At 50.8% G+C, this 57,671-nt stretch carries 46 protein-coding genes and 1 riboswitch (1 of these 47 running past the window's edge); of the genes, 11 read left to right on the top strand and 35 right to left on the bottom strand.

The features are described 5' to 3' along the window. The 5 genes from ptsG to HPT30_RS25430 form a co-directional block, all read right to left on the bottom strand. A protein-coding gene (gene ptsG / locus HPT30_RS25450) for a glucose-specific PTS transporter subunit IIBC (protein WP_175374103.1) crosses the window boundary here: on the bottom strand, positions 1-1,888 show its 5' portion. It extends 167 nt beyond the left edge of the window; 1,888 of the gene's 2,055 nt are visible here — the first part of the coding sequence; it begins with the start codon at positions 1,886-1,888; its stop codon lies off the left edge, out of view. 257 nt (positions 1,889-2,145) lie between these two features. Then, positions 2,146-3,024, bottom strand: a complete 879-nt coding sequence (gene glcT / locus HPT30_RS25445; protein WP_175374102.1) for a glucose PTS transporter transcription antiterminator GlcT — start codon at positions 3,022-3,024, stop codon at positions 2,146-2,148. Between the two features lie 119 nt (positions 3,025-3,143). Then, positions 3,144-3,797: a Yip1 family protein gene (locus tag HPT30_RS25440; RefSeq protein ID WP_175374101.1), complete on the bottom strand. Its 654-nt coding sequence runs from the start codon at positions 3,795-3,797 to the stop codon at positions 3,144-3,146. Between the two features lie 137 nt (positions 3,798-3,934). Continuing rightward, complete coding sequence (gene floT / locus HPT30_RS25435) at positions 3,935-5,509, bottom strand: flotillin lipid rafts scaffold protein FloT (protein ID WP_175374100.1); 1,575 nt, start codon at positions 5,507-5,509, stop codon at positions 3,935-3,937. Next, positions 5,509-6,045 (bottom strand): NfeD family membrane protein, encoded by a 537-nt coding sequence (locus tag HPT30_RS25430; RefSeq protein ID WP_175374099.1) that lies wholly within the window; start codon positions 6,043-6,045, stop codon positions 5,509-5,511. The genes floT and HPT30_RS25430 overlap by 1 nt, the downstream gene beginning before the upstream one ends. 228 nt (positions 6,046-6,273) lie before the next feature. On the opposite strand from HPT30_RS25430, the gene HPT30_RS25425 reads away from it, so the two are divergent. Beyond that, positions 6,274-6,879 (top strand): DJ-1/PfpI family protein, encoded by a 606-nt coding sequence (locus HPT30_RS25425; RefSeq protein ID WP_175374098.1) that lies wholly within the window; start codon positions 6,274-6,276, stop codon positions 6,877-6,879. 96 nt (positions 6,880-6,975) lie between these two features. Here the strand turns inward: HPT30_RS25425 and HPT30_RS25420 are convergent, their stop codons facing one another. From HPT30_RS25420 to HPT30_RS25405, 4 genes are all read right to left on the bottom strand, one after another. Continuing rightward, the gene (locus HPT30_RS25420) at positions 6,976-8,139 is read right to left on the bottom strand and encodes an iron-containing alcohol dehydrogenase (RefSeq protein WP_175374097.1); all 1,164 of its coding nucleotides are present in this window, start codon (positions 8,137-8,139) and stop codon (positions 6,976-6,978) included. Between the two features lie 234 nt (positions 8,140-8,373). Beyond that, positions 8,374-9,954 carry a UDP-glucose--hexose-1-phosphate uridylyltransferase gene (locus tag HPT30_RS25415; RefSeq protein WP_175374096.1) on the bottom strand — a complete coding sequence of 527 codons (1,581 nt, stop codon included), beginning with the start codon at positions 9,952-9,954 and terminating at the stop codon, positions 8,374-8,376. 77 nt (positions 9,955-10,031) lie between these two features. Next, positions 10,032-11,018, bottom strand: a complete 987-nt coding sequence (gene galE / locus HPT30_RS25410) for a UDP-glucose 4-epimerase GalE (protein WP_175374095.1) — start codon at positions 11,016-11,018, stop codon at positions 10,032-10,034. 2 nt (positions 11,019-11,020) lie between these two features. Then, positions 11,021-12,199: a galactokinase gene (locus tag HPT30_RS25405; RefSeq protein WP_175374094.1), complete on the bottom strand. Its 1,179-nt coding sequence runs from the start codon at positions 12,197-12,199 to the stop codon at positions 11,021-11,023. A gap of 214 nt (positions 12,200-12,413) precedes the next feature. Between HPT30_RS25405 and HPT30_RS25400 the strand changes: the two genes are divergently transcribed. After that, positions 12,414-13,298 carry an AraC family transcriptional regulator gene (locus HPT30_RS25400; protein ID WP_175374093.1) on the top strand — a complete coding sequence of 295 codons (885 nt, stop codon included), beginning with the start codon at positions 12,414-12,416 and terminating at the stop codon, positions 13,296-13,298. Positions 13,299-13,960: 662 nt separating this feature from the next. Here HPT30_RS25400 and HPT30_RS25395 read toward each other — a convergent pair. From HPT30_RS25395 to HPT30_RS25385, 3 genes are read right to left on the bottom strand one after another with little or no spacing between them, the layout of a single operon-like run. Continuing rightward, positions 13,961-14,707: an NAD-dependent protein deacylase gene (locus HPT30_RS25395; protein WP_175374092.1), complete on the bottom strand. Its 747-nt coding sequence runs from the start codon at positions 14,705-14,707 to the stop codon at positions 13,961-13,963. 31 nt (positions 14,708-14,738) lie between these two features. After that, positions 14,739-15,506 (bottom strand): HAD family hydrolase, encoded by a 768-nt coding sequence (locus tag HPT30_RS25390; protein ID WP_175374091.1) that lies wholly within the window; start codon positions 15,504-15,506, stop codon positions 14,739-14,741. A 26-nt stretch (positions 15,507-15,532) separates the two neighbouring features. Beyond that, positions 15,533-16,273, bottom strand: a complete 741-nt coding sequence (locus HPT30_RS25385; protein WP_175374090.1) for an alpha/beta hydrolase — start codon at positions 16,271-16,273, stop codon at positions 15,533-15,535. 207 nt (positions 16,274-16,480) lie between these two features. Between HPT30_RS25385 and HPT30_RS25380 the strand changes: the two genes are divergently transcribed. Both HPT30_RS25380 and ilvD read left to right on the top strand, forming a co-directional pair. Beyond that, on the top strand, positions 16,481-17,518 hold the full coding sequence (locus HPT30_RS25380; RefSeq protein ID WP_175374089.1) for an acyltransferase family protein: 1,038 nt from the start codon (positions 16,481-16,483) through the stop codon (positions 17,516-17,518). A 386-nt stretch (positions 17,519-17,904) separates the two neighbouring features. Continuing rightward, the gene (ilvD, locus tag HPT30_RS25375) at positions 17,905-19,590 is read left to right on the top strand and encodes a dihydroxy-acid dehydratase (RefSeq protein WP_175374088.1); all 1,686 of its coding nucleotides are present in this window, start codon (positions 17,905-17,907) and stop codon (positions 19,588-19,590) included. Positions 19,591-19,768: 178 nt separating this feature from the next. Here ilvD and HPT30_RS25370 read toward each other — a convergent pair whose 3' ends face one another. Continuing rightward, the gene (locus HPT30_RS25370) at positions 19,769-21,163 is read right to left on the bottom strand and encodes a polysaccharide deacetylase family protein (RefSeq protein WP_175374087.1); all 1,395 of its coding nucleotides are present in this window, start codon (positions 21,161-21,163) and stop codon (positions 19,769-19,771) included. A gap of 248 nt (positions 21,164-21,411) precedes the next feature. Between HPT30_RS25370 and HPT30_RS25365 the strand changes: the two genes are divergently transcribed. Beyond that, positions 21,412-22,620 (top strand): AI-2E family transporter, encoded by a 1,209-nt coding sequence (locus HPT30_RS25365; protein ID WP_175374086.1) that lies wholly within the window; start codon positions 21,412-21,414, stop codon positions 22,618-22,620. Here the strand turns inward: HPT30_RS25365 and HPT30_RS25360 are convergent. From HPT30_RS25360 to alaS, 11 genes are all read right to left on the bottom strand, one after another. After that, positions 22,581-24,395, bottom strand: coding sequence for a peptidoglycan D,D-transpeptidase FtsI family protein (locus tag HPT30_RS25360; protein WP_246317445.1), 1,815 nt, complete (start codon positions 24,393-24,395; stop codon positions 22,581-22,583). The genes HPT30_RS25365 and HPT30_RS25360 overlap by 40 nt on opposite strands. Positions 24,396-24,546: 151 nt before the next feature. Beyond that, positions 24,547-26,601, bottom strand: a complete 2,055-nt coding sequence (locus HPT30_RS25355; protein ID WP_175374085.1) for a methyl-accepting chemotaxis protein — start codon at positions 26,599-26,601, stop codon at positions 24,547-24,549. Positions 26,602-26,841: 240 nt separating this feature from the next. After that, the gene (locus tag HPT30_RS25350) at positions 26,842-29,103 is read right to left on the bottom strand and encodes a methyl-accepting chemotaxis protein (protein ID WP_175374084.1); all 2,262 of its coding nucleotides are present in this window, start codon (positions 29,101-29,103) and stop codon (positions 26,842-26,844) included. A gap of 192 nt (positions 29,104-29,295) precedes the next feature. Then, positions 29,296-30,627, bottom strand: coding sequence for a peptidase U32 family protein (locus tag HPT30_RS25345; RefSeq protein WP_175374083.1), 1,332 nt, complete (start codon positions 30,625-30,627; stop codon positions 29,296-29,298). Between the two features lie 44 nt (positions 30,628-30,671). Beyond that, positions 30,672-31,604: a peptidase U32 family protein gene (locus HPT30_RS25340; RefSeq protein ID WP_175374082.1), complete on the bottom strand. Its 933-nt coding sequence runs from the start codon at positions 31,602-31,604 to the stop codon at positions 30,672-30,674. A gap of 98 nt (positions 31,605-31,702) precedes the next feature. Then, positions 31,703-32,752: an endolytic transglycosylase MltG gene (mltG, locus tag HPT30_RS25335; RefSeq protein ID WP_217622525.1), complete on the bottom strand. Its 1,050-nt coding sequence runs from the start codon at positions 32,750-32,752 to the stop codon at positions 31,703-31,705. A gap of 149 nt (positions 32,753-32,901) precedes the next feature. Continuing rightward, positions 32,902-33,210, bottom strand: a complete 309-nt coding sequence (locus tag HPT30_RS25330; protein ID WP_175374081.1) for a DUF1292 domain-containing protein — start codon at positions 33,208-33,210, stop codon at positions 32,902-32,904. Further along, positions 33,203-33,511, bottom strand: a complete 309-nt coding sequence (locus HPT30_RS25325; protein WP_066373645.1) for a DUF1292 domain-containing protein — start codon at positions 33,509-33,511, stop codon at positions 33,203-33,205. Before HPT30_RS25325 ends, HPT30_RS25330 begins: the two co-directional genes overlap by 8 nt. A gap of 11 nt (positions 33,512-33,522) precedes the next feature. Continuing rightward, complete coding sequence (gene ruvX / locus HPT30_RS25320) at positions 33,523-33,939, bottom strand: Holliday junction resolvase RuvX (RefSeq protein ID WP_066373641.1); 417 nt, start codon at positions 33,937-33,939, stop codon at positions 33,523-33,525. Continuing rightward, on the bottom strand, positions 33,936-34,211 hold the full coding sequence (locus HPT30_RS25315) for an IreB family regulatory phosphoprotein (protein WP_066373638.1): 276 nt from the start codon (positions 34,209-34,211) through the stop codon (positions 33,936-33,938). The genes ruvX and HPT30_RS25315 overlap by 4 nt, the downstream gene beginning before the upstream one ends. A gap of 320 nt (positions 34,212-34,531) precedes the next feature. Beyond that, on the bottom strand, positions 34,532-37,165 hold the full coding sequence (alaS, locus tag HPT30_RS25310) for an alanine--tRNA ligase (protein WP_175374080.1): 2,634 nt from the start codon (positions 37,163-37,165) through the stop codon (positions 34,532-34,534). Positions 37,166-37,740: 575 nt separating this feature from the next. Further along, positions 37,741-37,842, top strand: a riboswitch (TPP riboswitch). 129 nt (positions 37,843-37,971) lie between these two features. On the opposite strand from alaS, the gene HPT30_RS25305 reads away from it, so the two are divergent. Genes HPT30_RS25305 through thiH form a run of 5 tightly spaced genes read left to right on the top strand, consistent with a single transcriptional unit; the run spans position 37,972 to position 41,782 of the window. Next, the gene (locus HPT30_RS25305; RefSeq protein ID WP_175374079.1) at positions 37,972-38,616 is read left to right on the top strand and encodes a thiamine phosphate synthase; all 645 of its coding nucleotides are present in this window, start codon (positions 37,972-37,974) and stop codon (positions 38,614-38,616) included. 4 nt (positions 38,617-38,620) lie between these two features. Then, on the top strand, positions 38,621-38,824 hold the full coding sequence (gene thiS / locus HPT30_RS25300) for a sulfur carrier protein ThiS (protein ID WP_175374078.1): 204 nt from the start codon (positions 38,621-38,623) through the stop codon (positions 38,822-38,824). 4 nt (positions 38,825-38,828) lie between these two features. Continuing rightward, positions 38,829-39,863 carry a ThiF family adenylyltransferase gene (locus HPT30_RS25295; protein ID WP_175374077.1) on the top strand — a complete coding sequence of 345 codons (1,035 nt, stop codon included), beginning with the start codon at positions 38,829-38,831 and terminating at the stop codon, positions 39,861-39,863. A 33-nt stretch (positions 39,864-39,896) separates the two neighbouring features. Next, on the top strand, positions 39,897-40,667 hold the full coding sequence (locus HPT30_RS25290) for a thiazole synthase (protein ID WP_175374076.1): 771 nt from the start codon (positions 39,897-39,899) through the stop codon (positions 40,665-40,667). Between the two features lie 11 nt (positions 40,668-40,678). Beyond that, positions 40,679-41,782, top strand: coding sequence for a 2-iminoacetate synthase ThiH (thiH, locus tag HPT30_RS25285; RefSeq protein ID WP_175374075.1), 1,104 nt, complete (start codon positions 40,679-40,681; stop codon positions 41,780-41,782). A 13-nt stretch (positions 41,783-41,795) separates the two neighbouring features. On the opposite strand, the gene HPT30_RS25280 is transcribed toward thiH, so the two are convergent. The 5 genes from HPT30_RS25280 to HPT30_RS25260 form a co-directional block, all read right to left on the bottom strand. Next, entirely contained in the window at positions 41,796-42,476 is a 681-nt protein-coding gene (locus HPT30_RS25280; RefSeq protein WP_175374074.1) for a hypothetical protein, read from the bottom strand. Between the two features lie 61 nt (positions 42,477-42,537). Further along, positions 42,538-42,789, bottom strand: coding sequence for a DUF3977 family protein (locus tag HPT30_RS25275; RefSeq protein WP_175374297.1), 252 nt, complete (start codon positions 42,787-42,789; stop codon positions 42,538-42,540). A 128-nt stretch (positions 42,790-42,917) separates the two neighbouring features. Next, positions 42,918-43,505, bottom strand: a complete 588-nt coding sequence (locus HPT30_RS25270) for a YjgB family protein (protein ID WP_175374073.1) — start codon at positions 43,503-43,505, stop codon at positions 42,918-42,920. Between the two features lie 346 nt (positions 43,506-43,851). Then, the gene (locus tag HPT30_RS25265; protein WP_175374072.1) at positions 43,852-44,484 is read right to left on the bottom strand and encodes a LysE family translocator; all 633 of its coding nucleotides are present in this window, start codon (positions 44,482-44,484) and stop codon (positions 43,852-43,854) included. Positions 44,485-44,660: 176 nt separating this feature from the next. After that, positions 44,661-46,052, bottom strand: a complete 1,392-nt coding sequence (locus HPT30_RS25260; protein WP_175374296.1) for an MATE family efflux transporter — start codon at positions 46,050-46,052, stop codon at positions 44,661-44,663. Positions 46,053-46,297: 245 nt separating this feature from the next. Between HPT30_RS25260 and pdxR the strand changes: the two genes are divergently transcribed. Beyond that, a complete protein-coding gene (gene pdxR, locus HPT30_RS25255) occupies positions 46,298-47,734 on the top strand; it encodes a MocR-like pyridoxine biosynthesis transcription factor PdxR (RefSeq protein WP_175374071.1) in 1,437 nt (478 codons plus the stop codon). A gap of 43 nt (positions 47,735-47,777) precedes the next feature. Here the strand turns inward: pdxR and HPT30_RS25250 are convergent, their stop codons facing one another. The 6 genes from HPT30_RS25250 to HPT30_RS25225 all read right to left on the bottom strand — a co-directional run bounded on the left by HPT30_RS25250 (position 47,778) and on the right by HPT30_RS25225 (position 56,754). After that, on the bottom strand, positions 47,778-48,782 hold the full coding sequence (locus HPT30_RS25250; protein ID WP_175374070.1) for a FecCD family ABC transporter permease: 1,005 nt from the start codon (positions 48,780-48,782) through the stop codon (positions 47,778-47,780). Then, positions 48,782-49,804 carry a FecCD family ABC transporter permease gene (locus HPT30_RS25245; protein ID WP_175374069.1) on the bottom strand — a complete coding sequence of 341 codons (1,023 nt, stop codon included), beginning with the start codon at positions 49,802-49,804 and terminating at the stop codon, positions 48,782-48,784. Before HPT30_RS25245 ends, HPT30_RS25250 begins: the two co-directional genes overlap by 1 nt. A 13-nt stretch (positions 49,805-49,817) precedes the next feature. Continuing rightward, complete coding sequence (locus HPT30_RS25240; RefSeq protein WP_175374068.1) at positions 49,818-50,798, bottom strand: ABC transporter substrate-binding protein; 981 nt, start codon at positions 50,796-50,798, stop codon at positions 49,818-49,820. A 205-nt stretch (positions 50,799-51,003) separates the two neighbouring features. Then, positions 51,004-52,752: an extracellular solute-binding protein gene (locus tag HPT30_RS25235; protein ID WP_175374067.1), complete on the bottom strand. Its 1,749-nt coding sequence runs from the start codon at positions 52,750-52,752 to the stop codon at positions 51,004-51,006. Positions 52,753-52,779: 27 nt separating this feature from the next. After that, positions 52,780-55,140, bottom strand: coding sequence for a helix-turn-helix domain-containing protein (locus HPT30_RS25230; RefSeq protein ID WP_246317443.1), 2,361 nt, complete (start codon positions 55,138-55,140; stop codon positions 52,780-52,782). Between the two features lie 537 nt (positions 55,141-55,677). Then, entirely contained in the window at positions 55,678-56,754 is a 1,077-nt protein-coding gene (locus HPT30_RS25225; RefSeq protein WP_376767063.1) for a glycoside hydrolase family 88 protein, read from the bottom strand. Between the last annotated feature and the right edge of the window lie 917 nt (positions 56,755-57,671).

Genomic DNA, 57,671 nt, shown 5'->3' with positions numbered 1-57,671 from the left:
CTACAAGATCCCCTTCTTCTACAAGAATAGTGAACCCCTGCCCTTTTAGCTTAACGGTGTTCACACCGATATGAACAAGAACTTCTTTGCCCCCATCAGACATGATGCCGATGGCATGCTTGCTTGGGAATACGTTGAATACCTTGCCGTATACCGGTGAAGCGATTTTACCGTCATCCGATAGGAAGGCGAAGCCATCACCCGTCATTTTTTGCGAGAACACGGCATCTGGCACCTGCGTAATATCCAGCAGTTCTCCGTTTACTGGTGACACAATATCCTCAGGAATGATTGCATCGCCCTCTTCACCAGCTTGCTTCTCAAGCACTGGCTGCGGGTCAGCTGTGACCGGAGACGGCGTTCTGCCGCTAATGACATCCTGAATCTGTGACTTGATTGTATCGGAACGGGTGCCAAAAATCGCTTGCACGTTGTTACCGACCTCCAGCACACCAGAGGCGCCCAGCTTCTTCAGCCGATTCTTATCGACCCCGCCTTTATCCTTAACCTCGACCCGCAGGCGGGTGATGCAGGCATCCAGATGGGTAATGTTCTCTTTACCACCCAGGGCGGCCAAAATATTACGCGGCAGATCATCTCCGCTGGTTGACACGCTGGCCGTATTCACCTCGGTGTCTTCACTCTTGTCTTCACGACCCGGTGTCTTGAGGTTAAACTTGCGAATAACGAACCGGAATCCGAAGTAGTAAATCACCGCGAGAACAAGTCCTACCGGAATCACCAACCACCAGTGTGTACGGTTCGGGATAATCCCGAAGAGCACAAAGTCGATAAAACCGCCGGAGAACGTCATCCCAATCTTCACATTCAGAAGATGCATTGTCATAAAGGAGAGTCCTGCAAATACGGCGTGTACCGCAAACAATAGCGGAGCTACGAACAGGAATGAGAATTCCAGCGGCTCGGTAATCCCCGTCAGGAACGAGGTCAGCGCAGCGGAAATCATCAAGCTGCCGACAACTTTCTTGTTCTCCGGTCTTGCCTCATGGTAGATCGCCAGCGCCGCAGCGGGAAGTCCGAACATCATAAACGGATATTTACCTGTAGTAAACGTACCTGCTGTGAACGGCACACCATCGCGAAGCTGTTGCATGAAGATGCGCTGATCTCCGCGAATCAGGTCACCTGCCTTATCGACATAGCTGCCGAACTCATACCAGAACGGCGAATAGAAGATATGGTGCAAGCCGAACGGAATGAGCGAGCGCTCGATCAAACCGAAAATAAAGGCGGCAAGTGTCTTGTTTGTATCAATCATGCTCTGCGATACATAGTTCAAACCATGCTGGATCGGTGGCCATACCAACGTCAAGACAAGACCAAGGATCAATGACGTAACCGCAGTCATGATTGGAACGAATCGTTTACCTGCGAAGAATCCAAGGTAGGATGGCAGTTCGATTTTGAAAAACCTAGTGTACATTGAGGCCGCTAGTATCCCGACGAGAATACCGCCAAAGACCCCGGTCTGCAGTGTTGGAATCCCTAGCACATTAGCATAGGCAAAATTGCCCTGGCTGAGTACGTAATCATTAACGCCTACTACCGTACCCATCGTAATGTTCATTACGAGATAACCAATGATTGCAGCAAGCCCCGCCACACCTTCACCGCCAGCCAAACCTATGGCTACACCGACTGCGAATAGCAGCGACAGATTGTTAAAGACTACTTGCCCCGAGTTCATCAATACGTTAGCAATGGCTTGAACTACGCTATTCTCCAGCGCAGGCACGTATTGAAGAAAGTCAGGGTTCACCAGCATATTGCCGATCCCAAGAAGCAGGCCAGCCGCTGGCAAGATCGCCACTGGAAGCATCAGCGCTTTGCCGACTCTTTGCAGGACGCCAAATAGCTTTTTGAACATTGTGGTCACTTCCTTAGTTTCTTTATGTTCATTCAACAGAAGCCAACAAAGTCAAAAAAGGCATGAGCAATACAGCATACAGGTTGTAATCTAACTCTAAAGTTAGATTACCCCAACAGGGGATTAAACAACCAAAATACTGTAAATCACTCATGCCTGATCGTATCAGTTACACGTTGGATATTCTGTTTTGTTTCTTAACTGAAACCAGTTTAGCACCGTTTATTTGAACTTGCAAGTCACTTTTGCAAAAAAAGTCATTGGCCGTCAGTGCTCTGCCGCATATCTGCCTCATCTTCTTTTTTCTGCGCCAGACGCTGCAAATGTATCGTCAGGTAGCTAACCTCTGCGGGGTACACAGGGATGCGCATACGCTGCTCAATCACCTTGGTCAACTTCCAGGATAACGAATACATCTCAGGATACTCACGCTTCATAAGCCCATCTAGCGACGACGTCTCCAGCACCGCTTCTCCCCGGCGCAGTCTCTCCAGCACAAACCGCAGATGAGTTACCAGCCGGGAGTAATCCAGCGATTCGCGCGGAATATGGTACTCGAGAATGTTCTCCACCAGATTCACAAGGTCCCCGATGAGCTGGGAATGCTCCTTGACCTCCGAGATATGTCTGTTGCTGATCGCACTGACAATATGCAATGCAACGAAACCCACTTCATCTGCCGGAAGCGTAACGCCCATAGCCTCGTTAATCCGATCGACCGCGTATTCAGCCATGCTGTATTCCTCGGGATAAATCTCCTTGGTCTCATACAGAAACGGATTATGGATGGCAATGTCCTGTTCATGGCGACGTATGGCAAATGAGATATGGTCAGTAAGGGCAATATGAATATGCTCATTCAGCGGCTGACGGCTGCTATGCATGATATGAAGTACAATCTCCTGAACTACCTCAATCAGCCTCTCATCAACTTGGGGGACGAGCTGTTTATATTGTTCCTGCTCCTCACGGCTGCGGAGAATGAACATCTTCTCTACGGAGGACAGATTTATATGATCGCGTACTTTGCGGTTAAAGCCAATCCCCTTACCAATCACGACTACTTCGGCATATTGGGGATGCTCGGCAATGATAACATTGTTATTCAATACCTTGGCTACGGTGATACTGCTCAATAAAGACACCTCTTTTAGTTATGAATCCCCACTGCTGGAAGCAGCCATTTCGTTAAAGGGCACTAGTAGATTATACATGTGCAGCCAACCCCACAGCAAGGCTTAGGGAAAAGAAGGGCCTACTGAACCATTAGCATTACTAGGAAAAACAACACAAGCAGGATTAGGAAAGGCATTACACAAGTAAGCAATGCTTTCCAGGCAGAGAAGCGGTGTGCTTCTCCAATAGCCTTCATGGTGATTACCAAACCCCAGACTCCAAATACTAGCTCCAGGACTACGCAAGTAAAATAAACCACCAGTGCGGCTATGTTGCTCTCCAGTGTCGGCATCTCTGAGGTGAACATCTCTTTGCCAAGGAATAGCAACTCAGGAATCCACAGCAAGCCGAGCAGGACTGCCGGCATAAACAACCCTCGTGCCAGCGCCGTTTGCAGCTCTGCCCGGCTGCCTCTCCCTCCCAGCCAACCTCCAATTATTTTCAGCAGGAAGCTGCCTACATAAAGCGTAAACAGCCCGACGACGATGCCCACTGGGATGGACATCAGGAAGATCGTAGGCAGTGACATTTCGTCTCCGAAGTTCTTGGAAGATGCACGCCCCAGCGCACTTAGAAATCCTGCGGCCATAGACAGCCAGATCATATTCCGGCGCGGGTTCCCGGAATCCAGAAATCCCCGGATCGTCCGGCGCGGTGCAGTCCAGACGGCCAGCCATGGTGTCCGACTGGCTTTGGCTGGAGAGGTGTTATTAATATCAAGCTCAGTGTTCATTCAGTTAGCTCCTTTGGGTATCTTGTTATATTGCTACGTTGTTATGTATAGCAAACACGGGGATGATACCGTCTGAACAACAAAATATGTCCGGCAAATTGCCGGACATATTTCACTGCAACTATATTAGGTATTCTCTATTCCCCAGGTTTTTCCTCTACGGCTGCTTTGAAATTAGTGACAGGCGCTTGAACCGAAGCTACCGGAGCCACGGCAGACACAGGAGTAGATTGTGATTGGCCCACCGATGCCGGAGCAGCTTTACGAGTCAGTCCTTTGATCAGTTCTTCCACATCAATACCGGAGACGCTCTTCAGCATTTCAGGCGCAGTGGACATGAGCTGGGTCACATAATTGCTGACCCGGGCTGCGCCCTCGCCGTTGCCGGTATCGACCACTGTAAGCTTGTCGATAGATGCCAGCGGCTCGGCAATTTTGCCCGCCAGTTCCGGCAGCATCTTGACGATGATATCCAGCACGGCAGCTTCGCCGAACTTCTGGAACGCTTCCGCCAGCTTCTCCTTGGCTTCTGCTTCCGCCAGACCGCGCAGACGGATAACTTCGGACTCCGCCTTACCTTTGGCCAGCTCCGCATCCGCAATCGCTTGGCCCTCAAGCCGCTTCTGCTCCGAAGTCGCCTTCGCCTGCGTCTCGATGCTGTATTGCACCGCATCAGCCTCACGCATTCTTTTCGCCTTATCGGCTTCTGCCGCCTGCTCTACCGCGTAGCGATCTGCCTCGGCCTTCTTCTTCACTTCCGCATCGTACTGCTTCTCGCGAACCTGAATCTCTTTCTCTTGCAGGTCAATCTCCCGCATCTTACGAACGAGCTCAACCTTCATCTGTTCTTCTACCACAGTCTGCTTGGCGCGCGCCTCTTGAATATGGTACGCCTGGTCAGCTTCCGCCTTCGCCGTGTCCTGATCGCGTTTGAAGGCTGCCACCTTCAACTGGTTCTCCTTGGAAGCTTCAGCGATATTCGTATCACGCAGCAGTTCCGCCTTCTGCCCTTGTTCCTCGGCGTTGGCCTTCTGGATACGCGCATCCCGCACGGCTTCCGCTTCAGCAATCTCCGCGTCCCGCTTCACGGCAGCAATCCGCGGCTTCCCGAGTGCATCCAGATAACCGTGCTTGTCTCGAACGTCCTTAATAGTAAAGGAGACAATTTGCAGACCCATTTTCTTAAGATCCCGTGCCGCTACACCCTGTACCTCCTGTGCGAACCGGTCACGGTTACGATATACTTCTTCAACGGTCATGGTACCGAGTATGGCCCGCAGGTGACCTTCCAGCACTTCCTGAGCTTCGCTCTTCAGGGATTCAATCGGCTTACCCATGAACTGCTCTGCGGCAGTCGCTACGTCTTCAGTAGAACTTCCAACCTTGATGATCGCCACACCGTCGGCAATAACCGGCACACCTTGCTCTGTATACACTTCCGGTGTCGTTACATCCAGCTTATGAGACAGCAAGGACATGAATTCAGCCTTCTGAAAGATGGGAAGAATAAAGGCGCCGCCCCCGCGGACAATTTTGATTTTCCGGCCGGAGCCGTCATCGGAAATATGATTATTGCCAAGAAATGAACCCGTAACGATCATCGCTTCATCCGGTCCCACCGTTTTGTAACGAGCCCAGAACGCTATACCGAGCACCAGCAGAACACCAACAACGACAGCAGGAATTAATAAATAGTCAGGTATTTCAAACATTAAATATCCACTCCTCTTCTCTCTTCAAATTCTGACACCAGTGCTACACCATCGTTGACATCGATCACAACAACCTTGGTTCCGGCCAATAAGGGCCGATGGTCAAAGCTGGACGCCGTATGCAAACTGTTGCCAGCTCCGAATTTCACCATGATCTCTCCATAGCCCTCTGCCGGGATGGGAATCGTAATCTCCCCGATCATTCCAGGCAGGTCCTGCATAGAGAATCCATTTGAGGTCTGGCTCTTATCCATTGGTTTCACGAACCCCAGGAACAAGAGCACCCCCATGAATGCAGCAGTCAGCAGGGATAAAGCGACAATCGGCCCGTCATCAAGTGTGCTGTAGCGGGTTAGCAGAATACCAGCGCCGCCGAATACGGTCACTGCCCCTGCCAGGACGGTGGGATTAAGAAAATCAAAGGACACAATATCGAAAATTCCATCCAGTGCACTTCCGATCAGATCTCCCACCAACACGCTGACTATGGCAAAAATGACGCCTAGCGCCAAGCAGCCCAAATACAGCGTTTGCATAGTTTTCTCCTCCCGTCTTTGTTCCGGACTGTCATACTATATTAAACGTGAAAAGTTCGTCCTTGGTTTCACAAACTTTGGATTTTTTTCTAGGAATCCCTTTGAATACGCTTGTAATGCCGGTTCCACTTGCAAACATAACCCTTAAGAGCGATAGGCGCACAATTATTATTATATTACAATATGCTCAAACCTAATTTTAAAGTGGCAAAAATCCATGAAGAGGTGATGAACGTGAAAGTACGTACAGTAGGAATTTTCCTGTTTGATGATGTTGAGGTGCTTGATTTCGCCGGACCCTTCGAAGTGTTCGCCGTAACCGTTACCCAGCGTTCTACACCCGAAGCTTTCGCGCCCTTCTCTGTTACGACTGTCTCTGAGCAGGGGGGAATGGTCACTGCCCGTAATGGGTTAAAGGTCACCACCGATTACAGCTTTTCAAGCGCGCCCTCATACGACATTCTCGTCATTCCTGGAGGGATGGGTACTCGTAGGGAAGTGCATAACCCGAACGTGATTTCCTGGATACAGGAAAAGTTCCCGGAGGTAGAGCTCATGACTTCGGTCTGTACAGGGTCTTTCTTGTTAGCGGAAGCAGGCATTTTAGAGGACAAAGCCGCCACCACCCACTGGGCTAGCATCGAACGAATGAGAGAGACTTATCCATCTGTTAGGGTCGAAGAGAATACGAAGTTTGTGGACGCTGGAAAGATCGTCACTTCAGCAGGTATATCTGCTGGTATTCATATGGCCTTTCACGTCGTTCAGCGACTGCTGGGCACAGATGTGGCTCAAAACACCGCTAAACACATGGAGTACGATATTCAGTTCTAGTTTAATTTTTTGTTAAAATGAACGTCCCTGGCATAAAAAAACAGCCCAGACTCTTAACAAGCCCAGGCTGCTAATATTATATTATGACGCTTGTCGTTAAAGCGACATTGTATAAATCTCTACAACATCCTCACGGTTCAGCTTGCGGAAGTTGCCGAAAGGCCCAAAGCGCATCGCCTTGTCCGCCATCACGCCAATTTGGCTGTCGTCGATTTCGTAATCGGCCAATGTTTTCGGTGCCCCGATGGAATCCCAGAACCGGCGCAGCGCTTCAATGCCCTCAAGTCCAATCTCTTCGTCAGTCTTGCCTTCAGGGTTCACGCCAAAAGCATTAACCGCCAGCTTGCGGAAACGGGCCGGATTGCTGGACAAGTTATATTTCATCCATTGCGGGAACAAGATCGCTAGTCCGCCGCCGTGTGGAATGTCGTATACTGCGGAGACTGCATGCTCAATATTGTGTGTGGCCCAGTCGCCGGCAAATCCCATGCTAACCATTCCGTTCAGCGCCATAGTGCCACAGTAGAGGATGGTCTCACGAAGCTCATAGTTCTCAAGGTCTTCCACCAGCTTAGGTCCGGTTTCAATCACAGTACGGAGCAGACCCTCACAGAATCCATCCTGCGCGAGCGTGTTACCGTCTGTGTGGAAATAATGCTCCAATACGTGGGACATGATGTCTACCATGCCATAAACAGTCTGATCACGAGGCAGGGTAAAAGTATGCACGGGATCAAGAATGGAGAACGCCGGATAAGCATGAATGCTGCCCCAAGCCAATTTCTCTTGCGTAACTTCGTTCGTAATAACAGAACCACCGTTCATCTCCGAACCAGTGGCAGCGATTGTCAGAACCGTACCCAGCGGCAGAGCAGCTTGTGGTACCGCCTTGCGTTCCAAGAAGTCCCACATATCGCCGTCATACTTGGCACCCACTGCAACGGCCTTCGCACAGTCGATTACACTTCCCCCACCTACGGCCAGGATGAGATCAATGTTGTGTTGATGACAGAGCTCCACCCCTTTATGTACTGTGGAAAGACGAGGATTCGGCTCCACGCCGCTAAGTTCAGTAATCTGCACATCCAGTTCCTTGAGATGAGCAATAACTTTATCGTAAAGGCCGCTGCGCTTAATGCTGCCGCCTCCATACATCAACAGTACGTTCTTTCCGTACTTGGGAACTTCATTACGCAATGCTTCCAAGGTATCCCGGCCAAAGATCAGCTTCGTCGGGTTGTAGAATTCAAAATTCCGCATGTGTACAGGCCTCCGTAATTTCTTGAATTGGTAATGCACCCACTATTATAGACTTCTGTCTGTCTCCTTTCAAATCGGTGACGAAAAATAACCAGATATACAAACAGTAGCATCGTCTCTACAGTAGGAATTCCCCTTGTTGTGGGGAGATGATCCTTGTGAAATACATAAAAAACAGGGATGCTGAGGAGTTCACGACTCCAAGCATCCCTGCCTGCAAGATTGTAGAATAGATTACTGTGCTCCAAAGCTGCCGACAAACCGGCGGAAAGCCGCTTGCCCTTCCGGAGTGCGCTTGTAGACACCGGCATGCTCAAGAATCTGTGTGAATTTGATACCGACTTCGTTCTGTACCGTCTTCACAGCAGCTTCCCGTTCCAGGGAAGTGCCGAAACGTTCGGCCAGTTCCTCCACCCAGGCTGCATGCAGCGCCAGTGGATGATCAGCATTACCTTTTAACGCCTCACGAGAAGCCGTATCCCCGGCAAGAATGCCAGCGATAGCATCCAGCTCTTCCTTCAGGCGGCCAGGCAGAATCGCCAGACCCATGACTTCGATCAAGCCAATATTCTCTTTCTTGATATGGTGCATCTCCCGGTGCGGGTGGAAAATCCCCTCAGGATACTGCTCGCTGGTCCGGTTGTTGCGCAGCACCAGATCCATCTCGAAGCTTCCGTCTTCACCGCGACGCACAATCGGCGTGACCGTATTATGAGGCTGCTGCTCGCCATCCACTTCGCTGAAAGCGAAAACTTCGGCTTCAGGGTCACTGTAAGCTTTCCAAGCCTCATAGATGGCATTGCCGCATTCCAGCAGCACGGCCGGGTCCTGGCTGTTCATGCGCAGTACAGACATCGGCCACTTCACAATGCTGATGCTCACGCCCGGATAATCCGGATGGCTGAAGGTATCTTCCTTCGGTGCCTTCTGGATCGGGAACGTATGACGTCCGCCCTGGAAGTGGTCATGCGTCAGGATCGAACCGCCGACGATCGGCAGATCGGCATTGGAACCGATAAAGTAATGCGGGAAAGATTCCACGAAGCCAAGCAGGCGCTTCAGCGTATCCTTGGTCAATTTCATCGGCACATGGTCATGATGGAACACAATGCAGTGCTCATTGTAATAAACATAAGGAGAGTACTGGAACAACCATTTCTCCTTATTGAGTTCCAACGGAATAACGCGCAGATTCTGGCGTGGCGGGTGGTTGACCCGGCCGGCATAACCGACATTCTCACGGCAGAGCAGGCATTTCGGATAGACTGGCGGCGGAAGCAGCCGGGCCATCGCGATTTCCTTTGGACTCTTCTCAGGCTTGGAGAGGTTGATCGTCATCTCGATGTCCCCATAAGACGACTCCTGCAGCCAGTAGACGTTCTTGGAGATGCGGTCCATACGGATATAATTGGAATCAATGCTCAGCTTATAGAAACGATCCGTTGCAGCCTCAACGCCCTGTTCCTGTCTCAAACGATTGAACTCCTCGTTCACTTCCGAAGGACGGGCCATTAGCTGGCCCATAATCTTGGCATCCAACAGATCCCGGTAAGTATCGCTGTTCTCCGGGAACAGACCGATTTCGAAGCCGTAATCAATCAATTGGTCCAGAGGACCTTGCGGGCCTTCCAGCACCGCCTGATCCACTTCTCCGGCAAAGGGCTCAGTGAACCCAAACTGGTCCAGCAGCAGGTTGCGACTATAATCAATATCCGCAGGCTTGATGAGGTCTTGCCGCAGAGCAAACAGAACCAACTGCTCTATAGCATGCAGTGCCTCTTGCCCGGAAGCAGCCGTTATCTTCTCGTTGTCCATTTCAATTCTCCTTCATAAAGGGTGTGTGTGAACGCAGTCTTAAACAGGCTGCGGTTCATGGGAATGGGAGTCGTCCCTTATTCCCCGTACCCTTGCGGATTAGCCGAATGCCAGTTCCATGCGCTTTGGATGATGTTCTCCAGATCCGCATGCTGCGGATTCCAACCTAGTACAGAGCGAGCCTTCGCGGATGAAGCTACAAGTACAGCCGGATCGCCAGCACGGCGTTCCTGAATGACTACAGGAATTTCTAAGCCGGTCACTTTTTTAGCTGTTTCAATGACTTGCTTCACGGAGAAGCCCAGGCCGTTGCCAAGGTTGAATACGTTGCTGTCGTTTCCGCTGCGCAGATAACTCACTGCACGAACATGGGCGTCAGCCAGATCGCTGACATGAATGTAGTCGCGTACACAGGTCCCGTCTTCCGTCGGATAGTCGTCACCGAATACGGCAATGCTCTCACGCTGCTTCAACGCAGTTTGCAGTACCAGCGGAATCAGATGGCTCTCTGGACGGTGGTCTTCCCCGATCTTGCCGCTGGCATGTGCACCTGCGGCGTTGAAGTAACGCAAAGCCACATATTTGATGCCGAGCACTTTATCGAACCAGGACATCATGCGCTCCATGGTCAGCTTGGTCTCACCGTAGACATTCGCAGGCTCGGTGCGGTCAGTCTCTTCAATCGGCACCTTTTCCGGTTCGCCGTAGGTTGCGGCCGTGGAGGAAAAGACGATTTTGTCCACGCCTGCCTTCTGCATAGCTTCCAGCAGACATTGGGTGCCATAGACGTTGTTGTCATAATATTTAACCGGGTCCTTCATGCTTTCGCCCACCAGGGAACTGGCCGCAAAGTGAATGACCGCCTCAATGTTGTTCTCGGAGAACAGCTTGGCCAATAGTTCCTTGTCGCGCAGATCGCCTTCGTACAATTTTCCGCCCAGCAATGCCTCGCGATGTCCTGTCAGCAAATTGTCGATGACTACAACTTCTTCGCCGCGTTCCAGAAGCTCAGCTACTGTGTGGGAACCGATATATCCGGCTCCGCCCGTTACCAGAATCGCCATGTTTACTTCTCCCCCTTCAGTTCTTCTACGCCATTGCCGATGCCGCATACATAGAACTCGCCAGTCAGACCGGATCTTTCCTTGTAAGCCGCGCCTACTTCACTAATAAAGCGTTCCACATCATCTTCATGCACCAGGGATACCGTACAGCCACCAAAACCCGCACCCGTCATGCGCGCGCCAAGCGTACCTGGAATGCGCTGTGCTTCTTCCACCATGATATCCAGCTCCGTACAACTTACTTCGTACAGATCGCGAAGGGAAGCATGGGAATCATTCATGTACTGGCCGAACTGCTTCAGGTCGTTGTTCTTCAGCACTTCTACCGAATCAAGCACGCGCTGGTTCTCTTCCACCACATGGCGAGCGCGGCGTCTTACCGTCTCGTCAGCAATCTTGTCCTGGTGAGCCTCGAACTGCTCACGTGTGAGCTGGGCCAGATAGGACAGGGACGGAACTTCTTTTTGCAGAATGGACAGGGCTTCATCACATTGCTGACGACGCTCATTGTACTTGGAATCCACCAAGCCTCTGCGTTTATTCGTATTACCGATGATCAGTTTATAGGAACCGGTCACGAAAGGCACCAGGTTGTATTCAAGCGTATCGCACATGAGCAAAATGGCATGATCGCGCTTGCCGTTAGCAACGGCGAACTGGTCCATGATTCCGGAGTTCACGCCAACATATTGGTTCTCGGCACGCTGGGAGAGCAGGGCAATCTCAACAGTGTCGGTATCGCCGCCTTCAAGTGTCAGGAATGCATAGGCGGTTACTACTTCAAGCGATGCGGAAGAAGACAAGCCTGCTCCGTTCGGGATATCCCCATGGAACAGCAGGTCGTAGCCTTGCGTCAGCGGTTGGTTCTTCTTCTGCAATTCAACCATTACGCCGATCGGGTAATCCACCCACTCACCGGTCTTGGACTTGCCAATATCACTGAAATCTATAGATGCTTCGTAAGGGAAGTTAGTCGATGCAAAAGTGACCTTGCTGTCACTGCGCGGACGCACGATCAGCGTGGTACCGAATTCAAGTGCTGCCGGAAGCACATATCCACCGTTGTAATCCAGGTGCTCACCAATGAGGTTGACACGGCCCGGCGCGTAAAACACGCTTGCTTCCTTGCTGCTCTCCCCATATTTTTCGATAAACTTCTGGCTAAGTTGTTGTATGCTCATAAATGCCACTCCATCCTTTCACTATTTGCGATCGCGGGATTTGGTAATGCTTTCTTTCTGCTTATATTATAATAAAATCAGACTTGGTCTGATAATGCAATCATGTGTGTAATGTATGGATATATGTGACTTTTCCGGATATAATCAATACTAAAAACACAGCCTGCTGACCAACATTTTTCCGAGCAGCCGATAAAAGGGGTTGTCCTGCCTTATGGATTCATCCGGTTCCCATTCATATACCTATTCCGTTGGCTCTAATCCCGTCTCTTACGACAGCCAAACACTGCATGTACTGTTCGCTGGCGAGAGCCAGACACTGCCGCTGCATCAGGCCGGTCCCAAGATCTACGATTATTATCTGCTCCACTTCATTGAATCAGGGTCGGGCAGCTTTCATACGGAGCAACACAAGTACGAACTGGGCGAAGGAGACTGCTTCCTGATCCATCCTGCCCAGTTGGTTAGCTATATCTCCGATCCGAATCAGCCTTGGCGCTATCGCTGGGCAGCTTTTACCGGAGCGGAGGCCGACCGGCTGGTACAGCAGGCCGGGTTCAGTCCCGACACGCCAGTGCTGGCCGCTGCCGAGGGCAGGGTGATTCCCGATGCGCTAGCGGGGATGATGGGCGCCTTCAATGCTAACCGGGAGAGTGCGCATCTCACCTCACTAGGCTATTTGTATCTCATTATAGGAGAAGCAGCAGAGCGTTTATCCACTCACTCGCGTCTGCCCGGTACGGGCTCACAGGTGCAGCGGACCGTGAAGCAGATGATTCACTATATGTCCTCCCAGTATGCCCATCCTGTCTCTATTGAACAAATGTGCGACAGCCTGGGTTATAACCGGGCCTACCTGTCCCGGGTGTTCAAGCAGGAGACGGGCTTATCCCCGGTGACCTATCTGTTGAAACTGCGTATTGATAAATCCAGGCAGCTGCTGCGGGAACGCCCGGAGCTGTCTGTAGAACAAGTAGCGTCTTCGGTTGGCCTGACGGATGCGCTGTATTTCTCGCGCCAGTTCAAGCGCTTTTGCGGCCAGTCCCCGACGGCTTACCGCATCGCCACAGCGAGACGGGGAGACAATTCCTCACGCTAATCATTTTCACTGGAACCAAGCGCTCCTCCCAGCGTTAACATTAGGCATAATAACAGCCCGTTTCTGCACAAGGAAACGGGCTGTTTGAGCCTGCCATACGCCGCTTTGGTTATAACTCAGCTTGATCTTCAGTGCCACCTTTGGGAGGGTGTTGCGCACCCCCATACTCGCTCGGCGTAAAATCCGTATTCATTCGGGAGCAGAGAGCGACTTTCCTCAATTTATATAGATTGCATTGAACAACACACTATTATAGAGCACACCAAACAACATAGCATAACTGGAAAATGACTCCAACGTCTCAGTAACGGTCATCTCGTAGCTTACGAAGGTGACAAATGCGCCAAGAAGGTCAACTTCACTCGATAAGGGATGGAATAACGGGAATGGCTCCTGTTATTTTGAATCAATTATTTTCTTTTTTTAATATAACTGGAAAAAATCCCGTTAATCCTCTCACAACTACCCAATTTACGGAGAAAAGAGGTTTTTAACTGGAGAAATTCCTGTTATTCATCAATAAATACGGAAAAGGGAAGCATTAACGTTATTTTTTCCCGTTATTCAAGCCCCTCTTAATTTTCTAGCGTACTAAACTACTTACTGCCTTTTTGAACCTTAGAGAGCCCCTTGTACTCTTAAGCATTGTGAAAAAACAACAATCAAGACTCCCGCAGTAACTCCCCCACCTTGCCAAGCACCTGACCGATACGATCTGTAATGATAAGATTCGCACGGCGATCATATGGTGTAGGTTCTCCATTCAACAGTACTGTATGTCTTCCGCGAAAATAAGTAATCAGGCTAGCTGCCGGATGCACGGTCAACGAGGTGCCGCCGATCAGCAGCAAATCGGCCCCCCGGATGGCCTCCACACTCTCTGTAAGTACCGTATAGTCCAGTTCCTCTTCATAGAGCACCACATCCGGCCTAACAATGCCTCCGCAATCCGGGCAGCGGGGCACGATGTCTTTGCTCGCTACAATCTGCTCCAGCCCGTAATCACGGGCGCAATCCATGCAGTAGTTCCGGTGAATTGAACCGTGCAACTCCAGTACCCGGCGACTGCCCGCTTTCTGATGCAGACCGTCAATATTTTGCGTAATGACGGCTTTGAGCTTGCCTTGCTGCTCCAGCTCCGCCAGCAGAAGATGCGCCCCGTTCGGCTGAGCCTGCGGATGAATCATTTTACTGCGGTAGAAATCAAAAAAAATGTCCGGTGAGGACATGAAAAACGTACGGCTAAGCATCTCCTCAGGGGGATAAGGCGACTGATGCTCGGTCTGATACAAACCTGCCGCAGAACGAAAATCGGGAATTCCGCTTTCTGTGGAAGTACCCGCCCCGCCGAAGAAAACTATAGATTCACTATCTTTGATCCAGGAAGTCAAGGTTTGTAATTGATCCATGGGCATTCAGTCCATCCTTTCTTTACTATACTTAGGAAGAAATCGATAGTTCATGGAAGCCCGAAATCACGATATCGGCATCCAGCAGATGTGCGCTTCCGCCGTCTTGACCCGCAATACCGATGGCCAGCGACACACCTGCGCCTTTAGCGGTCTGCATATCCGCATTACTGTCCCCGATCATTACGGTCTCCCCGGGATTCAGGCCAAGCTCGATGCAAGCCTTCTCCGCCATTTCGGGGTCCGGTTTGCCGTTTACTACATGGTCTCTCGTCACTACTGTCTGAAAATAAGCTGCGATCCCAAGCCACTCCAGCTGCTCCGCCGTCGTCTTAGTTCCATCTGAAGTCACTACCCCCAGCTTCAGCGAGGCATCCGCACATTGCTTCAGGAAGGGCAGCAGCCCCTGTAGCGGATACGCCGCCTGTCTCTTGCGCAGCTCATTCATCGCGTCCTTGGCGATATGCTTCACCTTTGCTAAGGCTTCGTTCCACGAAAGGCCTGAGGCATACAGCTGCCACGCCAGCAGCCCCTCCGTTTCTCCCGCCGTTGCCATAGAGAACGGTCCGGAGGGGTCATAGCCAATTACCTTCCCGCTATCATCGTGGATGGTACCGAGCAGTCCAGATATTCCGCCTTCCAGTGTCCTGCCCCTAATTGCAAGCTGCGTTTCCATTCCGCGCAGAACCAGTTCCGCCCAAAGTCCCCATGTAGCCAGGATATCCAGCAATGTGCCGTCTTTATCAAAGAGAATGCCCTGGCAAGGAATAGTCGTATGATTCACATGTAATAAAGGCATGTTGTCATTGTCCCCCAGTCTATCGGTTAGCCCAGATTACTCAACCAGTCGAGCAGTGCGCGAACCGTGCGGCTCTGCTGCTCTTCCTCGGAGATTGTGGCTTCACCATCTCCCTTTTGCTTGCCATAGCTGCCAAACTGGGCATGATTACCGCCCTCCACAGAGTAATAAATGGTATTGTCCGGCAGGTAAGAGCGTCCTTTGCGGTAGCTGGTCCTATTGATTACCCCATCCTCCGTGCCCAGGATCGACAGAACCGACAGTGTAGTATCTTTCAGACTGCCTTTCTCATCAGGATAGGACGCCAGAAAGAACACACCTTTAAGTTGACCAGGATGTTCTGCAGCATAACGGGAAGCCATAACGCCTCCCAAAGAGTGACCGCCCAGTACAAAGGTAAGCTTGGGATGCACACGGATAATCTCTTCCGCCGCATCTCCCTTCGTCACCGCAAGATTAAATGGCATCTTGGCGATATACACGGGATGCCCGGCCATGGCGATGGCCTTCGCTAGCGGGGAGTAGGCTTCTGCTTCCACCAGCCCGCCAGGATATAGAATTACCCCTGCACCTGTGGCCAGACCCGGTTCAAAGGATATCCAGTTGTCGTTCTGCTCCACCGAAATGCCCCCGCCTGAGATGAGAGCCGTTTCAGCGCTCTGCTCAGGTGCGTAGGGCGTCAAGTACCTCCATAGAAGCAGCCCCGCAGCGACGAGAATGATCAATAGGATGACGAACACGCGGCGTTTCGTTATTTTACCCTTCACATATGTCCACTCCCGGCTGGTTCTGCATATACTGCTTCCTCTTAATATGAAAATTATAGTTGAATCGGTGCTTCCAAACAACCTTCAACACATCGCCACATTCACTTTGATGACAACGCTTACGCTAGTGATATTAATCACAAATCAAAGGAATGAAATACGGTATTTTAAAATTAAAGTAATGGAGATGCTTGGAGGGACAGCAAGATGGGAGACGACGCTCTGGAAGAACGCGGGGAGACCTTTTTTCTGAATCTGCGCTTTATGCTTATTGTCACTGTCTTCATCGGAAATGCCATTGAACCGCTGGTAGGCGGGGTGAGTGCGATGCATCAACTATATCTGTGGATTTTCAGTTTCCATATGCCGCTTTTCGTGCTTGTGACCGGATATTTTGCCAGAAAAAATCTATACGGGACTGCCGGACGCCGTCTGCTATTGCAAATCGGATTGCAGTACATTATTTTTCAAAGTCTATATTCACTGCTGGACACTACCTATTTCCATGTGAACGGTATTCAGCATTCCTTCTTCGCACCTTATTTGCTTCTATGGTTTCTTGCGAGTCACGCCTTCTGGCGCCTGCTGTTGATCGGAATGAGGGGATGGAAGCTCGGCGCTCAGTTCACTTTTGCTATTATCGCGGGTGTGCTCGTGGGGTACCTCCAGCTTGACGGTGTCTGGTTCAGCATTAGCCGCACCTTTGTATATCTGCCCTTTTTCGTGATCGGCTATCACTTCTCGTTCCCCGCCTTCCTTCGTCTGTATCACAAATGGGCCAAAACCTCAGCCTGCGTCTGCTCCATCCTGCTGCTGATCCTGCTCGGATTGTGGGGAAATATTCTTCCACATGGCTGGCTGTATGGATCAATGACCTACATGCAGCTTGGCCACCATGAGTGGTATGCCGGACTGTACCGTTTGGGGCTTTACGGATGGCAATTTGCAGCTTCCCTCGCCTTTCTCGGATGGGTCCCTTACCGAATGAGCCGTATGACTGACTGGGGACGCCGAACGCTATATGTCTTCTTGCTTCACGGATTGATTATCCGCCTGGCAACGACATCCGGTATATATAATGTAATCAGCGGTGCTACTGGAATTACAGTGCTGATTGGCACAGCTATATTACTAACTATTCTGCTAGCCCAGCCCGCAGTCAAACGCCTCCTGCACCCGCTAGTGGAGCCTTCCACTGCCTGGATGGTTGATCTGCAGCGCGCTGCCTTGCGGCGGTCGTTATAAAAACGCTCAGATAAGCTAAGCCCAATATCCAAAATAGAATATGTGATCGTTCCTTCTGTCGACAACGGTATTGGTGATTATCCATATCATTGGAAGGAGCGGTCTTTTTGTCTTGGAGAGCAGATATCCTTGATAGAAGATCGGTAGAAAAAACTACCCGTTTGTGATAGACTCACTATTAACAATGACATGTTCGGCTTCGGACAGCCGTCATTCACAGTCATCATTGGCTCATTGCAAGCAGTTATAGAAACGGCTTCCCCTCTTCTCTTTAAGAAGCTGGACCCCGTTAATTCTATAAACCGCATTTCCTTGCCTCTTATGAGTGCAATGCGTTAATGCGCCACTATATCAGATTTTGCAATTTACTAGGGGGGAAATTCATAATGGCAGTCAAGAAAAAGCGTTCAGACATGATCACCAAAGGTTTCGACCGTGCCCCGCACCGCAGTCTTCTGCGTGCAGCCGGCGTAAAGGAAGAAGATTTCGGCAAACCGTTTATCGCGGTCTGCAATTCCTATATTGATATTGTTCCGGGCCATGTACACTTGCAGGAATTCGGTAAAATCGTCAAAGAAGCTATCCGTGAAGCCGGCGGCGTACCGTTCGAGTTCAACACGATCGGTGTAGATGACGGGATTGCCATGGGGCATATCGGCATGCGTTACTCTCTGCCAAGCCGCGAGATCATCGCAGACTCCCTGGAGACTGTAGTATCTGCTCACTGGTTCGATGGTATGGTCTGCATCCCGAACTGTGACAAGATCACACCAGGAATGATGATGGGCGCCTTGCGTGTCAACATTCCAACGATCTTCGTCAGCGGCGGCCCAATGAAGGCCGGTGTGGACAGCAAAGGCAAGAAGCTCTCCCTTACTTCTGTATTCGAAGGCGTAGGCGCGCACCAAGTCGGCAAGATCAATGACGCTGAACTGCTTGAATTGGAACAATACGGCTGTCCTACATGCGGATCATGTTCCGGTATGTTCACCGCTAACTCGATGAACTGTCTGGCTGAAGCTATGGGTCTTGCCCTGCCAGGTAACGGTACAATTCTGGCTGTAGCTGAAGAACGCAAAGACTTTGTACGTAAATCGGCGAAACAGCTGATGGAACTGATCGAACTTGATCTGAAACCACGCGATATCGTAACTATCGAATCGCTCGATAACGCATTTGCACTGGATATGGCTATGGGCGGTTCCACTAACACTGTACTGCACACATTGGCCCTGGCTAAGGAAGCTGAAGTGGATTATCCGCTGGAGCGTATCAACGAAGTGGCTAACCGGGTTCCTTATCTGGCTAAGCTTGCTCCTGCCTCCGATATCTTCATCGAGGACGTAGACCGTGCGGGCGGCGTTAGCGCGGTGCTGAACGAATTGCTGAAGAAGCCAGGCGCATTGTACGGTGACTGCATCACCGTTACCGGCAAGACACTGGCCGAAAACGTAAGAGGACATGAGATTAAGGACACTTCCGTTATTCATACGCTTGATAATCCTTATTCGGAAGTTGGCGGCCTGGCTGTGCTGTACGGCAACCTTGCACCGGAAGGTTCCATTATCAAGGTTGGTGCGGTTGATGCTTCGGTAGGCGGCTACCATAAAGGTCCAGCAATCTGCTTCGATTCTCAGGAAACTGCGCTGGAAGGCATCGCGAACGGTAAGGTTAAGGAAGGCCACGTGGTGGTTATCCGTTATGAAGGTCCAAAAGGTGGTCCTGGTATGCCAGAAATGCTGGCACCTACCTCCCAAATCGTGGGTATGGGCCTCGGCGCTAAAGTCGGCCTGATCACAGACGGCCGTTTCTCCGGCGCATCCCGCGGAATCAGCATCGGGCACATTTCTCCAGAAGCAGCTGAAGGCGGACCGATTGCTTTCGTTGAAGACGGCGATATCATCGAGCTGGATCTGATCAATCGTAAGATTGAGCTGCTGGTGGACGAAGAAACCCTTGCGACACGCCGTGCAGGCTGGAAAGGCTTCGAACCGAAGGTGAAGACTGGTTATCTCGCCCGTTACTCCAAGTTGGTAACCAACGCTAGTAACGGCGGCGTATTAAAAATCTAATTACGTCCCTAGCCATACCAGAACGTAATTCTTATTGAAGCGGTCCCTCGCAGCAGTTATTCTGCTCTGAGGGACTTTTTTTGTGCAACTAAAGATAAAAAGGGAACACCTTCAGCCAACATACGCAGGCCTGTGAGGCATTCCCTTTTTCCATAATACTACCTATAATTCCTGTACATTAATGAACAACCGTTGCACCTGGCAGTTCCACTTCATCCACAGCATTGCTGCGGTTTCTCTCTTCTTCTATCTGCTCCCGTTTGCGGTTCGCGCTACGTGGCTGCATCTTCTGATCATGCCGTTTCAACAATTCAGACACCGGCATCAGGATTAGCTTTGGCACAAGCACCTCGGTACGCTCCTTCAGTCTTGCTCCACCAGCCGGATGGATCACACTTAACAACAGACTCAGGTAAAGCTTGCTGGAACGGGCGAACCAGCCGTTGGGCATATCCAGTACTGTGAAACCGAATTTCTCCGGTCCCCGATTGATCATGCTGACCCCGTACAATGCCTTAGCTTCCATAAGCGCCTCGTCATGGGCAATTTCCTCGGCGAGTACCGGCATATCCTTCTCCATCCGGCGAATCATGCGGATCGCAAGCTGGGCAGAGGAGCGGGAATGCATGCCAAGCTCGAACAGCTCCCGGTTATCAACATGTAGCTCAATTACCTTGTCACCTTTGCTTAACGTGGTTCCGTCCTCCATAGTGATCGGCTGCCCCTGATACTTGCGCAGACGATAATGCAGGAAAGGCTCGGCCGGTGAAAGAGTTCTTAATTTAAACAGGAATTGAAATAATTGCTCCCAGCCCAGCCATAGTCCCACAATCAGGCGTTTTCCGAAGGAAATTTGCTGAATGGACGATTTCTCAGCCGTCTTGATCATCTGGTCAATACGGATACTACACAGCCCGCGTCTTTGCGCTTCCTCCAAAGTTCTCTCCAGAGCAATCAGCATCAGTCCCGGAGCATCAGGATCGGCACCGAGTGTCGCACCGCTGTCATGCAGAAGCATCACTTCGCCGGGATTAAGGCGGGAGAGCATTTTCTCTGTGAGCTTCTCGGCCCCTTGCTTCTCACGCCAATCGCCGAACATCGCTGACCACAACACAATCTGCACACGGCGACGCTTCGAGAAATCGAACAAATTCACAATTCCCCAAGGCGGACGATAGTAAGTGCTGTGTTCACCGGTAATGCTGTAAATAATTTCGTCTGTGCGCTGGATCTGTTTACGTACCGTTGCCGGACGCATCAGCCAATTGGTCTTGTGCACATAGTTATGAATACCGATGAGATGGCCCTCCGCATGAATACTGCGGATCAGGTCAGGATAACGCTCCGCATGGGAGCCCACCACGAAAAAGGTAGCCTTAGCGTCATAACGCCTTAGAAGTTCAAGCACTTTCGGCGTAAAACGAGGGTCCGGACCGTCATCAAAGGTCAGCGCAAATTCATGGCTTCCGGTTCCTTTACGGAACACGCGGTAACCGAAAATACGGCTGATAATACCGGGTATAAAGGCATAAAAAGATGAGATGTAAAACAACCAGAGCAGCAAAGTCTGCATGTCTATTCCCCGCTTTTCCAGAGTTGACTTTGGCTCGCCTTAGGTCTGCAAGCAGATACAGCGATACGGCCAAGTGTGTATAGCTTTCACCGCCTTTTTGCGGATATCTATCATCGGCACAAAAAAACGTTACCCCCTATTTTAACACAGCTATCAAAGAAATAGACGCTTTTTAAGTAAAATCGTGTACAATGGACTCAAGTTGTAAAGACCTGACATTTCATCGGAAAAGGAGTCGTTCAAATCTTATGCTCCCCTTGTACAAAAAATATTGGCGCACCTTCTTTGACATTGGGTTAATTGTGCTTACGGTGTATCTGGTTATGTTTGCCTTCAGCAAGCTGTACCATTTGGCTGCCCCTGTGTTCCTGTCTTTCTTCGTATTTATCATTATTGAGCCACTGGCACGGTTTCTGAATCGCCGAGGTCTCGGCAAACCGTTCGCCTCAGCAATCTCGGTTCTGTTCTTCCTCGTTCTGCTGCTAGGAACGCTGTTCGGTGCTGGCCTGCTAATTACGACTCAGGCAATGCTTTTTCAGGACAACCTGCCAAGGTATACAAGTATTGTGCAAGAGCATTTCGTGGAGCTTACCGGCTATCTTCAGCATAAAGTCGACACGCTGCCGCCGGATCTGACCCATAAAATCAACGGGTATTTCAAGGATGCCACCGACATCCTCTCTTCATGGCTCGTTATCTTCTTTAAGTATATGATCGGACTACTGGGCTCGTTCTCTTCTTTTATGGGGAATTTCGGAATCGCCATTATTCTGGCCTTTTTCCTCAGCATGGAAATCAAGGACTGGAAGAAAATCGCCCATGAGAAGATGCCGAAAACCCTTAAGACAGCTTATGCTTTTCTGCAAGGAAATGTATTTAAGGCGATTGGCGCCTATGTCAAAGCCCAACTCATTCTCATTAGCATTACCTTCGTCATCGTTCTGGTGGGGTTGTTCATCCTAGGTACCGGCAATGAGCTGACGATGGCCTTAGTCTGTGCCGTGTTCGACGTTCTCCCGCTGCTCGGCGTATCGACCATCTTGATTCCATGGATCGTGTATCTCTTCATTATCGGGAACACCTCCATGGCGATCGGTCTGATTGTGCTTCTTGCTGTGGTGTTGATTCAACGTCAGATCATGGAACCGAAAATCACTGGTAACTCCATCGGTGTATCTTCCGCGTTCCTGATGCTCTCATTCGTTATCTTATCCATGTCAGCGTTTGGCGTAGCAGGTTTGATTCTGTCCCCAATACTGCTGATTCTGATCAAGGAATTGATCCAGCAGGGCTACCTTCAGCGTTGGATTTACCTGCCTCAGGAAGAGTTTATCGTCTCGCCGTTCGCGGCATCCGGGTCAGAAGCCGAGTCCTCCAAGACAGACCACAGCGATTCTGAAACAGAACGCCAGGCAGATCAAGCTCCTGAAGTTGATGAGAGCAAATCAAATACTTGACCGAACAACTTCGTAGCTGTATGGGCGCTGCCAGGAGCCACGTTCTGAACAGATACGGCTACGGCATATCGCGGCTGGTCTACAGGACCGTAGCCAATGAACCACTGATTATTGCGGGGAGCACCCTTGACCTGCGTCTGGGCCGTTCCTGATTTACCGGCCAGCGGCCAGTGGGCGGTCATCAGACTCCGTCCAGTGCCCTCGGTCACCACCTGTCTCATCCAAGACAGCAGCAGCCTGGTCGTGGATGCTGAGATTCTTCCGGTCCCGGACGGTGACAGATGTCCCGGCAAATCCTCCAGCTTCTGGCCATTCGCAAAAGTGACCTTCTGCAGGATGCGGGGAGCGGTGACCTCCCCGCCATGCAGCAGAGTCACTACCAGATTAGCGGCCTGAAGCGGGGTAACCTGCACATCGCGCTGCCCGATGGCAGCCTGCACTCTTGCGCCGCTATCATCAGGCACCAGGGACGTGAATATCGTCCCATGCTGCTCCCCCGCCAGCGGCCTCAGAAGTGGCAGTCCCAGCGTATTCTCGGACTGCCAGCCAATGTCCCTTCCCAGTCCCAGCGCCCACGCGGCGGACTGGATCTGCGCGCCGCTCAGACGTTCGGCGAGCGCGGCGAATACAGTATTGCAGGACACGGCGAACCCTTGCGCCAGCGTAAGGGGGCCGTGTCCTTTTCCTTTTAGGCAGGAAAATCCGTACTTCTCATATTGACCGGAGCAAGAGAAGAGTTCCTGAGGTGTTGTAACTCCGGCCTCCAGAGCGGCAGCGGCGGTGACAATCTTGAAGATGGAGCCGGGAACGGCAGCTTGCAGCGCCCGATTATTCCACTCTCCACCCTGAGGAGAAATATCCTGCGGGTTATATAAGGGCAGAGATACCATGGCTTCAATGTCCCCTGTCCGTGTGTCCAATACAACAATCGCGCCTTCCTTCATGCCACTCTGAATCGCCAGCTTCTCAATGTCATCCTGAAGTTTTTTGTCTATCGTTGTGTATAAAGATAACGGGTAGTACGGATTGCCCGGCGAACGGACTTTGAGCGGACTGCCCGGAAGACGGTTTCCCCTCGCATCCACCTGCACATACGCCTCAGTATGACCTACACCCCGGAGCAGCGGCTCCAGGGTCTTCTCCAGTCCATCCGTTCCGGTCCTTGGAATCCTGAGGCCTGAAGAGCTTGCCTGCTCGCCGCTCGCCTGCGGAACCGCTTCAGACAGATAGCCCAGCCACTGTTGGCCTGACAACTGACCGTCATACCTCCGTGCAAACGGCAGTACCATCACACCATCGATATCAAGCTCTTTCAATTCAGTGGCTTGGGCAGGGGACAGCGCCAGAGGTGCTTTTCCTTTAGGGGATGGCCATAGCAGAGGTTCCTTCAGGACTGCAACTCTGCTCAGCAGCTGCTGATAGCTGACTCCTAAAATGGCCGCCAGTCTGTGCATAGGGCCATCTTCACTTCGCTCCACCTGCGCCTTCACACTAGCCGCCAATTCTTCTTGCGGGAAAAGAGCGGCTGTCCAGATCGTTTCCCCGGCGAGAGGAATTCCGTGCCGGTCATAGAGACGTCCACGCCCACTGTCCAGCACTGTTTCACGCTCACTCTGGATTTCTGCCATCTTGGCCAAGGTATATGGGGTACCAGGAACAGGCCGATCCTTGATCACGAATTGCACCCAAGCCAACCGCAGGATCAATATTCCCATGGCAGCGGATAAGATCAACAGCGAGCTGAACAGACGACGATGGTGATTGTTGGTACGCAATGTTGCCTTCCCTCCTGACAGGATTCCTTATCCCTATTATGTCCCAGCTTTCGTCATTAGAATCTTTCCCATGGTGATAAACAAGCACAAGAGCACACCCCAACTTCTGGAGCCTGCTCTTGTGCAATTCACATTTTGGGTTAAACAGAAACTATACTCTGAACCTTGCTAGGCTGGTCTTTAATTTGGCGGAAGCCTTCTGCAAACTTGCGGAGAGCTCCACCAGATGGTCGCTGACACTCTGCTGCTCGCCACTGAGCGAAGCCACCTCTTCTGAGGCTGCTGACGATTCTTCAGCAACAATACTGACGCTATCCATCGTCACTGAAAGCACTCGCTGCGATTCCCCGAGCCCGTCAATCGAACCCGTAACTGCGTCCAGGAAGGTGATGAATTCATTCATCTGCCCTTGTACAGACACGAAGAGATCGCTGGTACTTTGTACCGAAGCGCTTTGCTCTCCGAACATTGGAGCCACCTCATCAAGTACCGTGACCGTTTCATTCATCTCAAGCATGATTCTGTCAGTGATTTCTCCCACCACTGCAATCGAGCTTCTCGATTGATCGGCAAGCTGACGAATTTCACTGGCTACGACCATGAACCCCTGGCCCGCATCACCAGCCCGTGCAGCTTCAATGCTGGCATTCAGGGATAAAATATTCGTCTGCTGCGCAATACGCTGCATGACATCCAGAACCTGAATCACGGACGAAGCCGTTGTCTGGAGGTTGTTCACTTTGTTCACCAGCGTCCGGGTTCTTTCCTCCGTAATCTGTGTCCGGCTCTTGAGTTCCTTCAGCATCGCAACACCTTCGGTGCTGAACTGTCCAACACTGTGTGCTCTGCCGTTCATCTCATGCGTAGCCGCTGTTACCTTGTTCATCTGCTCCGAAATCTGCCCGGACAAGGCATTGCCATTGTCCGCCTCCAGAGCCAGACTGCCCGCTCCCCCAGCAACCTCTTCCATAGCAGCAGCAATATCTTTAGCAGCAGATGCCGTCTTGCGGGAAGCATTGCTTAAGACATCCGACATCTCCAGCACCTCCTGAGCGGTCTCATTGGTGCGGTCGACGAGTTCCGTAATTCGCTCCATCATAGTATTGAAGGAGAGCGACAATTGGCCGATTTCATCCCGTGATTTGAACGACGTCCGTACACTAAGGTTCCCCTCAGCTCCCTGGAACATTAAGTCCTTGAGCCGGGTTAACGGCCTTGCGACCATTCGCACCATCCACAGCCCAATCAGAATAGCAATGACTGCGGCAGCGCCAACCGCGATATAGGTCGTCTTCAGAATACGTACCGCATCTTGGGTTAAATTCTCGGCAGGCACGACACCCAGCAGCTTCCATCCTGAGCTCTGCATCGTTCCATATACCGCCAGAATTGACTTTCCCTCCTCATTCTTGGTCGGCAGAGCGCCTGAAGAAGCTTGCTTGAGCCCTGTAAATAAAGTGCCCCCCAGACTTAGATAAGTGTCCGTCTCGTTCTGCATAGAGGACGCGATCAGCTCATCCTTTTCAGTCAGCAGCTGAATGTAGGAGCCTGTCCCCAGATTCACCTCGCCTAGCAGCTTTTCGACCTCACTAACCTTTATATCACTGATCGCGACATAGCCCGAATCTCCGGATTCTCCTGCAATCGCTTTCGCATAATGAAAAACCTCTGGAGCTCTCGCTCCCTTCATCTCTTTGGTCAACCATAGCCCTTCTGGCTTGTCCGACAACTGGCTGAACCAGGATGCCGAGCGTGCGCTCTCCATAAAGGGTTCATCCTTGGCCCCGGCAGCCACAATCGGCAATGATTCCTTCGCAGGAATGAGATACACCGCCTGCACGCCCTTGGCGCTCGACAGCCAGTTACTTAGCTCTGCAGCAATAACATCGACTGACAGCCCGGAAGCAGACTGGCTGGCCTCTTTCATAGCGCGCTGTATCTCTTTGTTGTAAGCGATTTGTCCCAAATTGTCCTGGTAACGGAGCATGGTAACATCCAGCTTCTCCGCAGTTTGAATAACCGTCTGCTGGTTGGAAGACAATGCATTGTCTTCAATGGTCTGCTCAGCAACGGAGTAGGAGGTATAGCCGAGCGAGAGCACTATTATCATAGTAGCTACGAAAAAAATGAGAAAAAGCCGCAGTCCCAGAGATTCAGCGGGATGCAGCCGGGAAAGAAGGCTGCGTTGTTCGGTTGTTGACTTCATCAGTACAGGTCACCTGCCATCATCTACAATTATAGGTTACTTAAATTATTACAAACTACTATTTTAAACCAAAAACCCTGAACAAGCTGTGATATAGTTGTACGCGGCCAGCATGAGGTGTAACTTTTCATTGGCTTACGTTCGGTTCGCACCCTGAAACTATAAAACAGCCGCCTCTTCGCGGAGAAGAGGCGGCTGTGACAGATATTCGTAGGTATTCTAGCTTCTCAGTAAGATTATTTAAATTTTGAACAGAGACAGCTTTTCCTTCAATTGTCCCGATACACTTTCCAGTTTCCCGGACAACGATACCAGTTGATCGCTGACATTCTGCTGCTCGCTACTTAGCGAGGCGACTTCTTCCGAGGTAGCGGATGATTGCTGAGCAACGGCACTTACGTTGCCCATCGCTTCAGACAAGACGCCTTGCGAATGATTCAAGCTGTTGATGGAGGAGGTTACAGACTCCAAGCTTGTAATAAATTCATCCATCTGATCTTTTACAGAGATGAAGATATCACTGGTGTTCTTCACCGAACCCATTTGTGCCTCAAAGAGCGGTGCAACTTCAGACAATACCGCGACCGTCTCATTCATCTCGGTCATGATTTTGTCAGTAATCCCGGCCACCAGCGCAATCGACTGCTTGGACTGGTCTGCGAGTTGACGAACCTCGCCAGCTACGACCATGAAACCCCGACCGGCTTCGCCTGCCCGAGCGGCTTCAATTGTAGCATTCAGGGACAGAATGTTCGTCTGCTGAGTAATATTCTTCATGACATCAAGCACCTTGATCACAGAGAATACTGTTTCTTTCAGATTGTTGACACGCGCAACCAGCGCTCCTGTCATCTCTCCGGTACGGCTTGTCTGACCCAGCAGCTCCTCCAACTGATTTGCACCTCTGCTGCTGGCCTCACCGACACTACGTGCAGCTTCATCCATCTCAGAATTGGCGTACACGACGGTCTGCATTTGCGTAGCAATCAGTTCAGTCAATTCATTGCCGCGCTCTGCCTCCAGAGCCAGACTGCCTGCACCACCAGCAATCTCTTCCGTGGCCGCAGCAATTTCTTTAGCAGACACAGCTGTTTTACGTGAAGCATCGCCCAGCTCTCCGGCAGTTTCCAGCACCTCGCGCGCCGTTTCCGTCGTCTGCGCTACAAGCTCTGTAATCCGTCCCATCATGGTATTAAAGGATGCGGACAGTTGGCCGATCTCATCTTGGGATGCATACTCGGTACGAACGCTCAGATCGCCTTTTGCCCCTTCTACCATCAGATCCTTGAGACGGGATAGCGGACGGGCGATCATGCGGACCATCCAGTAGCCGAGCAGAATGGCAAGCACGGCTGCGCCCCCGGCTGCGAAGAAGGTTGTCAGAAGGATTGGATAAGCCTCTTTGACCAATTCACCAGTAGGAATAATGCCAGACAGCTTCCAGTCTGCTTTGGTCATCGGATTGAAGACAGCCAGAACCTGCTTGCCATCTTCATCTTTATTTTCCTGACTCTTATTCTTTGTCTTGCTATCTTTGATGAATGCAAACTTGGATTCTAATCCATCCTCTGCAGGTGTATTAGAAGCGATAACAATACCGTTAGGATCTACCAACTGTATGCGGGCGCCATCGCCCAGTTTGACACTCTTGAAGGCATCCTCCAGCATTTTATTCTTCAGTTCCAGCAGCATCACATATCCCGAATTCTCGCCGAGATTTCGGAGTGAGCGCACCATAGCGATATTCGTTCCGCCTTTGCCCTCAACTGCAGTTGAGAACCAGTAATTCTGCGCGCCATCGGTATCGGAATAATGCGATTTATACTCCTTGGTCCGTTCAACCGCCTGTTTGAACCAATCCGTGTCCCTGATCCCTTCAAGCACCAGGCCCGAACTGCCAGTAGTGATAACATCGGAATCCGCTTCCTCCGGAATCAGCGAGATACTGACTACGTTGGAATCGGAGGTCGTTTGGCTCGATAGCTTCTTGCCGATTGCACTTGAAGCCACAAATTTATCGTAATAGTTATCCGCTTTGTCCAGTGACGTCAGATCATTCTGAATCTGCGGATCAAAAAACAGCTGAAGCGCCAAAGTTTCATATTGTTTGAGAATAATATCCATCTTCTCCGAGTTCTGAATAACCGTTTGACGGTTCGCCTCTGCGACATTACTCTTAATCGTACTTTTGGCTTTTGAATACGACAACAAACCCAGAAGCAGTACGACTATGACGATGGACGATAAAAAGATCAGGAACAGCTTGACTCCGACTGATTTCAACGGATTCACTTTTTTCATCTGACTCACCGAGCCCCGCAGCACGCTTTTCATGCTTACGCCTGATTTAACGCCGTCTTTGAGCTTGCCGATACTGGATGCACCGGCCTTACGCTGATTCTTTTTCTCTGTGTTTTCTTTCACCGACTTCTCATTCTTTCCCACTCTCATCCTTCTCTCTTTCTGCTCATCACTCTTACTCTCCTGTTCCGGAGTTCCCATTAGATCACCCACCAGTTTGATTAGAGATATATGTAAGCGTTGTCTGACTTATATATCGGCAAACAGTCCTTTTTTCCTTAGGCTTTTTGAATAATCTTTTCCATGAGTATGTAACTTTTAGCCTATTTGGGAGTAGAAAAAAACGGGACCATCCTCTCTCAAGCGAGGTTGGTCCCGTTTTTACATCAATTCTTATTTTCTTTTGCGCATCATATCAAAATAGGCCACCGGTGCATCCACTTTCATACGCACCTTCTGCAGCGGGTGACGGGCAGCATCCAGTGAATTGCCTTGCTCGTCCCAGATTTCTCCCACCGTTTGCTTGAAGAAGGTATCGTCCGGTCCAAAGAACTCCACTTGCTGTCCCGGCTTGAAGTGATTCCGCTGCTGAATCAGGGCAGTGCCTGTCTCGGCATCATATTCCAGCACCAGTCCGGCAAAATCATACGGAGCCGCTTTTTCTTCAGGCTCATAGATATGATCCTCATGGTCAGGTGTATCGTAGAAAAAGCCTGTATTGAGCGGACGGTTCGCCGCTTTATTCAGCTCTTCCAGCCATTCCGGCTTCAGTACATAGCCTTCAGGATCAGCCATATAAGCATCAATGGCTTTGCGGTACGCATTAACTACTGTAGCCACATAGTGAATGGATTTCATCCGGCCTTCAATCTTGAAGCTGTCGATGCCGACCTCGATCAGATCGGGAATGCTCTCCAGCATACACAGGTCTTTGGACCCCATCGTGAACGGATTGTCCTGTGGCTCATGCAGAGGAAGCTGGGTCACTCCTGGCAGCAGACGTTCAGGTGACTGCATAGCTTCCGCCTGCTCTTCTTCAGACACCCAAGTTCCATCCGGACGTGCATCCTCGAACAGATCATATTTCCAGCGGCAGGACTGGCAGCAGCCCCCCCGGTTAGAGTCCCGGTCTGTGAAGTGGTTGGATAGCACACAGCGACCGGAGTAGGAGGAACACATCGCACCATGAATAAAGCTCTCGATCTCAATATCCACATGCTTCTTAATTTCGGCGATTTCCTCCAGGCTTGTCTCCCGGCCCAGAACGACACGAGGCAGCCCTTCTTCCTTCCAGAAGGATACGGCTTGCCAGTTCAGTGTGGACTGTTGGGTGCTGAGATGCACCTCCAGGCCCGGAACCAGGCGGCGTGCTGTATCCACAATAGCCGGGTCGGCTACAATGATCGCGGCAATGCCGGCTTCATATAAATTACGCAGGTATTCTTCAATCCCCGCGACATCTTCGTTGTGAGCATAGATGTTTGTGGCTACAAACACCTTCGCGCCATATTTCTTGGCAAATTCTACGCCTTCGCGCATTTCCTCGAAGCTGAAATTGTCAGCATTGGAACGCAGGCCGTATTTTTGTCCACCAATATAGACGGCATCTGCACCATAATGTACGGCGAATTTCAATTTTTCCAAATTGCCCGCCGGAGCCAGGAGCTCCGGTTTGTCCAGACGGTAACGTTTGCCCTTATGCTGCGGCTTGGTCATGGTACTCATTCCTGTTCTCCCCTCCATTTCCCCGTTCTGCGGGGTCTATACGATTAATACACTTGCTCTTTATAAAAGAATCCGAAAGACAGCTCGCGCTCAGGGTCCTGCAGCTTACGAACCTCATCCAGCCATTCATCCTGGAAGGCATAGCCTTCAGGATCAGCTGCGTACGCATCAATAGCTGTGCGGTAAGCCCGAACTACGGCAGCATTATAGACTGTCGGCTTCAGCAACCCTTCAATCTTAAAGCTTTGCACGCCCGCTTCCATCATGATATGCAGGTCTTCCATAATGCAAATATCATCCGAACTCATAATATGAGTGCCGTTATCATCTTCGTAGATCGGGAAGATCTCACCCGGACGCTCCGCTTCGACCAGGAACAGACCGCGCTCCTTGCCCATGCTTCCGCCATCCGTTGGGCGTCCTTGGTGTGCCATATAGCTCGCTACGAGCTTGCGCTTAGAATGGTAAATGTTGGTCATTCCATGCACCTGAACCTGGGCTTCTATTTCCAGCAGCGGCACCATCTCCGTAATCTCGTCCATGTTCAGCTCACGGGCCAGCACAACGCGGGATGCGCCTTTGCGTCCCCAATAGTTAGACGTAGCGTAGTTGGTGGAAGTCATCTCCGCATTCCAGTGCAGCTTGAGACCAGGCGCCTCCTGCTTCACGGCAGCCAGCACAGCCGGGTCACCAAATTCAACAGCGTCAACGCCCAGCTCGCCTATAGCCTTTACATAGGCTGGCAGCTCATCAAGCAGACTATTGGGCATCAGACCGCCCAGCCCCGCAACGACTTTGCAGCCCCGCGCATGAGCCATCTCTATAACTGCCTTGGTGTCCTCTAGCGTGAAATGCCCAGCCAGCCTCATGCCAAAGCGGTCATCCCCGATCAACAGCGCATCTGCACCTGCATCCAGCAAGGCTGCCGCTTCTTTGAGCGATGCTGCCGTCGCCAGCAGCTCCGGTTTTTTGTTCATTGATAATCCTCCTACGTCTGTCACAGCTTACAAGCCGGTGATGTCCCTGCGGCGCCTTGACCAGGCCCACAGTCTGCACCACTCTCCATTGTAATGCGTTACTGCGAAGTTTGTTTACTTTTTTGAATATTGGCTAAATGTTCCTTATATGTCTTGGCAAAAAGATGACCCTTACTGCCATCCTTCTTCGTGACATAGAAATAATAATCGGAAGCTTGCGGCTCCAGCGCCGCCTGAATCGACGGCAAACCAGGGTTGCAGATCGGTCCCGGAGGAAGTCCTGTATGCTTGTACGTATTATAAGGACTCTCAATCTCAAGATCCTTGTAGAGCAGCCTTTCTTTTGGTTGATCTAGCAGATATTGAACCGTGGCATCAATCTCCAGCTTCTGTCCCTTTTTCAGCCGGTTATAGATCACTCCCGCCACCAATGGACGTTCTGTATCGACTACAACCTCACGCTCCACCAATGAAGCGACGGTAAGCAGCTCATGCAGACTGAGGCCTCTTGCCTTGAGTTTTTCGTGCCAATTCGGAATGGTATCCAGCTTCTTCGCCAGCTGTTCCAGCATCGCTTCCAGGATTTCCTGCGGCGTGCTGTCCTTTGGCAGCTCATAAGTCTCCGGGAAAAGATACCCCTCCAGACGATAACGCAGCTCCGGCTCTTGCGGAATGCCAAGAACGTCAGCCTCTTTCAGCGCCTTGCCGGAATTCATAAGATCCACAAAGACACCCGAATCCAGCTTAGAGGCAGTAGCCAGCTTGCCAGCGGTCTGTTCTGCCGTGTATCCTTCGGGAATGGTGAACATCAGGGTCTCTTCCTTGACAACATCGCCGGCATTCAGCCGTGCAATGAGCTCATCATAAGTATCGCCTGGTTTTGCCACATAGGTGCCAGCCTTGAATTTCGAACCTTCCTTGGTCCATTTCAGATATCCTTTAAAGAAAAGACTGTTACGGATAATCCCATTCTTCTCAAGCAGGTCAGCAATTCCAGCGCTGCCCGTGCCTTTCTCAATTGTGAACGTTACGGGCTGCCCGGCAGGAGCTACCGGCTGCATCCCGTTCCAAATGTACCACGCTCCTCCAGCTCCTGCTGCAATCAGGAGAATTAGGATCAGTAGCACAGTGCGGACTGCGGATTTCAATGGATCTCCTCACTTTCCGACTATAAAGTATAAAATTGTATCGTCCCAAATTCAACAATAATTTTATTAAGGCTTTCCATGCAAAAAGAGCGCGGAATACTCCGCCCTCCTTCATGCCAACTGTAAATGTAACGTACGCTGATCTCGTCCTATTCCAAATCCTCATCTGGAAAAGTAAGCTCGTCGTACAGCTCTGAAATATCTTCCCATTCTTCATCGTCGACGATGCTTTCCAATTCAGGAAGCCCGTCAGGCGAGACTACAATCCGAAGAATATCATATTCTCCGTTCTTGCCGGAACCCTCCAGCACCGCGTAACCGCGGCCACCGACTTCAAACTCCGCAATAATATCGTAAACGGAAGATTTGCCTTGCTCATCTTCCAGTTCTACAGTCTCTCCGTACGCATCTTTAAGACGGGAAGTCCATACCGCTTGATCAGCGGACAACTCAGTCATTCTCTGCTCCCCCGTCCAGCTCGTCGACCAGGGTATTGAACGTCTCTTCGACGATCGCCCACTCCTCGTCATTCTCGATCATGAACAGCTGCAGATCATCGCCGTCTTCCTCATAACGGAAGGCGTACACTTCGTCGGACTCTTCGTCTTCGGAATCCAGCGGAACTACCATCATGTACTTGGCATCCGAACCGTCAACCTCAAACTTCATGATGACCTCGAATTCCTCTTCATTACCTTCCTCATCGGGAATATAGATAATTTCCGGTTCTTCTTCTTGGCCAATATGTTCGTTTGTCATATGCGCACCCCTCACCTTTTACTGTTAGCATCCAAAAAATTTTGCAAAATCAGGGCTGCGGCCATTTTGTCCACAATCCCTTTGCGCTTCTTTCGGCTGACGTCCCCTTCAATCAGCACCCGCTCGGCGGATACCGTCGTCAGACGCTCATCCCAAAGGTGTACGGGCATTTCCAATTGTTCCCGAAGCTTGTCAGCGAACTCTATGCAGATTTCACCACGGGGACCTACGGTGCCGTTCATGTTCTTCGGCAGCCCAACCACGATTTCTCCGATCTCATGCTCCTTGACGAGTTCGCGGATGCGTTCGAACTCTCTTCCGTCTCCGCGCCGCTCAATGGTCTCCAGAGATTGTGCCGTCCAGCCGAAAATATCACTCGCGGCGACGCCGATTCTACGGTCGCCATAATCCAAACCTAGCTTCTTCATTTGGCGTTATCCACCTGATGATTGGCTAGATAGAACCGCACCAGTTCCTCAATCAGCTCATCACGTTCTTTTCTCCGGACCAAACTTCTAGCATTGTTGTGACGGGGAATATAGGCCGGATCTCCGGAAAGAAGATACCCTACGATCTGGTTGATCGGATGATATTCCTTCTCTACGAGCGCATTGTAAACCGCAAGCAGAATTTCCTCGGGAGAAGCTTCCTTCTCATCGCCCTTCACATTGAATTTAACCGTTTTGTCCATGGAGTCCATATGTGACACCTTCCTTCTGCAAATCACCTGTAGCAGGCGGCTTCGCAAACTCGCTGCTGTACAGCTTACTTGCTGCCCTCATCATAACATATTCATGCCCCAACAAGAAAATCCTGCCTGGATATAACGCTTTTTTTGGCATTTCATCTACAAAAAACGTGAAATTTTTGGTCTTTAAGCTATTGCCAAAACCACATTTCGCCTAAATCAGATGGCCCGGCCACGAAGCAGCGGTACTGAGAGGAAAGACTCAGTACCGCTGTCTGTCTTCGCAAATGCAATTTGGGCTTCGGGCCTTTGGACCGGGTTCGCTCTCTAGCTTATCCCAGCGCTGCTACCAATTCTTCAGCCTTGGCCAAAGCCTCGCCCAGCTTCGAAGCATCCTTACCGCCGGCTTGTGCCATATCCGGACGTCCGCCGCCGCCGCCGCCGCATACTGCAGCCACTTCTTTCACCAGCTTACCAGCATGATAGCCGCGCTTCACCAGCTCTTGAGGTACGGCTACGACAAAGTTCACTTTATCGTCCATGGCTGCGCCCAGAACAAGCACTGCGTCAGGCAGCTTGCTCTTCAGCTCGTCGGCTGTGGAACGCAGGGCATCCATGCTGCCTGCTTGCACAGATACAGCCAGTAGTTGCGTTCCGCTGCCAACCGTCTTCACGCTGCCAGTCAGCTCCGCTGCAAACGTAGCGCTCAGCTTGGATTGCAGCGACTCGTTCTCACGCGACAGCTCGCGTACTTGACCATGCAGAGCTTCAATCCGCTTCGGCACATCGTTCAGGGAAGACTTCAGCAGTCCAGCGGATTGCTTGAGCAGATCCAGCTGGCTCTCAGTGAACTGGTATGCATAGCGTCCAGTTACAGCCTCAATCCGGCGTACACCGGAGCCGATGCCGCTCTCGCTAAGCAGCTTGAAGATTCCAATCTGCGAAGTATTGCTAACGTGGCAGCCACCACACAGCTCCAAGCTGTAGTCGCCAACCTGCACCACGCGGACGATATTACCATATTTTTCCCCGAACAATGCCATAGCTCCCATTGCCTTGGCTTCGTCAATCGGCTTGTTCTCAATCACTACATCCAGACCGCGCCAGATTTGCTCATTCACACGGTGCTCAATTTCACTGAGCTCTTCCGGCGTAATGGCGCCGAAGTGTGAGAAGTCAAAGCGCAGACGTCCACCTTCTACCAAAGAACCTGCCTGATTAACATGTCCGCCCAGCACTTCCTTAAGCGCTTTGTGCAGCAAGTGAGTCGCAGTATGGTTCTTCACGATGTCCTCACGCTCGGCACGGTTTACCTCGGCACGAACGGTATCTCCTACGCGCAGTTCACCAGCTTCTACTGTTACCAGGTGTACATGCTGACCATGTGGCGCCTTGAACAATCCCTTGACTTTCGCGGTTACGGAACCGCCGCTCAGCACACCCGTGTCGCTTACCTGACCGCCACTTTCCGCATAAAACGGAGTAGTGTCAAGAATAACCTGAGCTTCTGTGCCTTCGCCAGCGAGGTCTGCCAACTCGTTATCGACAACGATCGCAACAATTTTGGATTCAGTTACCGAGTCATTATAACCAACAAATTCGCTTTTAACCGTCAGTTCAGAAAGGGCTCCGCCTTGAATTTTCATGCTGCCGCCATCTTGGCGTGCAGCTCTTGCACGGTCACGTTGCTCCTGCATCGCTGCATCAAAGCCCTCGCGGTCCACCGTCAAGCCCTGCTCAGCAGCGAAATCTTCTGTCAGGTCGAACGGGAAGCCGTAAGTATCATACAACTTGAACGCGTCTTTACCGGCAATAACACCAGCGCCGCTCTCTTTGGCTTTGCTGCTGATTTCGCTCAGGATAGCCAGACCGTCGGATAGCGTCTCGTGGAAACGTTCCTCTTCTGTACGGATGATCTTCGCAATATATTCGCGGTTCTCCACAACGGACGGGTAGTACACGCCCATAATTTCGCCTACTGTTTCAGTCAGCTCATGCAGGAATGGACGATCCAGACCCAGGGTCTTTCCGTAACGGACTGCGCGGCGGAGCAAACGACGAATAATGTAGCCACGACCTTCATTAGAAGGAAGTACGCCGTCGCCCACAGCGAAAGTAACTGTACGCACATGGTCGGCGATGACTTTAAGTGCAATATCCTGCTCCAAGCTATCCTTATAAGTTACACCAGCAAGTTGTGCTGTCTTCTGAATAATCGGCTGGAACAAGTCAGTGTCGAAGTTGGAATCTACATCTTGCAGGATCGAAGCAAAACGTTCCAGACCTGCGCCTGTATCAATATTCTTGTTAGGAAGCGGTGTATAGCTGCCGTCTTTATTATGGTTGAACTGGGAGAATACCAGGTTCCAGACTTCCAGCCAACGCTCATTTTCCCCGCCTGGATACATTTCAGGGTCACTCAGGTCATTGCCGTAAGCTTCGCCGCGGTCATAGAAGATCTCCGAGCAAGGACCGCATGGGCCTTCGCCGATATCCCAGAAGTTCTCGTCACCCAGCTTAATGATGCGTTCAGCAGGCAAGCCTACTTTTTCATTCCACAGTTTGAAAGCTTCTTCGTCCTCGGCATATACAGTTACGGAGATGCGGTTTGGATCAAAGCCGATCCACTCTTTACCCGTCAGGAATTCCCAAGCCCAGGTAATCGCTTCTTCCTTGAAATAGTCGCCGATGGAGAAGTTACCCAGCATCTCGAAGAACGTATGGTGACGACGTGTCTTGCCGACGTTCTCGATATCGTTGGTACGGATACACTTCTGGGAGTTCGTCAGACGCGGATTCTCCGGAATCTCACGGCCGTCAAAGTACGCCTTCAGCGGCGCCATCCCGGCATTGATCCATAGCAGAGATGGATCGTTGTGAGGTACGAGCGAAGCGCTCGGCTCGATTTTGTGGCTTTTACTTTCGAAAAATTGCAGCCATTTGGAACGGATTTCACTTGCTTTCATGATATACAGCCCCCGTCTTATGCTTAATTTTGAGATCACGGTTATTTCCGAAAAACAAATGGAAAACAAAAAAACGCCCCTGAAAATTCAGGGACGATTAGATCGCGGTACCACCCTGGTTATCGCCTTATCCCGTTGTAGCAGGAGAATTGCAGACGATCGCCTTGTCGCGGCTGTTAACGGGAACCCCCGGCGGACTTGTACCCGCACTCCGAAATTAGCTTTCCACCGGCCTGTCTCCAGGGTTCTCACAGCCATTACGACAATCTTCGTAAAGGAACCCGTTCTCTGTGCAAGCCATCTTCCGGTGTACTCCATTTCATCAACGTTTTACACATTTGCTTTTTAACATTTCAAGTATATCCACAGCCCCGATTCCTGTCAATCTAACCCGCACATATTCCGCATCTTGTCACCGAGATTCCTAATTACACTGTATTCACAATTAATATTTGCTCAATATAGATGTTAATACATCCCCATTAATGTTGCCTCCGTTTAAAACAAGCTCAATGCCAATCACCAATTGTATCTCCCCGGATAATCGTGTATAGTGACATTAACAATCTCATAAGAACCGACACTAGGGGAGCCGCGAGGCTGAGACGAATGCAACATTTGGACCCTTTGAACCTGATCTGGTTAATACCAGCGTAGGGAAGTGCGCGTTAAGAGTCCGGTCTTGCCTATTTTGTGGCTTGTTTTCCGTTGTCGTACTTAGCCGTCTTCCGATCAGGAAGGCGGCTTTTTTGTGCTCTATTCGATGGAGATTAACCACCAATACACAATCAGGAGAGATTCTTTTTATGAAAAATCGACTTCCCGCCGTTAGCGGCCCTGAACTGCATCTGATCTCCCCGGAAGGAATTTCACTTGCAGATTGGCTGCGTCTTTCTCTAGCCGTTCTCCCCTACGTTGACTATTTCCACCTGCGGAATAGACAGCTTACCGCCAAAGCCCTACTCGAAGCCGTAAATCAAATGCAGCAAGCAGGCATTCCTATTGAATCCATCGTGATCAACGACCGGCTGGATGTCGCGCTCGCCTCAGAAGCGGGCGGTGTACAGCTAGCAGGACATAGCCTGCCTGTAGCTGCGGCGCGGCCGTTAGTCTCAGAGATGCGCATCGGGTGCTCCATCCATTCACCAGAAGAAGCAGTCGACGCGGCAAGTGAAGGAGCAGATTACTGCCTTTTCGGTCATGTCTATGAATCTACTAGTAAGCCTGATCTGCTTCCCCGTGGGCTGGACATCCTCGAAGTAACTGCATCCAGGTGCCCTGTTCCGGTCATTGCCCTCGGAGGAATTCATCCGGGCAATGCCGGAGCAGTCATCAGGCGCGGCGCAGGGGGGATTGCCATACTATCCGGAATTAGCAGTGCAGCAGATCCAGCGGCACAAGCAGAAGCTTACCGCGCAGCCATTCAGACTGCATGGCTTGAGAGGAGGTGAAAATATGCAGGTCCAACTTAACGGAAAAACGACTCTCCTAAGCGAGCATTGTATTACTATTGCCGATGTTTTGGCAGAATCGCCCTGGAGCGGACGGCGAATTCTTGTGGAAATTAACGGTGAAGTCGTGCCGAGGGAAGCTTATGGCCGTACCTCACTCTCTGAAGGTGACCAGATAGAGTTTGTACATTTTGTAGGAGGAGGCTGAGAGAATGGCTTTGACTGCGGCAGAACAAGAGCGGTACAGCCGTCAGGTACGTTTTCATGGCATAGGTTCGGAAGGTCAGGACAGATTGGCCCGCTCCAGTGTGCTTGTTCTGGGTGCAGGTGCACTGGGGTCTGCTATTGCCGAGACGCTGGTCCGTGCCGGGGTAGGCCGAATACGAATCGTCGACCGGGATTATGTGGAATGGAGCAATTTGCAGCGTCAGAATTTGTACAGTGAAACCGATGCGGAGCAGAGACTACCAAAAGCAATCGCAGCCGCACAAAGATTACGAAGCGTGAACTCGTCTGTGACTGTGGAAGGGATAGTAGCCGATGCTGCCGCCGAAGAGATCGGGGAGTATACAGTCGGAGTCGATTTGATTCTCGACGCTTCCGACAATTTTGAAATCAGAATGATTATTAACGATATCTCGGCCAAAGCAGGCATCCCTTGGATTTACGGCGCTTGCACAGGAAGCAGCGGTATTTCTATGACAGTCCTCCCCGGAGAGAGCGCCTGCCTCCACTGCCTGATTGACGAGCTTCATGCGGAAGGCGATACCTGCGACACGGTGGGCATCATTCAACCAGCTGTTCAGATGACGGCCGCTTACCAAACGACCGAGGCGTTAAAATGGCTCGCCGGACAGAAGGATTCTCTGCGCGGCACGCTGGTTTCCTTTGATCTGTGGGAGAATCGGCATGTCTCGGTCGCTACGGAACAGCTTAAACGTGCCGACTGTCCGAGCTGCGGCGAGAAACCGGTCTATCCCTTCCTGTCTGCGACCAATCTGTCCAAGACCGCTGTATTATGCGGCAGAGATACCGTACAGATCCGGCCGGCCCGGGCGGTTCTCCTGAATCTGGAACTATGGGAAGAACTGCTGGCAGTACACGGTGAAGTTAGGAGAAATCCATACATGCTGTCGTTGGAACTGGAAAAGCACCGGATTGCATTGTTCCCGGATGGCCGGGTACTCATTCACGGCACGTCGGATACCGCCGTGGCCCGTACGCTCTATCATCGATATTTTGGCTAAAAATAACTTGGCTTTAAGAGAGGAGTTCTACGTATGAACGACATCTTTCAGATTGGCGGCAAAGCACTGACCAGCCGCTTGTTCATTGGTACCGGCAAGTATAACCGCAACACACTAATTCCCGAGGTGATTGCAGCATCAGGCGCTGAAGTCATTACTGTTGCGTTAAGAAGAGTCAATCCCGAGTGGGGTGAGGAAAATATTTTGCAGCATATCCCTGGCAGTATGACGCTACTTCCCAACACCTCCGGTGCCCGGACTGCAGAAGAAGCCATTCGTATCGCCCGGCTCGCCAAAGCGGCTGACATGGGCAACTGGATCAAGCTTGAGGTCATTAAGGATCAGCGCTATTTGCTGCCCGACAATATAGAGACGATCCGCGCGACAGAAGTATTGGCTGCGGAAGGCTTTGTCGTGCTCCCTTACATGACCCCTGACCTGGGCGCTGCTCTCAGGTTGCGGGATGCCGGGGCGGCGGCAGTTATGCCGCTTGGATCGCCCATCGGCAGCAACCGGGGACTGCGGACCAAAGAGCTCGTCGGTATCATGATTGAGGAAGTAGATCTGCCTGTCATCGTGGATGCAGGGATCGGCCGCCCTTCAGAAGCAGCGGAAGCCATGGAAATGGGCGCCGCCGCTGTGCTGCTGAATACGGCCATCGCCACTGCACGTGATCCGTTAGGTATGGCGGCTGCCTTCCGGAATGCGGTAACTGCAGGCCGACTCGCTTATCTGTCAGGGCTGGGTCCGGTACAGCAGGAAGCCGCCGCTTCTTCGCCATTGACCGGATTTCTGAGCCAATAGGAGGGTAAAACATGAGCTTCTACGATAGACTGCTAGAATTAGAACGCTTCCCGTTTAGAGAGCGGTTCCCGGAATATACGGACCTGGATATCCAGCGCATTTTGACTAAGCCTAAAATGAATGAAGACGACCTTCTTGCCCTCCTCTCTCCTGCCGCCGGGAGACATCTGGAGGCTATCGCTCAGAAAGCGCAGCAGGTCACCCGCAGTCAATTCGGTCAGGTGATGCAGCTCTTTACGCCGATCTATGTATCGGATTACTGTGTGAATCATTGCGAATATTGCAGTTTCAGCTATATTTATGATTTTCCGCGTAAGAAGTTGGACATGGACGAAGTCGAAAAAGAAGCAATCGCGATTGCCGGGACCGGCATTCGGCATATCCTGCTGCTGACAGGCGAATCCCCTAAAGACTCCCCTGTCAGTTATATGAAGGAATGTGTTCAGGTACTGCGGAAGCACTTCTCATCCATTGGCATCGAAGTTAACCCATTGTCCGTTCAGGAGTACCATGAGCTTGGAGAGGCGGGCGTGGACAGCTTGACACTCTTTCAGGAAGTCTATCATCAGGAGACATACAGAAAACTACATATAAAAGGCCCTAAACGTAATTTCAGGGCTCGTCTGGATGCTCCTGAACGAGGCTGTGCGGCTGGCTATCGCTCCGTCACGATAGGCGCGCTGCTCGGCCTGCATGATTGGCGGCAAGAGGCTTTTATCACAGCACTGCATGCTAATTATTTGCAGAGCAAGTATCCCGACTGCGAAATCAGCCTGTCGATCCCGAGGTTCCGCCCGTTTCTGGGAGACTATCATCCCGATTCGGATGTCACCGACAGTGCGCTGGTGCAGGTTATACTCGCGTATCGCCTTTTTCTGCCCCGGGCCGGAATTACCCTCTCCACCCGCGAACCGGCACATCTGCGCGACCGGCTCATCCATCTTGGCGTAACCAAAATGTCGGCAGGTGTATCCACCGCAGTAGGCGGACACGTTAGCGACGGAGGCACCCCTCAGTTTGAGATCTCCGACGGTCGAAGTGTGTCCGAAATCCGGGAGATGCTGTATCAGAACGGACTGCAGCCAGTGTTCAAGGATTGGGATATACTGGTGTGATAGAGCGCAGACACTACTTGATTTTCGAGAAATCTACTTTATAACGAACAGTATCTTTTTTACTGCCATATTGATAGATTAACTCCGCATCCTGAGCGTAGTTAATCTCAAAAATATCAAAAGGCACAAATAACCGATTTATGTACGCAGGCGAGTTCGGCCAGTTTTCAGATTCTACAGCATCATTATCTTTATTGATGATGACGTAAGGATGGAGAACTGTACTTCCCTGCTTTAAGGAAATATCAACTTTGCGTGCAAAATCAATTTCATCCCCCTTGGCTGTGACTTCAAAGAATATCAATAGCAAATTTTCATAATCATCTACTACCTTCTTGGCTTCGGTCAAAGAAAAATCTTCGTCATTTTCAAATTTCATATAAGCTTTTCTCACAATCAACAGATAAGGTGTAATTAATTTTACTTCTGGTTGATCGTGATTCATCTTATCGGTAGCGCTCGGTAAATACCGAGAACGTTCAAAGGATTGAAGGACAGTATCATCATCTCTAGCCAAGGCAATCGCATCGTTCAGTGTTTGATCAGACAGCTTAAATATCTTATCTTGGATGATTTGACTCTGTTGTGCAGACTTTGTCTCAGCATCAGATAAGGCTTCGGATAAGGATGAGTTCATAGCGCTACCCGTACTTAATAAAGACAACACTACAATGGAAACAATTAATTTCTTCAATTTCCAATAACTCCTATCTGCTCTTGATCACTTCATATTATCCTATGAAGAGTAAATAGGTCTATTCTATCTTGCTTACAATCCCAAAGATCACTTTAAATGCGTTTCCCTGTTTCCTTGACACTTTGAACCCTTGCTTCAAATCGAGAATAAGGACAGTTTTCCTTATCCAGATTCTGAGGTACACCGATTGGAAACGGATGGGGCCGGCGATTCCTTTTTCCTCCACTTCAGTGCCATCACTTAATTCGGTCTCTGTTCGAATCAGCCATTTATTGCCGATCCCAAATTCTATGTATTTTAATGGACTCACCTCATTTTTCTTCACCACCCAAATAATAGTAAACAACTTCTCAAAAAACAACAGAACAGCGCCCCCCGGGGAAGCGCTGTTCTGCTTTTTTCTATTTCAAGCTGGGAACACCAGCTTAAATCAAGTCATTAAGAATGCAGCAAATTAATATGATCCAAATCCGTGCTGCTGTTGAAAATAAACTCCAGTTTATAATCACCGCGAACATAGGTTAGTTTTGTTTGTTTGAGCTTGCCATTTTTAATGGTAGTTGTAGAGGACGGAGCAAACCAATTTTTCTTCAGCATACTCATCGTGATGCCGCCGATGTTGGTCTGGCGTTCAACATTTGTGCCCAGGTAGCGAATTTCGCGAATCTTGTCCAGTTTATAGGCAATTGCATACCCCGGATGGCCCATTTCAGCATGATAGACATCAAATGCGTCCGCATTATTGCCCTTCTGCTCCGGTTCACCGAGTAGCTTGGATACCTCTTGGCGTGTACTCTTGCCAACGGTCAAGCTGCTAACAGAACCAGGAAACTGGCCTTTCAGTGCTGGTTTATAGAAACTATTCAATGTCTTCAATGCTTGCCCCGAATCGGTTACACTCGCACTCGCAGTTGCGGCCTGGCTCACAGGCAGAAGGCCCGGATTCGCTATAACGGCCCCTACACCAACTACGGTCGTCAATGCAGCAGCAAGGGTTATTTTTAGAATTGGTTGTTTCAAACGCATTGTGAACTTCCTCCTTGTGTATAGCGCTTATGTTAGGACCATCTTAGCACGGAGAATCCTGAGGTAAGTAACGATCTAATGAAAGAAACCTTACTGGTTTGTAACTTCGAATCAGTTAATTAAAACACTTACATGGATCTATCCCTCTTCAATTCCAATATCAGGTGTATTGTATTAACCAGAAATACATCTGTTATAAACACGAGGCAGAGCATGCTTCGATCAAAGAATAAGCCTTGATGTCAATAAAAAAAGCCGCGTCCAGCTACCACATGCTGCTTGTGGCGTACTGCGCAGCTAATTATGTAGATTTTCCAATCATCGTTACAGAAAATTCATAAAAAGATCAAAAATATTGTTTCACACTAATCACAAACTGGTAGAAGAAATACCCTGCAAAACCGATCAGGACTACGCCCGCTGCAATTGTCACCCATTTGATGGCCGTGTGGTTCAACGCTCTCCGCGTAGTCGCTACAATCGTCATTAGGCCCAAGTCATGGATCAGAATGCCGAGCATGATCCCCAAACCGACGATCAGGAAGCTTCCTTTATTGGATTGGTCGAATGAATCCGCGAGCACGGTGCCGAAGACGCTCACCCAGAACACAAGATTACCTGGCGAAACGGCAACGAGCAATCCATTTTTATAAGATGAAAATAGCGATTTGGTGTTCTTCTCTCCGGCTAGTGAAATATCATGATTCGCATTCTTGATGCTGTCATAGCCCACGTAACATAAGAACAGCGCACCAACCAGCCACATAATCACTTGTATGATTGGAAGAGATAGTACCGAAGCCAGGCCCAAATAGAGGCCGATGATTAACAACATGTCCACGGTCATTCCGCCCAGTCCGACAATCCATCCGTGCATGAATCCATTCTTGAGTCCCTGCTTCGTCATTTCAATTGTAATCGTACCAACTGGAAGAGCGATAGAGAATCCTAATAGAACGTAAGTAAGTAATAGTGCCATTTCTTTAAAATCACCTCTGTATATTTATGCGTAATTATTTATTTTACACGATGAAATCATTAGGATCAATCCCTTTTTCTTCAATTTACTATACAAAAAAAGAGAGCCACATATTTTATGCAGCTCCCCGCTATACCCATCTCTGTCCTGTCTCTTATTTAGCTTATGACAGACTCTTAAATTAGCTTATGCGCATACCACTTCTTGCCGCGGAACCGCCACAGGAAAATACCCCCGCGGACGGCCCACTCGCTGTTCATCGCCAGCCATACCCCCAGAATGCCGTAGCCGAGCACGATTCCCAGAATATAGCCAAGAATTACCCGGAACAGCCACATGGTCAGCATTGAAGTGATGGAAGTGAATTTGGAGTCCCCCGCAGCCCGTAACGCGGACGGCAGGACAAAGCTGATGGCCCACAGCGGCACCTGTGCGATGGAATTGACCAGCAACACCACAAACAGATCATGAATAATCTCCGGTGGCGGCGAGAAGATCGATACCAGCGGGTGGAACAGCGGCATCAGAATTAAGGCAATCAGCGCCAGCGACCCGGAACCGATCCAGAGAAAGGCCTTGATGAACTTTCTGGCATCAGCGACATTCCCCCGTCCAATACATTGGCCGACCACCGTCACAATGGTAAGTGACAACGCGCTGACCGGAATCTGAAACACCATAGCGAGCGAACCCGCGATAGCATTGGTCGCAATGGCGTAGGTACCCAGGCTGACAATGAATACTTGTGTCAAAAGCTTACCGCCATTGAAGAACATCTGCTCTGCTGCGAATGGCAGGCCGATGAACATGATTTTTCGAAGCATAGCCATTGGAATATGGAATAAGTCGCGCACGCGGACTCGTAGTGCAGTGTCTACTTTGAACAGATAGTACAAGGCACAGGCCATCCCCACATAACGGGCGATATTAATCGCAAGTGTCATTCCCAGCACACCCATATGCAGCAGGTTAATGAAAACTACGTTGAGGACAACGTACAGCAAGTTCATGATCAACGACAGTACCAGGGACGCCCGGGTTCTACCGACACCCCGTAAGGCTCCGCACACCGCCTGAACCGTAGCGATACCCAGATAAGAGATACTGCTGCCGATCAGATAAACCCGCGCGCTATCCAGTACGTCGGCCGAAGCTGACCCGAACAGAAGATTAAGTATAGGCGTGTGGAAGCCCATCAGAAGAAGGCCGATGCCAACCGCGATCAGTGACACCGAAGTGACGGAGCCTGCTGTCGCCTGAGAGACCATTCGGTCATTGCCGCTCCCCTTATACTGTGCAACTACTACCGTTCCCCCGGTGGCAACCGCGACAAAGACGTTGATCAGGAAAATATTCAGCGCATCCACCATATTGACCGCACTGACCGCCGCTACTCCCGACGAGCTGATCATCGCGGTATTCACCAGGTTGAGCCCGATAATGAAAGCCTGATCAATCAAAACCGGAATAAACAACGCTATAATTTGCCGGTAATCCATGCTCTCCCCAGAGAGGTACTTTTCCAGGAAACGTTTCTTCGGAAGACGAGCGCGAAGCTGCATAACCATCATCACATTCTTTTCTGTAAAATTGGAAAAAACTCTTCACATGAAGAGCCTTTTCAGAAAAACACTAACTGTTCCGTAACCACTTTACATTCAGTTTACACTAAATACGATGTTAAGTCTGTACTCCAGGGTAACATATTTATCTCAAAAGCTGGAATACGGATCGATTGGGTTGTCCACGCCGAAATAGTGTAGAATGAAAAAAACTACCCTAATCAGGATTAGCAATGGCAGGTGATAAATATATGTGGAAACCGAATCGGCAAAGCAACAGGCCGGTGTATCTTCAAATCGCTGATCTTCTGGGAGAAAAAATAGCACAAGGAGAGTACCCTCCGGGCAGTAAGCTGCCCTCGGAGAGGAAGCTGGCGGAGCAGTACAAGGTCAATCGCAGCACGGTAGTGCTCGCTTATTCGGAGCTGCGCTCACAGGGTGTGATCGAGACCCGGCCTGGCAGCGGGACGCTTGTCAGCCCGTTCAGACAAAGAAGCGTGCCTCCTACGCCGAGTTGGCAGGCTTACGCGGATAGCGGCAATTTTCTGCCCAATCTTCCGCTGCTTCGCCGCGTCCGCGAAGCACTGGAGCATGATCCCGGGCTGATTGATTTTGCCAGTGGAAAGCTCTCGCTAGAATTGGTGCCATCAGACGAGATCAATCGTATTATTGCCGAATACCGTTATTCTCCGCATGAAGGGCCCGATCTCCCGCAAGGGTATCTTCCTCTGCGTCAGGCCTTGGCAGACTTTCTTGCACGCTATAGGGGCATCCAGACGACTCCGGATTCTATAATGGTCACCTCGGGCTCACAGCAGTCACTGCACTTAATTACCCAGTGCCTGCTGTCACCGGGTGATGCCATTGGGGTCGAGTCGCCTTCTTTTTTCCGTTCATTGTCGATGTTCCAATCAGCAGGATTACGGTTATTCAGGCTGCCAGTGGATGATCAGGGCATCTGCCCGGATAGTCTGCGCACACTGCACAGGAAGCATCGGATCAAGATGCTGTTCATCAACCCTAATTTCCAGAATCCTACTGGAACGCTGCTGAGCAGGGAAAGACGCAAGCTACTGCTGGAGACAGCCAGCGAGCTGCGGCTTCCGGTTGTAGAGGATGATCCGCTGGGCTTGACCGGATACAACGGGGAACAGGCCTTCCCGCTGAAATCTGAGGATACAGCCTCCGGTATGCTCTATACGGGCTCCTTCTCCAGAATTGCTGCACCAGGCCTGCACATTGGCTGGATTGTTGCCCCGAAGTCTATCCTCAGTCGGCTTGCCGATGCCAGACGGCAGATGGATCTTGGCTTCAGCATCATCCCTCAGCATATTGCGGCAGAGTTTATGTCTTCGCCTGCCTTTGTGTCCCACCTGGAGCTTTTGCGGCAAAGGCTTCTGTACAAGCGGAATTTAACCATCAGTGCCTTGGAGCGAGAGCTGCCTGGGATAGTCAACTTCAACAAGCCTGAGGGTGGAATCTATCTATGGTGCAAGCTGCCGGGCGAGATCAACGAAAGCCGGCTGCTGGAAGCAGCACTGCAAAGAGGTATAGCGTTTGTGCCGGGCGGGGTATACGGCGCTGAGTCAGGTTATCTGCGGCTGGCCTATAGCAGGCCGCCAGATCAGGACATTGTACCTGGCATAACTGGCCTAGCGGACGCTGTGCGCGCTGAATTGCAGAAATAATAGAGGATTAAGGACACCAAACAAACCAAACAAGAGCCAGCCCTTAACGGGACCGGCTCTTGTTTGGCTGTGCTCTGCGAATGAGCAGCAGATAGATAAAGTAAGGCGCACCAATCAGGGCGGTGAAGATTCCCGCCGGAATTTCCAGGGGAGGCAGCACCACGCGTCCAAGCAAATCTGCCAGCGTAACCAGCAAAGCTCCCAGCAGAGCAGATACAGGTAAGTACAATCGGCTGTCAGGACCGACAAGCCATTTGGACAACGGCGGGATGACCAGTCCGACAAATCCGATCGTACCTGAGACAGCCACAGAGCTTGCGGACAGCCCTACTGCTGTAAGCAGCAGCAGCACGCGTACCAACTGAATACGCAGCCCTAGTCCGGTTACGGTATCTTCGTCCAATTGCAGCGTATTGATCTGACGGTGACTAAGCAGTGCGAGAGTCACTCCACCCAGTGTCCAGGGCCAGAGCATCTCCACATGCTGCCATGAGCGGGCATAGAGACTACCTTTTAGCCAGACAAGTGCCTGGGAAGAATCCAGTGCATATTTGACGATCAGGAACGTAATCAGCGAATGAAAGCCCAGAGACACGGATACACCAGTTAATGCAAGCCGGGTAGGCCGGATTCCGCCGCGCTGGTAAGCGAACAAGTAGACGATCACAGCAGCTGTCACTGCTCCGGCAAAAGCTGCTATCGGGAGTCCCGCCGCGCTCCATGTCGGAAAAACAAGTAGCACAACCACTGCACCAAAACCGCCGCCGGCGGTGACACCGACAATATCGGGTGCAGCCAGCGGGTTCCGGGTGATGCTCTGCAGGATGGCCCCGGAGACAGCCATATTGATCCCGGTCAGGACTGCGATAATCAGCCGCGGCAGACGATATTTAAGCACCAGCGGTTCTCCGCCGGCCAGTTCGGCCAAAATCTCCCGCAGCGGCGTATTCACCGCTCCAAAACGGAGACTCAAGACCGCCGCTATAATCAGCAGCAATAACAATAACGCAACGATCTGCCCAAAACGGGTCCATTTTCTCAGTTTCATTATCTATGGCCCTCCCGCTGACGGCGCAGCAGGTACAAAAAGAAGGGTACCCCCATGAATGCCGTAATAATACCTACTGGCAGATCAGCAGGATAAGTCAGCCATTGCGACAAAAAATCAGCAGCAGACAGCAGCACCGCTCCCATAATCGCGGACAGCGGTAAAATAACCTTGTGATCTAAACCGCCGAGCCGTTTCGCCATATGCGGTACCATGAGTCCGATAAAACCGATTGGTCCCGCTACGGCGACAGCACTGCCTGTCAGAACAACGATCAGTACACCGATCAGTTGCCGGACACGGGGCACATTTACCCCAAGCCCGGTGGCCAGCTCTTCCCCTTGCCCCAGCAAATTCAACGTTCTGGCCAGCAAAAAAGCCACGATTAGGGCGGGAATATCCAGTGCCCAGACCAGTTTGTTGTCACTCCATGTAGTCCCTGTCAATTTTCCGGCCATCCAGTACAAAATCTCGATAAGCTGCGTCTCAAAGAGCAAAATAAATCCGGTTGTTAAAGCACCCATGAATGCACTTATCGCAACACCCGCCAGCATTAGCCGGGAGGCATCATTTCCACTGTAACGGGATAACCAGGAAATTAAGAGACCGATAGCCCCGGCACCGCATAAAGAAGCCAGCAGAATCACGGTCGAGCTGTCCCGCTCGCCAAATCCGACGATGGCAATAACTGCGAAGCAGGAAGCACCTTGGTTAATCCCCAGAATCTCGGGATCAGACAGCGGATTGCGGGTCATACTCTGCAGCAGACAGCCCGCAACCGCAAGCCCGGCGCCCAAAATGATGGACAGGAGAAGCCGGGGCGCGCGAATAGACCACAATGTGTAAGTCAAGACTTCATCGTTTGTGGTGGAGAACAACGTTGACCAGGTCAATCCCTTTACCCGGTAGCTGAGGGTGACAGCGGCTATAGCAAGCAGAATCACTCCGAAAATGCTGAAAACCAACCACAAGGGGGGCGCTTTACGCGCCTCCCCTTCTTTTTTCAAACCGATATCACTCAAAAGAGATCTCTCCCTACTTGGATGCACTTTTTTCCTTCAGGATATCCTGAACCTGAGTCAAAATCTTATCCGCTGCAATCGGTCCGCGGGCACGCGCCCATAGATCACGGTCTACATTCACAAGATGGCCTTCCTTCACAGCCTTCATATCTTGATATAGCGGGTTGGACTTGAGCTTATCTGTGCTGTCGCCATACATCATGATATAATCCGGGTTCAGCTCATGCAAACGTTCCAGTGCCATACGCGTCCCCTCGCCCTTGCCTTCCGTACTGGTAATCTCTCCATTGAAAGCATAGTTCAGGCCGCTTTGCGTCAAGAGCGTTCCGATAAAGGAATCCTTGATCCACACCGTGAAGTGATCGTCGAAGTAGCCGACTACCAGAACCGAAGGGGAGCCTTGCATACTACTCTTCACTTCTGCAATCTTCGCTTTCAGTCCATTGTTCACCTTGTCGGCTTCTTCACTCTTGCCCAGCATTTCTCCAATAGTGGTTACATTGCTCATGATTTGATCAATACTCGCATCATCAAAAGCAACCGTCTGCGTAATACCCTCCAGTTCCTTCCGAATCATGGCATGACGGTCCACACTGGCAATGATCAGATCTGGCTTCAGGGACTGGATGACCTCCAAATTGGGAGCCTTGCGCTCTCCCACATCGGCCACTCCAGTCACTTTATCCGCCAAGTATTCAGGAACCTTGGTCTTGCCTACGCCTGCATTCCCTACCGGCGTCACTCCAAGGGCAGTCAACGTATCAATAAAGGAAAAATCCAGTGTAACGATTTTTTGCGGCGTTTGTGCAAACTCCGTTTCGCCCCATGCGTGCTTAATGGAGACAGCCTTGGAAGCTTGCTCAGTGGGAGCGGCCTCCCCTTTTGTTGTGTTAGAGCCGGAAACCGACGCTTGATCTTTATTGCCGCAGCCAGCCAAAGCAAGGCTTAGCAGAATAGTAAAAACAATTCCCATATGTAGCTTTCTTTTACGCATCTCTGTTTTTCTTCCCCTCTTATGAAAATGATAATTATTATCAATGATTAGTTTAAGACAAGACCGCCACTTTTACACCATCCGGTTTTTCAAACAGGACCTCATCCAGTTTGGCTCAAATAAACAAGAAAAAACCCTGCCACTTTTCGGCAGAGCTCTTATATCTTTATATCTCTCTGTTATATCGACGTTCACTGATTCCCTCTCACCGTTTCACATAGCGCTTCAGCGCCGCAGTCTGAATCTCGATCGCCTGGTCGATCTTCAGGGCTTTGATCTGGGCTACGTAATCGTCGAAGTTCTCTAGCGGCTCGATGCCAAAAATAATCTTCAGGGACATTTCATCCACCAGTGTCGTAACATCCGCCATGATTGCGGAGAACTCAGTACTCTCCTTCTCGGTTTTGGAGATTTGCGGCAGCATAGTGTGCTTGGCATCGGTGTCTGACCAGATGCTTACAGCATCCTTCTGCTCAGGCAGGAAGTAATACTGCTCCAGATAACGGGCATCCTGTACAAAAGGGCCAAAATAACTGGCCCGCGTATACATGGCAAGTGATTGAGCCGGTGCCAGCCTATCCTTGTTCTGCATGATAAGATCGGTATAAAGCGGATACCCGTTCTTCATCTCATAGCTAATTCCTTCAATACCAAAGTTGAAGAGCAGATGTCCTGCGGGACTGTAGCCGTAATCCAGCATGCGAACCGCTTCCTCTACATTCTTGCTACTGCTGGAAATCGCTACGCCGCCACTGCCCATGTAGGCATTGGCTCTCTGCCCGAATTTCGGCTTCTCTCCAGCATGAAGCACCGGATAAGGAGCCGGGACGAACTTGGCCTGCGGCCATTTGTCCTTCACAGCGGGCTGCCACATCCCAATGCCTGCACCAGCATTCCAAATGCTGGCCCCGCTTCGGCCGGAGATCATATTGGCATCGAGCGTCTTGGTGTCGACGGAAGACATATTTTTGTCAATCAATCCTTCAGCATACCACTCTCGGAACAGAGCCAGAAAGGACTTGTATCCAGGCTCCATTGCCCCGTACTTCACTTGACCCTGATCCAGATAAAAGCCTTTCTTGATTCCAAAAGCTCCGACAAAGGCTCCACTCTCGATACCGAACAGCGGGCTGGGGACGCCCAGGAAACTAAGGGGTGCCGCAATCCCCTTCTTCTCCTTAAAGGCCTTCAGGACGGTATGCCAATCGTCAATGGTGACAGGCACCTGAAGCCCCAGCTCATCCAGCCAATCCTTGCGGATAATCGGCCCCTGGTAAGTAAGCAGTTGTTCTTCTCCCTGGATGAAGGGGAATACGTAATAGCTGCCGCTATCCGTCTTAATCTGCTTATCGATCTCGGGATGCTCACGTAGATATTGCTTCAGATGAGGTGCATACTTGTCCATGACTTCATTCAAGCGCAAAATGTACCCGTCGCTGATCGCCTTCTCCGGCCCCCCAGGAAAACCGGCCCATTCGTATTCCAGCATATCCGGTAGATCCCCCGAAGCCAGTAACACATTAATGGCCTCTCTGGCCTGATTGGCTGGAGGCTGAATGAAATCCAGCTTTACCCCGGTCCGGCGCTGCCATTCCTGAAAGAAGGGGACATCCTGAAAAGTAGGTTTGATATTGCCGGCGTTGCCATTCAGCTCAGCCCAATACGTGAGCGTCTTATTCGTATGGATCGGATAACCGTCCTCTTGGGGAATATCCGCCTCTATACTATTTTGTGCGAAAGGTGGCAATGAGGCCTCCTGTTGCCTTGGTTCCTGTGCCTTGCAGGAGGATCCCAACACCGCAAGCAACAGCAGCAGCCACAGGATGTGCCGGGATTGACCGACTATCCCCCGCTTGCCATCCTGGGCTGATTCGTTCTGATCATCCAGACTTCCTGTATATTGTTCTCCAGCAACTCTCTCTACACCATTGCTCTCCGTTCTATGTTCTCTCATGAAACGTCCTCCTTTCTTCCGGATGTGTCATTTCATTTCCTTGAATTTGCCCGGGGTAATCCCCTCATATTTCTTGAATACACGAATAAAGGTCGCCACCTCGTTGTACCCGGCCTGCTTAGCAATATCGGAAATTGAAGCCTGCCTCGTCTTCAGCATCTCCTTAGCCTGCCCGATCCGGTATTTGTTGATATAATCCAGCACGCCTTCCCCGGTCTGGCTCTTAAACAACTTCGATAAATAACTGCCCTTCATGTTAAAATGCTCACCGATCATATTGACGCTCAGATTGGAATTACTATATTGGTCCTCTATATGCGCTGTAACCTTCAGAACCAAATCGCGCAGCGATTCTGCCCGTTCGTGTGAGACGTTCTGCTCCAACTTGGCTGCGGCAAACGTACAGACTTCGGCAACCAATGTCTGGAGCTCCGCCTTCATCTCCAGGATGGTGTCACAAGCAATGATTTGATCCAGCCATAAAGGGTTATCGCCCAATATGCTACTGTCCCCGTCGCCAAGTTCGTTCATCGCCTTCACCATAGTTCCAGCAAGATTAAAGATCAGACACCTTGCAAGCGTTAGTGAAATAACCGGCTGATTGAAGTTACGATCTGTCACCTCGTCGATGATTTTGGTGACCTGCTCCATGTCACCCACCTTGATCAGATTGATAATCTGTTGCTCCACCAGTAACGGATAATAATATCCGGTCTGTGAATGATCCGTTGTCTCTCTGCGAATTTCGTCATAGGCAATGATCTCCTGTTTGCCCAGCACCATTTTGTAGGCCATGGCGTCTACTGCCTCCCGGTACGCTTCAGCAATACCTGACAGGGAGGAATGAATGCCGCCGATGGACAGCGTCAGTACCATCTGATAGCTGGCCAGAAAGCGCTGCGCTTCCGCAGCAATAGCTTTCAGGTCGTCTTTGAACACAGTGGACTCAGGCTCTCCACAATTCACCAAACACACCATCATATCATCCACTTCCACCGTATATCCGACATGGTGATACTGCTCCGCCAGCTCCTCTACCACATTACTGATGATGAACTGAATCAGCTTGCTTTTCTCATGCAGATCAATGCCTGGCAGCTGGGCGGACAAACTTTCACCGTTCTCCACCATGAACAGGATCACCGCAAACTCTTCTGACAACAGCTTGATGTCAAAAGACTCAAATGCCTCTTCGTATGGAATCAGCGGATCTGTTTTACCTTTGAGAAGCCGATTGAGCATATTAGAGCGCAGCACATGCTGTTGAGCCTCCAGCTGCAGAGCGATTTTTTCCTTTTCACTTCTGGTTTTCGAGATGGATCTTTGAATAAAGCTCAGTTCGTTCCAGTCGGTCCGTTCTTCATGAGAGTTCTTGTCTGTCAGAAGCTGTACAAGCTGCTGAATCGGTGAATAATTGCGGCGCATAAAGAACCAGGTCAGCACCCCCGCGCTCACAAAACTGAGAAAGAGGCTGATATAAGTGAATCTGCGGACATACTCCGCTTTTTCCCAATAAATACTGCTCGGGATCATCAGGACATATTTTAGTTTAGATATGGAAGATTGAATGTAAAAAAGCTCGGAATCCCCGTCTCTTGCCGGAATATTCATGACTTGGCCGCTGTCGGCCGGTAAATCCTGCAATAGCTGATCCAGATTGATGGATACTGGCAGGTTGGACAGCAGTACCTCGTTCTCTTCATTAAGGACCAGGATTTGACCACCGCTGAAGCCGGATATGCCCTCGATGGCCTTCTGGAACCTTGCGGTATCCGCCATAACCACTACCGTCCCTGTCTCCCTCCCGTTCAAATCCTTCGGCAAGTGGGTCAGGTAGGCTATGCCGGTCTGCGGTTTGGCCGAATCTAGATGAGGCAGCAGCAGAAAACGGTTATTCGCCGATCCATGGATCGTATTCAGCCACTGTTCATAGGTCAGGGTACCGGTGTTGTGAATCGTATTGAAAGCGGTTTCCAAATCACGTACATTACCGGACCGGATAACAGACCCGTCTTGATCCCAGGTGACATAGAACTCGTCAATGGAGGCATACGAGGTCTGATACATCCGCAGCTCTTTGACCAATTGATAGACCGTGAACTGGGCATCGCCCGGGGTTTTGCTGGAATACATCAGATCCTGGAGCTTGCTGTTCCAAGTCATCTCCATATTGAGACGCTTCATCAGATCAATCTGGGTGTCAATGGTATATCTAACCTGTCTCAGCATGGAATCATTGGCACGATGAATCTCACTTTTCAGCGCCTGACTCGACTGGGTGTATACCAGCAGGCTGACAATCATCGGCACAAACAAGACGGCGCTGTATGAGATTAACCAGGTTACGATGATACTTTTCCGTTTCTCCCACAAATATTTTAGATTCAAAAAAACCCCTCATCTTCTGATATGATTTGGATTCGGCGTATCCTTATTATAGCGATCATTTCAGCAGAGGGAATGTTCAAAAAGTTAAAATGGATTGATAAAAATGACAATGACCCGAGTGGAAGGTTCCATTTCGGGTCATTGTCATATGGGTGTTTACACCTGAAAAAAGCCGTAATTACAAGGATGTGGGGTGACAACAGCTCAAAAAATCCGATGCTGTCATCAAAAAATCCGGTGCTGCCAGCCCTTCAGCTTGGCGATGGCCTCCGCGAAGAAGTAACTGTGCCGGTGCGGGTGACAATACCTCAAAAAATCCGATGCTGCCATCAAAAAATTCGGTGCTCCCAGCCCTCTAGCTTCGCGATGGCCTCCACGAAGAGTAGCTACGCGGGTGCGGGGGACAACAACTCAAAAAAATACGGTGCTGCTATCAAAAAATTCGGTGCTGCCAGCCCTTCAGCTTGGCGATGGCCTCCGCGAAGAAGTAGCTGCGCGGGTGCGGGGGACAACAGCTCAAAAAATCCGGTGCTGGCATCAAAAAACTCGGTGCTGCCAGCCCTCTAGCTTCGCGATGGCTTCCACGAAGAAGTAGTCGCCATAAATTAGCGACACGTCCACGTTCTCACCGGCCGGTTTGTGGCCGGTGCCGTGGAGGAGGATGGCCTCATGGCTGTCATCCTCCCACGTGCTGTAGTGCGCATCCAGCGAATGCAGGATGCGCTCCGCCGCCGCGCGATAGACCCGGCCTTCGGCCGGTGTCAGACGCTCGGCGATCTCCAGCAGCCCCGACGCGGCGCAGGCGGCTGCTGAGGTGTCGCGCGGCTCGCCAGTAAGGCTCGCTGCCGCGCGGAAATCCCAGTGCGCGACCTCATCCTCCGGGAGGTTCGCGAGGAAAAAATGGGCGACTCGCCGCGCCGCATGCAGAAATACCTCATCGCCCGTGTGGCGATAGGTATTCGCCATGCCGTAGAGCGCCCATGCTGCGCCCCGGCTCCAGCCGGAATCCGGGGCATGGCCCTGCCCGCCGAGCACTTCGAGGCGCTCGCCGGAATCCGGGTCGAACACCACGATGTGGTTCACCGACCCGTCATCCCGGATGAAGTGCTTCAGCACGGTCTCCGCATGGGACCGGGCGATCTGCGCGAACCGGGGATCGCCGGACTGCTGTGAAGCCCAGAACAGCAGCGACAAGTTCATAGAGGTGTCGATGATAGACCAGCCATGCTTGTCGCCGTTCCAGGCCCGGATGAACCGGCCGTTCAGGTTATAGCGTCCGGCAAGGAAGTTCGCCGCGGACAGCCCGCGGCGCAAGCCGTCCGCATCGCCGGTCAGCAGATGCTTAAACACCGCCGTGGGCAAGAATTGAAAGCCCACATCATGATCGTAGGCATTAGGCTCCAGCATGAGCCGCTCCAGCCGCTCGTCCCAGCTCCAGGCGGCTTCCTTGTAGGCTTCCTTCCCGGTCATGTCATACATAAGCCACAGGATACCCGGCCAGAAGCCAGACGTCCACCAGTCGATCCGCTTGTCGTCATACTTGCCGTCTTTCCCGGCTACATGTGGCGATTTATCGCCAATCAGGCGGAGCATAAGCGTCGTCTTGCGCTCCATTCTCCCCCAGACTGCGGCGGCATCGAAGGTATTTTGTGTTGTTTCCATCATAAAAGTGCTCCTTTCTATTTTTCTTTTAGATATTCTTGTTATCTCAGCAGTTTTAATGTCTCGTTAGCCCTTTATATCTCGTTAACTCCTTGTTATCTAGATGACTATTTATCGCCTTAGTTATATAAGGGATTTTAAAATTCAAACAGTGTTCCCCGTGGCTCTCCAGCAAAGATGAGCTTTCCGCCACAGTTGTCTTGGACGCCATAAAGATGATCAACGCTATTTCATTCTTTATTCCAAATTAACGGCATTTTCGTACCTTATATTTCTTGTTTAGAGGAAAATTAAGGATATAAGTGCATTATTGTACCTTATTTTGTGAAAAGTGCCCTCCTTGGACCGTTTCAGCAAGAATTAGCATACAAAAATGCACTTATTTTGCTCATATCATCCATTCCAACAAAATTAAGGTACAAAAATGCCGTTATTTACATTTGAAGTAGCTTGGACTCAGATCGTAGCTTCGGAGCAGCTTGAGTAACTTAGGCGATGATCGAGTAGCTTCGGAGCAGCTTGAGTAGCTTAGGCGATGATCGAGTAGCTTCGGAGCAGCTTGAGTAGCTTGGGCGCTGATCGTAGCTTCGGAGCAGCTTGAGTAGCTTGGGCGCTGATCGAGTAGCTTCGGAGCAGCTTAGTAACTTGGGCGCTGATCGTAGCTTCGGAACAGCTTGAGTAGCTTGGACTCAGATCGTAGCTTCGGAACAGCTTGAGTAAATTAGGCGCTGATCGAGTAGCTTCGGAGCAGCTTGAGTAACTTAGGCGCTGATCGAGTAGCTTCGGAGCAGCTTGAGTAACTTAGGCGATGATCGAGTAGCTTCGGAGCAGCTTGAGTAGCTTGGGCGCTGATCGTAGCTTCGGAGCAG

Source organism: Paenibacillus agri (assembly GCF_013359945.1).
Classification (GTDB): domain Bacteria; phylum Bacillota; class Bacilli; order Paenibacillales; family Paenibacillaceae; genus Paenibacillus_AQ; species Paenibacillus_AQ agri.
This window is presented reverse-complemented; position numbering and strand designations above follow the sequence as displayed.

Excerpts from the sequence above, each read along its gene's own strand:
- HPT30_RS25440 (WP_175374101.1), bottom strand. The coding sequence starts at position 3,797 with ATGAACACTGAGCTTGATATTAATAACACCTCTCCAGCCAAAGCCAGT.
- floT (WP_175374100.1), bottom strand. The coding sequence starts at position 5,509 with ATGTTTGAAATACCTGACTATTTATTAATTCCTGCTGTCGTTGTTGGT.
- HPT30_RS25430 (WP_175374099.1), bottom strand. The coding sequence starts at position 6,045 with ATGCAAACGCTGTATTTGGGCTGCTTGGCGCTAGGCGTCATTTTTGCC.
- HPT30_RS25425 (WP_175374098.1), top strand. The coding sequence starts at position 6,274 with ATGAACGTGAAAGTACGTACAGTAGGAATTTTCCTGTTTGATGATGTT.
- HPT30_RS25420 (WP_175374097.1), bottom strand. The coding sequence starts at position 8,139 with ATGCGGAATTTTGAATTCTACAACCCGACGAAGCTGATCTTTGGCCGG.
- HPT30_RS25415 (WP_175374096.1), bottom strand. The coding sequence starts at position 9,954 with ATGGACAACGAGAAGATAACGGCTGCTTCCGGGCAAGAGGCACTGCAT.
- galE (WP_175374095.1), bottom strand. The coding sequence starts at position 11,018 with ATGGCGATTCTGGTAACGGGCGGAGCCGGATATATCGGTTCCCACACA.
- HPT30_RS25405 (WP_175374094.1), bottom strand. The coding sequence starts at position 12,199 with ATGAGCATACAACAACTTAGCCAGAAGTTTATCGAAAAATATGGGGAG.
- HPT30_RS25400 (WP_175374093.1), top strand. The coding sequence starts at position 12,414 with ATGGATTCATCCGGTTCCCATTCATATACCTATTCCGTTGGCTCTAAT.
- HPT30_RS25395 (WP_175374092.1), bottom strand. The coding sequence starts at position 14,707 with ATGGATCAATTACAAACCTTGACTTCCTGGATCAAAGATAGTGAATCT.
- HPT30_RS25390 (WP_175374091.1), bottom strand. The coding sequence starts at position 15,506 with ATGCCTTTATTACATGTGAATCATACGACTATTCCTTGCCAGGGCATT.
- HPT30_RS25380 (WP_175374089.1), top strand. The coding sequence starts at position 16,481 with ATGGGAGACGACGCTCTGGAAGAACGCGGGGAGACCTTTTTTCTGAAT.
- ilvD (WP_175374088.1), top strand. The coding sequence starts at position 17,905 with ATGGCAGTCAAGAAAAAGCGTTCAGACATGATCACCAAAGGTTTCGAC.
- HPT30_RS25370 (WP_175374087.1), bottom strand. The coding sequence starts at position 21,163 with ATGCAGACTTTGCTGCTCTGGTTGTTTTACATCTCATCTTTTTATGCC.
- HPT30_RS25365 (WP_175374086.1), top strand. The coding sequence starts at position 21,412 with ATGCTCCCCTTGTACAAAAAATATTGGCGCACCTTCTTTGACATTGGG.
- HPT30_RS25355 (WP_175374085.1), bottom strand. The coding sequence starts at position 26,601 with ATGAAGTCAACAACCGAACAACGCAGCCTTCTTTCCCGGCTGCATCCC.
- HPT30_RS25350 (WP_175374084.1), bottom strand. The coding sequence starts at position 29,103 with ATGGGAACTCCGGAACAGGAGAGTAAGAGTGATGAGCAGAAAGAGAGA.
- HPT30_RS25345 (WP_175374083.1), bottom strand. The coding sequence starts at position 30,627 with ATGAGTACCATGACCAAGCCGCAGCATAAGGGCAAACGTTACCGTCTG.
- HPT30_RS25340 (WP_175374082.1), bottom strand. The coding sequence starts at position 31,604 with ATGAACAAAAAACCGGAGCTGCTGGCGACGGCAGCATCGCTCAAAGAA.
- HPT30_RS25330 (WP_175374081.1), bottom strand. The coding sequence starts at position 33,210 with ATGACTGAGTTGTCCGCTGATCAAGCGGTATGGACTTCCCGTCTTAAA.
- HPT30_RS25325 (WP_066373645.1), bottom strand. The coding sequence starts at position 33,511 with ATGACAAACGAACATATTGGCCAAGAAGAAGAACCGGAAATTATCTAT.
- ruvX (WP_066373641.1), bottom strand. The coding sequence starts at position 33,939 with ATGAAGAAGCTAGGTTTGGATTATGGCGACCGTAGAATCGGCGTCGCC.
- HPT30_RS25315 (WP_066373638.1), bottom strand. The coding sequence starts at position 34,211 with ATGGACTCCATGGACAAAACGGTTAAATTCAATGTGAAGGGCGATGAG.
- alaS (WP_175374080.1), bottom strand. The coding sequence starts at position 37,165 with ATGAAAGCAAGTGAAATCCGTTCCAAATGGCTGCAATTTTTCGAAAGT.
- HPT30_RS25305 (WP_175374079.1), top strand. The coding sequence starts at position 37,972 with ATGAAAAATCGACTTCCCGCCGTTAGCGGCCCTGAACTGCATCTGATC.
- thiS (WP_175374078.1), top strand. The coding sequence starts at position 38,621 with ATGCAGGTCCAACTTAACGGAAAAACGACTCTCCTAAGCGAGCATTGT.
- HPT30_RS25295 (WP_175374077.1), top strand. The coding sequence starts at position 38,829 with ATGGCTTTGACTGCGGCAGAACAAGAGCGGTACAGCCGTCAGGTACGT.
- HPT30_RS25290 (WP_175374076.1), top strand. The coding sequence starts at position 39,897 with ATGAACGACATCTTTCAGATTGGCGGCAAAGCACTGACCAGCCGCTTG.
- thiH (WP_175374075.1), top strand. The coding sequence starts at position 40,679 with ATGAGCTTCTACGATAGACTGCTAGAATTAGAACGCTTCCCGTTTAGA.
- HPT30_RS25270 (WP_175374073.1), bottom strand. The coding sequence starts at position 43,505 with ATGCGTTTGAAACAACCAATTCTAAAAATAACCCTTGCTGCTGCATTG.
- HPT30_RS25265 (WP_175374072.1), bottom strand. The coding sequence starts at position 44,484 with ATGGCACTATTACTTACTTACGTTCTATTAGGATTCTCTATCGCTCTT.
- HPT30_RS25260 (WP_175374296.1), bottom strand. The coding sequence starts at position 46,052 with ATGGTTATGCAGCTTCGCGCTCGTCTTCCGAAGAAACGTTTCCTGGAA.
- pdxR (WP_175374071.1), top strand. The coding sequence starts at position 46,298 with ATGTGGAAACCGAATCGGCAAAGCAACAGGCCGGTGTATCTTCAAATC.
- HPT30_RS25250 (WP_175374070.1), bottom strand. The coding sequence starts at position 48,782 with ATGAAACTGAGAAAATGGACCCGTTTTGGGCAGATCGTTGCGTTATTG.
- HPT30_RS25240 (WP_175374068.1), bottom strand. The coding sequence starts at position 50,798 with ATGCGTAAAAGAAAGCTACATATGGGAATTGTTTTTACTATTCTGCTA.
- HPT30_RS25235 (WP_175374067.1), bottom strand. The coding sequence starts at position 52,752 with ATGAGAGAACATAGAACGGAGAGCAATGGTGTAGAGAGAGTTGCTGGA.
- HPT30_RS25225 (WP_376767063.1), bottom strand. The coding sequence starts at position 56,754 with ATGGAGCGCAAGACGACGCTTATGCTCCGCCTGATTGGCGATAAATCG.